The organism is Dactylosporangium aurantiacum (genome assembly GCF_000716715.1).
GTDB lineage: Bacteria > Actinomycetota > Actinomycetes > Mycobacteriales > Micromonosporaceae > Dactylosporangium > Dactylosporangium aurantiacum.
Map to the genome: position 1 here is coordinate 1 of NZ_JNYJ01000046.1, position 57,325 is coordinate 57,325.

A 57,325-nucleotide genomic window follows, 5' to 3' on the forward strand; every position below is an offset into this window, starting at 1 on the left:
CTCCACACCCTCACCACCAGCACCTGAATGAGGGGACGGCGCTTCGCGCCGCCCCCTCATTCAGCAACCCAACCCCACCACCGAAAACGCAACAGGCTCGCAGGGCACCAACGATCCACCGGGTAGTCGGGTTCACCAGTGCCAGCGGGCGGTGTGATGGTGGTGCGCGGTGGACGGCGTGATGTCCACGGTGCCGGTGGCGCGGTGTTCCTGGACGGCGCGGTGGCACTCAGCGCGGACGCGGGCGCGCTGGGGGCGGGTCCAGGTGGTGAGGACGAAGGCGCGGGTCGGGCCGTCGGGGGTCCACCGCGGCCCGCCGTGCGGGCGCCACGTGCAGTGGGTGCGGTGCCCGGTGCGAGGAGCTGCCGCAGGTCCGGGGCGGCGGGCAGGTCGCACTCAGCGCGGCGGGGTGCGAACGCCCGTTGGAGCTGACTGCCGGTGCCGGTGCCGGTGCCGGTGCCGTTGCCGTTGCCGGTGCCGTTGCCGGTGCGGGGAGCGGTGCGGCGGCGGGTGCGGATGAGCCGGGCGTGGCCCGGGTACTCGGTCGAGGAGAGGGCGGCGCAGCGGTGCAGCGGCGTCCACCAGGTGGCGCGGGCCCAGTAGGGGGCGTCGCGGTCGGTGCGTGACATGGTCTGACCCCGATCGGGGCCGCAGGGTGCGGTCCCTACCCGGGGTGGGCCGTGTCGGGCACCAGTTCGGCGCGGGTCAGCACCCGCTCACCATAAGCCGGCCCAGCCGGCCCAGCCAGTGCAGCGGGCGTGGCGTTCGGCGACGTGGCGCGCGGGACGGCACGCGGGGGCTTCGGGTGGTGACCGGCGGTACACTACGGCGAACAGGGGCCAGGAGAGGGTCGGGCATGCAGGACGAGACGGATCCGGGACGCATCGCGTTTCTCGCGCGGCCGCACCGTCCCGCGCTCGTCTCAAGGACGCTGACCGAGCTGCGTGGGCCGGTCCGTGGGGTGGTGGAGCTGCCGCAGCGGCTCATGTGGAATCCCCGGCGCGACTTCGACCTGGACAATCCTGACCTGCTGCTGTGGATGTACGAGAACGTGCTGCGCGAGGCGATCCGCGTCGAGGAGCTGCGCCGGTGGGTCAACGGCCGGCGGTTGGTCAGGGTGTGGCCGGAGCTGAACCTGCCGCGGGGGGTCCGCCTGGCGTGGGAGGCTCGCCACCAGCAGCTGCGCCTCAGGTGAGCGGGAGCGGCGGGACCCCGCCGGGTGCCGGCGCGGACGGCCAGACGGACCGTGAAGGACCGGCCGGCTCGGACGGCCCGACCGGGTCGACCACCGATCCGTTCTACACCGAGGTCGCCAGGATCGCGCTGGCCGTGGGGGAGCGGCACGGGTTCGTGCTCGGCGGCGGGTTCGCGTGGCTCATGAGCGGCCTGGTGTCGCGGCCGACCGAGGACGTCGACCTGTTCACCGACACCGACGGCGGGGCCGGGCGGGCCGCCGACGCCGTGTGCCGGGCGCTGCGGGCGGCCGGGTACACGGTCCAGGAAGAGGAGGCCGACGACCTGCTCGACCTGTTCGCGGGGTTCGACCAGCGTGAGTTCACCGTCGGCGACGGGGACCGGACGGTGCGGTTGACGCTGAGCCGGCTGGACCGGTCGCAGAGCCCGGTGATGATGGACGTCGGGCCGGTCATGCACCGCGACGACCTGATCGCCACGAAGGTCGCGGCGCTGGTCAACCGGCGGGAGGTGCGCGACTACATCGACGTCGCCGCCGCGTTGCAGCACTACACCGTGCAGCAGCTGCTGGACCTGGCCCGGCGGCAGGACCCCGGGCTCGAGGACGACGACGTGCACGCCGCGGGACGGTACCTCGACCGGCTCGACGACGGCCGGTTCGCCTACTACGGGCTGACCCCCGAGCGGGTCAGCGAGCTGCGCCAGCGCCTGCAAGCATGGCCCCGGTAGACAAGAAGCACGGCACCCGGTAGACGAAGCGGCCCCGGTCAACACGAGGCGGCACCGGTGAGCCACGTCACCTGACGGAGGGTGGCGCGGGGGCACCCGCTACCGTGTCCCGGTGCCGAGCCGTTGGAGGGACTGATGACCACCTATCAGCCCTACCGGACCGCCCAGTACACCAGGCCGGCGCCCGAGCCGCCCGCCCGCGACCGGTTCCGGCCGGACATCGAGGGGCTTCGCGCCGTCGCGGTGCTGCTCGTCGTCGCCAACCACGCCGGGCTCGGGCTGGTGCACGGCGGGTACGTGGGCGTCGACGTCTTCTTCGTGATCTCCGGCTTCCTGATCACGCTGCACCTGTTCAAGGAGCTGCAGCGCACCGGCCGGATCGGGTTCGGCGCGTTCTACGGGCGGCGCATCGTGCGGCTGCTGCCGGCCTCGACGGTGGTGCTGGTCACCACGGTCGCGGCGGCCTGGACGTGGATGTCGCCGGTGCAGGCGAAGGCGGTGGTGCTCGACGCGCTGTCGGCGGCCGCGTACGGCATCAACATCCGTCTCGCGGTGCTCGGCACCGACTACCTGTCCGCGGAGCTGGAGCCGTCGCCGCTGCAGCACTTCTGGTCGCTGGCGGTCGAGGAGCAGTTCTACTTCATCTGGCCGCTGCTGCTGGTGGTGGCCGCCACCCGCCGGGCCAGCCGGCGCAGCGCCGCCGTCGCGCTCAGCGTGCTGGGCGTCGTGTCGTTCGCCGTGTGCGTGTGGCAAACCGGGCACTCGCAGCCGTGGGCGTACTTCGGGATCCAGGCCCGCGCGTGGGAGCTGGCCGCCGGGGCGCTGATCGCCCTGGCCGCGGAGCGCCTGCGCCGGCTGCCCGGGGCGGCCGTGGCGACCTGGGCCGGCGTGGTCGCGATCGTCGCGTCGGCCGTGCTGTACGACGAGACCACCCGCTTCCCCGGCACCGCGGCGCTGCTGCCGGTCGCCGGTGCGGCGCTGGTCATCGCCGGCGGCTGCGCGCAACCCCGCTCGGGTGCGGTGCTGCTGCTGGGCCTGCGGCCGATGCAGGCGATCGGCAAGCTGTCCTACAGCTGGTACCTGTGGCACTGGCCGGCGCTCATGCTCGCCCCGCACATCGCCGGCGACGAGCTGGGCACGTGGACGCGGGCCGCGGTCGCCGCCGGCAGCCTGCTGCCGGCGTGGCTGTCGCTGCGGCTGGTGGAGAACCGGGTCCGGTTCAACCCGGTGTTCAAGCGCCGCCCCCGGCGGGGTCTCGGGCTCGGCGTCACGCTCACCGCCCTCGCGTGCGGCGCCTCGGCGATCTTCCTGGGCCTGCCGAACGAGGTGGAGGGCAAGGGCACCGCGCAGGACACCGCGTCGGTGATCTCGGAGTCGCAGCAGCTCGCCGACGCCCGCCGGCAGCTGCTGGACCTGATCGCGACGAGCGCGCCGCTGACCGCGATGCCGCAGAACCTGACGCCGCCGGTGACCGCCGCGACCAACGACCGGCCGCAGGCGTCGAAGGGGTGCCTCGCGTCGCTGGACGAGACGTCGATCAAGCCGGCGCTGGCGCAGGGGTGCGACCGGCACGGCGACCCGCAGGCGACCACCACGCTGGTGCTGTTCGGCGACTCGCACACCGAGCAGTGGTTCGACGCCGTGGACGCGGTCGCGAAGCGCCGGCACTGGCGGCTCGTCGTGCTCACCAAGTCCGGCTGCACGCCCGCCGACGCCTACACCATCAAGATCAACGCGCGGCGGGCGTTCACCGAGTGCGCCACCTGGCGCGAGGAGGCGTTCGCGAAGATCAAGGAGCTCAAGCCGGCGCTGGTACTGCTGTCCACCCGCACCTACGGCGACCCGCCCGTCGACAAGGCCGGCGCGGCCACGGTGCCGAAGGCGGAGGCCGACACCGCCTGGGCGCAGGCGCTGATGCGCTCGGCGAAGCGCGTCGCGGACCTCGGCGCCCGGCCGGTCATCATGCAGGACACCCCGGACCCGCGCGGCACCAGCGTCCCCGACTGCGTCGCCGCGCACCCCGAGGCCGTCCAGCAGTGCGCGCTGAAGGTCGCCACCGCCGTCTACGCCACCCGCAGGACCGCCAACGCGGAGGCGGCGCAGGCGGCCGGGTACACCGTCATCGACCCCACCGACTGGTTCTGCACCGCGACGGTCTGCCCGGTGATCATCGGCAACGCCCTGGTGTACCGCGACGGCAGCCACGTCACGACCAGCTACGTCAAGCTGCTCACCCCGCTGCTGCAGGCGGAGCTGGTCAGCTGAGCGTCTCGCGCTTCCACAGGTCGATGAGGCCGCGGAAGTGCGCGACGAACCGGTCGTGCTCGTGCGGCGGGTACGTGCCGCGCACCGTGTCCACCAGCAGGTCGTCGAATTCCTGCGACGTCACCCACTCGGCGACCAGGGCCGGCACGTGCGGCAGCGCCGTGTCGCAGAACTCGCGGTACTCCTCGACCGCCAGGTAGTCGTCGGCGATGCGCCGGTACGCGGCGAGCCTGCCGCGGTAGTCCAGGCCCGGGTCGTCGGCGACGGCGAAGTAGCGGGCGGTGTCCAGGTCCAGGCTCGGCCGCCGGCCGGTCACCACGCAGAACGCCGACCAGCGCACCAGCGCCGTCATCGCCCACGGGAAGTAGTAGTGCAGGCTGGTCAGGGCGACGTCGGGGCAGGCGTTGGCGTAGTCGATCGGGTGGACCACCCCGTCGCGGACCAGGCACTCGCAGGAGTTGAACTCCCACCGGAAGAACGCGTTGACCAGCCGCGAGATCGTCACCACCTCGTCGCCGACGGTCGCGTCGAGGAAGTCGTGCTCCACCGCGTACCGCTCGTGCATCGGCAGCTCGGGGCGGAACTTCATGACCATCGTCTCGGGGCCGATCGTCAGGGACCGGGTGAACACGTCGTAGCCCTCGATCGCCTGCTGCAGGTGCATGAGCCGCTCGCCGGACTGGTCGTAGGCGGCGTGCAGCGCGGTCGAGTCCGCGATGCGGGACACCCCGACCCAGGCGCCGCCGTCGTAGGGCTTCATGAACAGCGGGTACCCGAGCGCCTCGGCGACCGCGTCGAGGTCGAACGGCCGGTTGTACCGTTCCGCGGTGTACGCCCACTTCGCGTGGTCGACCGGGTTCTTGTACGGCACCAGCACGGTCTCCGGCACGTGCAGGCCGAGGCGCATCATCGCGCAGTACGCGGCGTGCTTCTCCATCGACTGGAACGTGAACGGGCTGTTGAGCAGGTACACGTCGTCCATCAGGGCGATCTTCTTCAGCCACTCGCGCGGGTGGTAGTACCAGTACGCCAGCCGGTCGATCACGAGGTCGTGCCGCGGCTTGTCGCGCAGGTTGAACGGCTCGATGCTCACCCGCGTGGTGTCGAGGCGGTGGGTGACGCCGTCACGCCCCCGGATCGGGCCGATCCGGCCGATCAGGGTCTCGAACGCCCGAGGCCAGTCCTGCTCCGTGCCGAGCAGCAGGCCGATGAGATGGTCCATCCGTGAACTCCCGGAGCAGCGGTGGCAGGTGCGGGCGCAGTGCGTCACGCCAGGTCGACATCGTGTGACCGCCGGGCACCTCGATGAGCGGCGCCCCGAGCCGCCGCGCCATCGCCCGGTTGTTGTGCAGGTTCTCCTCGTCCCGGCCGCACGTCAACACCGTGCGTGCGGCGGTCGGCGCGGCCTGCTCGACGAAGTCGAGGATCCGCCGGTACCGGGGGAAACCCGACTCCTGCGGGTCCAGCTCGGCGGTGAAGAAGCTCCCCGACTGCAGGAACAGCCCGTCGAAGGTGCCCGGCCGGCGGTGCTCGGCGTGCAGCATGGCCAGGGCGCCGAGGCTCGCGCCGAGCCCGACCCGCGGGCCGGCGGGCAGCCGCGGCAGGACCCGGTCGACGAGGGCGTCGGCGTAGGCGGGGTTCGCCGAGTACCACTCGTTGCGGTCGCCGGGGGACAGCAGCGCCACGTGCACGGCGCCGGCGACGCGGCTCAGCGCGGCGCCGTCCTCGTAGGCGGGGCCGTCGTGCGCGACGAGGACCACGTGGGCGCCGCCGGCGGGCGACACCACCCGGACCTCCAGGGTGCCGTCCAGCACCGGCACGCACAACGCGGTCACTCACGCACCATAGGGCAGGTGATCGCCGGACGCAGGGCTCACCGGCTGCACGTCCGGCGGGGTGTCCGGCATGACGACCCACAGGATGGGGTACGCCAGGACGGCGGTCCCGCCGGTGAGCAGCACGGCGAGCAGGAAGGCGGCGCGGGCCATGGTCGGGTCGACGCCGAAGTACTCGGCGAGGCCGCCGATCACACCGGCGACGGTGCGGTCGGCGCGGGAGCGGCGCAGGCGCTTGATCTCGGTCATGCCCCAAGGTTGCCTGCGCACGGCACCTGACGACCTCGGGTGACGCCCTGAACGATCCCTGAGTCCTCACCCTTGCTCCGCCGGGCGGATCCGCGCCGGCGGACCTACGATTCGGCCATGACGACCCCTCCGCAACCCGATCCGAACGTCCCGCCGGTCTCCGACGACCTGGTCGCGCTCGATCGCAGCACGGTCACCGTCGCCCGGTACGCCGACTACGCCTCCGCGCAGCGGGCCGTGGACTATCTGTCGGACAACGGGTTCCCGGTCGAGCGGACCTCGATCATCGGCACCGACCTGCGCCTGGTGGAGAACGTGCTGGGCCGGCTCACCATCGGCCGGGCGGCGATGGCCGGCGCGCTCAGCGGCGTCTGGTTCGGCCTGTTCCTGGGCATCCTGTTCACCCTGTTCAGCACCTCGTCGTGGATCGGCATCATGCTCGTGGCGATCCTCGTCGGCGCGCTGTGGGGTGCGATCTTCGGCGCCCTCGCGCACGCCGCGACCGGCGGCCGGCGCGACTTCACGTCCCGCAGCTCGCTGCAGGCCGGCCAGTACGCGGTGACCGTCGAGGCGGAGGTCGCCGACGAGGCCCGCGTGCTGATCACCCGCGCCACCTGGCGGTCGGCCAACGACTGAGCACCGCCGCGGGGGCAGGCCCCCGCTACGATCACCGTCGTGGACGTCGATGAGCGGGTCAGGCGGGCGTTCGCGGCCGGCGAGCGGCTCAACCTCGGCGGCGCCGACGTGCCCGCGGCCCTGCTCGCCGAGCTGCTGACGGCGGAGCCGCCGACCCGCCGCGCGGCGCTGCGCCTGCACGAGGCCCGGGTCACCGGCCGGCTCGACGCGCCGCCGGAGTCGTTCCGCGACCTCGGCGACGGTGAGACCGCCACCCCCCGGCCCGGCGACGCCCAGGGCGTGGACCTGGACAGCGCCACCGTGCACGGCGGCGTGTTCCTGCGCCGCAGCGACGTGCACGGCGAGATCAGCCTGCGGCACGCCACGATCGGCGGGGTCGCCACGTTCACCGGCGCGACCCTGCGCAACCCCGGCGCCGTCGCGCTGCGGCTGGACCGCGCCGACGTCGGCGGCGGCGTCCACCTGCTCGGCGGCTGCCGGGTGGAGGGCGAGCTGCGGCTCGTCGGCACCCGCGTCGGGCGGATCCTGCGGCTGGCCGGCGCGACCCTGACCAACCCCGGCGGCCACGCCCTGCTCGCGGACAACTGCACCGTCGACGGGCCGCTCGACTGCCGCGACGGTTTCGCCGCCACCGGTGAGGTGTCGCTGCTGGAGGCCCGGGTCACCGGCCCGGTCTTCCTCGAGGGCGCCCGCCTGGACAACCCCGACGGCACCTCGCTGCGCGCCACGGGGATCGTCACCGGCTCGCTCATGCACTGCTGCGACGGGTTCACCGCGACCGGCCGGGTCACGATGCGGTCCGCCCGCATCGGCGGCCGGCTGTGCTTCCACGACGCGCGGCTGCAGGGCGTGTGGTGCACCGGTGCCGAGGCCGTCGAGCTGGACCTGCGCTTCGCCGCCCCGCCGGCCGGGCGGCTCGACCTGCGCTACGTGCGGGTGGCGCTGCTGCGCGACGACCCCGCGACCTGGCCCGCCGACCTGCGGCTGGACGGCCTCACGTACCAGACGCTGAATCCGCTGCTCGGTCCCGCGCAGCGGCTGCGGTGGCTGGCCAGCACCTCCGACGGCCTGCCGCCGCAACCCTACGAGCAGCTCGCCGGCGTCTACCGGGCGCTGGGCCACGACGAGGACGCCCGGACCGTCCTGCTCGCCAAGCAGCGCCGCCGCCGGGCGACCCGCCCGTGGTGGACGTGGCCGTGGAGCTGGCTGCAGGACGTGACCGTCGGCTACGGGTACCGTCCGCAACGCGCCGCCCTGTGGCTGGCCGCGCTGCTCGTCGCCGGCACCGCCGTGTTCACCGTGTGGCGCCCCGCGCCGGTCAATCCCGGTCAGCCGCCCGCGCTCTACCCGGTGGTCTACACCTTGGACCTGCTCCTGCCGATCATCGATTTCGGGCAGGAGCCCGCGTACCGCCCGACCGGGCCCGGCCAGTGGCTGGCGTTCCTGTTCATCGCCGCCAGCTGGACCCTCGCCACGACCGTCGCGGCCGGTTTCACGAGGGTCCTCACCCGCAACTGAACCGACCCGGCCGCCGACCCGGCCGCCGCCTCCGGCGGGCGTGGCCGGGTCTGGCGGGATCAGCGGGCGTTCTGCCGGGGGATGAACACCTCGCGGACGATGAGCTGGATCGCGGCGACCACCGGGATCGCGATCAACGCGCCGACCACGCCGAGCAGCGCCACGCCCAGCAGCACCGACAGGATCGCGGCGAGGTCGCTGACCTTGACCGCGCGGCGCATCACCGTCGGGTAGATGAGGTAGTTCTCGACCTGCTGGTAGATGACGAAGAAGATGACGCAGGCGATGCCCGCCGGGATGCTGGTGGCGAAGCCGACGATGCTCACCACGATCGCGCCGAGGGTGGCGCCGATCTGCGGGATGAGGTCGGTGATCGCGATCAGCACGGCCAGGGCGTAGGAGTACTTGATGTCCAGGACGAACAGGAAGACGAACGACGACAGCCCGGCGATGACCGCGATGGCGAGCGCGCCGCCGAGGTAGGCGCCGACCTTGGTGAGGATCTCGTCGACGAGCAGGGTGACCCGCTCGCGGCGGGAGGCGGGGACGAGCTTGTAGCCGCCCTCCTTCAGCCGGTCGAAGGCGGCCATGAAGTACAGGGTGAGCACGACCACGGTCACGATGTTGAACAGCGCGCTGAACACGACCTGCGCGCCGCCCCAGACACCGCCGAGGGCCTTGGTGACGTTGCCGGCGGTGGCCACGGACTTGAGCTGGTCGAGCAGCTTGTAGTCCTCGTTGAGCTTGTTGAGCTGGTCCTGGTGGCGCAGGTTGTCGATGTACCCGGGCAGGTTCTCGACCAGTGCGCCGGTCTGGGTCACCAGCGGCGGGATCAGCGCGAGCAGGCCGCCGCACAGCAGCAGCATCGCGCCGATGCCGACGGTTGCCACGGCGAGGGCGCGGGGCAGGCCCCAGCGGGTCAGCCGGACCACCGCCGGGTTGAGGCCGATCGCCAGGAACATCGCGATGAAGATCAGCACCAGGATCGAGCGGACCTGGTCGACCGCGAGGTACAGGCTGTACGCCAGCAGCAGCCCGATCCCGCCCAGCAGCCCGATGATCAGCGGCGAGCGCCGCATCGGCGGGCCCGGCGTGCCGAAGCGCGGCGGTGGCACCACGATGATGTCGACGTCATCGTCGTCCTCGTGCTCGTCGTTCTCGACGTCCTGGTCGACCGACACCCGGAGCTCCCACCCGCGAAGAAGAATAATGACCTTGAGGCAGGGTACCGGGCGACCTCCAGCGGAGGTCGGTAGCGTTATGCCATGGCTGATCTCGTGTACCCACCGGTCATCGCGCTCGCGAAGACGATGTTCCGGCTGCTCAACATGCGCATCACTGTCGAGGGTGCCGAGCACGTGCCCACCACGGGTGGGGCGGTCATCGCCTGCAACCACGTGTCGTATCTCGACTTCATCTTCTGCGGCCTCGGCGCCAACCCCTCCAAGCGGCTGGTGCGCTTCATGGCCAAGGAGTCGATCTTCCGGCACCGCGTCGGCGGACCGCTGATGCGCGGCATGCGGCACATCCCCGTCGACCGGGAGGCCGGCATGGCCTCCTACAAGGCGGCGCTGAACAACCTCAAGGACGGTGAGGTCGTCGGGGTGTTCCCCGAGGCGACGATCAGCCAGTCGTTCACCGTCAAGGAGCTCAAGTCCGGCGCGGCCCGGCTCGCCGCGGCCACCGGCACGCCGCTGGTGCCCATGGTGCTGTGGGGCACCCAGCGGTTCTGGACGAAGGGCCACCCGAAGGACCTCACCCAGCGCGGGATCCCGATCACGATCATCGCCGGGGAGCCGCTGCACCCGACCCGCCGGGACAACGCCGACGCCGTCACCGCCGAGCTGCGCACCCGGATGACGGCGATGCTGGACCGCGCCCAGCGCGAGTACCCGGACCGTCCCGAGGGCGTGTTCTGGCAGCCAGCGCACCTCGGCGGCACCGCGCCGACGCCCGAGTCGTTGCTGGCCGCCGACTAGTTGAGCATGTTTCACTCAGTACCGACCGAGCTGCCCCTGCGTTCCCCGGAGGTTCCGTGACGACCGAGCCCACCACCACCCTGGCCCTGCTCAACGAGCTGGAGCCGGTGGTCGAGGCCAACCTGAACCGTCACCTGGCGACGGCCAAGGAATGGTTCCCGCACGAGTACGTGCCGTGGAGCCAGGGCCGCGACTTCGACGGCGTGCTCGGTGGTGAGGCGTGGGAGCCCGGCCAGTCGAAGCTGTCCGAGGTGGCGCGCACCTCGCTCATCGTGAACCTGCTGACCGAGGACAACCTGCCCAGCTACCACCACGAGATCGCCACGATCTTCGGCCGGGACGGTGCCTGGGGCACCTGGGTGCACCGATGGACCGCGGAGGAGGGCCGGCACGGCATCGCCATCCGCGACTACCTGCTCGCCACCCGCGCCGTCGACCCGGTCGCCCTCGAGCGGGCCCGCATGACGCACATGGAGGGCGGCTTCGCCAACGCCTACGAGGGTCTCGTCGAGTCGGTGGCCTACGTGTCGTTCCAGGAGCTCGCGACCCGCGTGTCGCACCGCAACACGGGCGCGGCCAGTGGCGACCCGATCTGCGAGCAGCTGCTGGCCAAGGTCGCCAACGACGAGAACCTGCACATGATCTTCTACCGCAACCTGCTCAACGCCGCCTTCGACGCCGCCCCCAACACCACGATGCGCGCGGTGACGAAGGTGGCGAAGTCGTTCCAGATGCCGGGGCACACCATCGAGAACTTCGGCCGCAAGTCGGTCCAGATCGCCATGGCCGGCATCTACGACCTGCGCCTGCACCACGACGACGTGCTCGCCCCGGTGCTGCGCCAGGTGAAGGCGTTCGACCGGCCGCTGTCCGGCGACGGGGAGGCCGCCCGCGAGGAACTGTCGGCGTTCCTGGCCGACCTGGACACGCAGGCGAATCGGTTCGTCGAGCGGCGGGAGGCCACCAGGGCCCGGCAGAGCGCCCGGGCCGCCGTCTGATCGCGGTTACTCTTCGGGTACGCTCCAACGACCGTTCCGTGCCCGTCACTGCCCGTCTGACCGTTTTTCACGTGGAATTCAGGCTACTGGCGGGTTCGGAAGTAACTCCCCGTATCGGAAGGCAGCATCGCCATGGCCAGACGCGTGATCCATGAGCTGATCGACGACCTCGACGGCGAACTCGCCGACGAGAGTGTCAGCTTCGGCCTTGACGGCGTGCAGTACACGATCGACCTGTCCGCCAAGCACGCCGCTGAGCTGCGCGACGCCCTCGCGCCGTTCGTCGGTGCGGCGACGAAGGTCGGCCGTCTCACCCCGGCACCCACCGCACCGGCTCGTCCGGGTGGTCGGGTCCGGCCGGTCCTGTCCGCCCGCGCGGAGCGGGAGCAGAACCGGGCCATCCGTGAATGGGCCCTGTCGAAGGGCATCGAGGTGTCCGACCGCGGCCGGATCCGCTCGGATCTCGTCGAGCGGTATCACGCCGAGGCAGGACATTGAAGGTTCCGCACCACACTCACTGAGGGCGCCCCGTTACGGGGTGCCCTCAGTGCTTTCCGGGCCCGCCACGGCCGCTGGTGCACCTGGCCCGGCAGCGGACCGGGGTGAGCAGGTCGCGCGGGTGGTGGGTCCGGCCGCGTTGCCAGCCGGCGCCGGGCAGGGCCGCGCCGATCGCTGAGACCGGGCCCGGCGGCGATGCTGCGGCAGCCAGTCGGGAAGGTACGAGCCGTGCCGCAGCTCCGGGATCGCCAGCGCCACGCTGCCGGCACGGGTGTCCCAGTCCCGTTGCCGGTCGCCGTTGCGCTGGTCGACCCGCTCGTCGCTGCGCTCGCCGTGCTCGGCGCCGCAGACAGCGTCGGCCTCGGTCGGGATGAGTGCTTCGGCGAACGTCTGCACCATCGAACGCCGCGCGGCCCTTCGGTGCTCCACGCCGGGTCGCGCCCGTGCCGGCCGAGTAGCCCGACCGTGTCCACCGGGCCGTGTTCACCGCGACCGTCGAGGGTCCTGCACGCGCCCTGACTCCGCCGGCCGCCGCGGTCGCCAAGCCTGGAATTGCGCCACCCCCGGTCCGCGGCGCGCCGGCGACGCGTTCAAGGGGCCGGCCGTCGTCGAAGCCGTAGGGGGACGCGCCGCCGCCCCGTCAGGCCGGCGAGCACGGACCGCCGGTCCCCGCCGCGCTCGCGCGTCCCGGCCCCCGTCACCGACGATCGTACCCGCTGAAATCAGCGGGAACACGTTCCGTGACCTGGTTACCACGCTCCGCGTGTAGTCCGGAAACCCGGCGTCTTGAGGTGCGGCTGCGGACGAGGGCGGACAGCGCCGCGGCGGCCAGGGTGGCGGCGGCGACGCTGCTGGTCAGGCCGATCGCGGGCGCCGCGACCAGGGCCGGCAGCAGCCGCACCGCGACCGCGCCGCCGAGGGCGCGGGTCGAGGCGCTCCAGGCGAGCACCGTGGTCACGGTGCCGGGTGTGGCGTCGCGGGCGATCCGGGCGTCCATGCCGCCCTCGAACGCGGTCATGCTGAGCCCGGACAGGAACTGCGCGGCGAACAGGCCGAGCAGGTGCGCCGGGGCGAGCAGCCAGCCCAGGAGCATCCCGACACCCCACATCGGCCAGGTGACCTGCGGCGGGAGGCGGAGCCGGTCGACGACGGCGACGGCCGAGGACGACAGCAGGCACCCGGCGCTGAACGCGATCGCCGCCCCCGCCACCGCCCGCTGCCCGTGCAGCTCGCTGGCGAGCGCGACCGACAGCAGCGTCGGCCCGGCCGCCAGCAGCGTGACGACGCCGCCGCCGGCCAGGACGGGCCACGGCAGCCGCAGGCGGCCGGACCGGGCCTGCGCGCGCCGGGCGATCCGGGTGACGGGCACCCCGGCGGCGGACACCATCCCGGCGGCGGATGAGGCGTCACGGACCCGGGCCCGGCGCGCGGTGAGGACGGTGGGCAGCAGGCTCAGGCCGTACACCAGGAACACGGCGAGGAACGCGTGGCCATGCAGCGGCAGCAGGGCGGCGACCCCGGCACCGGCGGCCTCGACCGCCGCGATCGACAGCGCATAGCGGGTCATCGCCTGGGGCCGGGCGTCGACGGCGGCGACCTCGGCGCGCATCGCGGCGAACCCGGCGAAGGCGGCGACGTGCATGAGCACGATCCCGGCCGCGACGAGCCGGCCGTCGTAGCCGGCCAGCAGCGCGGCCAGGGTCGCGACCCGCAGCACGCCCTCGGTGCCGCCGGCGAGCACCAGCAGGGTGCGGCCGGGCAGGTGCCGGGCGAGCCGGCCGGTGACCGGCGCGGACAGCACGACGCCGGCGAGCATGGCGGCGTTGAACAGCCCGGCGAGGGCGAGACCGCCGCGCTCGACGGCGACCAGGTTGAAGACCGTCCAGCCGAGCGACAGGCCGAACGAGTCGACGAGCCCCGACACCATCAGCTCGCGCAGCCGGCCGGCGCGCCGCCGGCCGCCGGGGACCACGCCGCGGTGGCGGGCCGGCCGGTGCGTCCGTGGGGGCGCAACGGCCACCGCCATCAGCTGCCGCCGACCCGGGCCGCGGGCAGGTGCGCCGACGGGGCGACCCCGCCGACGAACACCGGCTCAGGCGGCGGGAAGCCGTTGAAGTGCGACGCGTAGCTCAGCGTGTACGCGCCCGCCGAGCCGATGTACAGCCGGTCGCCGACGTCGACGGTGGAGGGCAGGTTCACCCCGTAGAACATGGTGTCGGAGCTGTCGCACGACGGGCCGGTGACGGTGAAGGGCAGGTGCGGCACCAGGGCGTGGTCGGTGCGCGACGTCCACAGCGGGAACCGCCACTGCTGCACGGTCTGCTGGGTCTCCATCATGCCGTGGTAGGCGCCGATGTCGAGGTACAGCCAGTTCTCCCCGGCGCGGACCTCGCGGCCGAGCACGGAGGCGACCATGACGGCGCTCTCCGCGACGAGGTGCCGGCCCGGCTCGGCGGCCAGCAGCCGCGGCCGGTAAGGCAGCAGCTCGTCCAGGGCGGGCACGATCGCGCCGGCGATCTGCTCCAGCGACGGGACGCGCTCGACGTAGCGGGCCGGGAACCCGCCGCCCAGGTCGAGCATCTCCAGGTGGATGCCGTCGGCGGCGAGGGCCGCCATGAGCGCGCCGGCGGCCGCGATCGCCTGCCGCCACGCGCTGGTCGTGCCGCACTGCGAGCCGACGTGGAAGGTGACGCCGTACGGCCGCAGCCCCAGCTGCCGGGCCAGCAGCAGCAGCGCCCGCGCCTCGTGCGCCTCCGCGCCGAACTTCCGCGACAGCGGGAAGCTGCTGGTCGAGTCGTCGACGCGCAGCCGGATGTAGACCGCGGCGCCGGGCGCGAGCTGGGCGAGCTTGTGCAGCTCGCCCTCGGAGTCGAAGCTGAAGCGCCACAGGCCGGCCTTGCGCGCCTCCACGATCGCGGCGGGGGGCTTGATCGGGTTGCTGTACAGCACCTCGGCGGGGTCGACGCCGATCTCCTGCAGCATCCGCAGCTCGCCGATGGAGGCGACCTCGAAGCCGGAGCCGAGCGCGGCGAGGGTGCCCAGGATGTCGGCGCTGGGGTTGCACTTCATCGCGTAGAAGGTGGAGACGCCGGGGATCGCGGCGGCGAAGGCGGTGTACCGGTCCACGACGGTGTCCAGGTCGACGGCCAGGAACGGCGTGGGCAGGTCCAGGCCGGCCAGGGTCTGCGGGCCGAGGGCGGCCGGCCAGTGTCCGGGGAGGTCCAGCCGCGCCTGGTCGGTGATGGCAGCCGTCATGTACCGGTCTCCTTCGTGATGCGGGTGCTCGTACGGGTCGGTCCGCAGATCGGCACGGTGCCCGGCGCAGCTTCGAAGGACTGCGGTTGCGGGTGTGGGGCGGAGCCCGCCGGTCCGCACCGCGGTGGCAACCTCAGGGGTCAGCCGGCCACCGCGCCGGTCCGCACCGCGACGGCGACCTGAAAGGTCAGACGGCCACCGCGGCCGGGTCGCGCAGCAGCGCGCCGGCCTCCCGTGCCGGCAGCGGCCGGGAGAAGTAGTAGCCCTGGCCGACGTCGCAGCCCATCCGGCGCAGGGCGAGGAACTGCGCGTACTGCTCGATGCCCTCCGCGACGGTGGCCATCCCGAGGCTCTGCCCCAGCTGGACGATCGTGCGGGCCAGGGCCGCGTCCGGGGTGGCACCGCCGATGCGTTCCACGAACGACCGGTCGATCTTGAGCGTGTCGACGGGGAAGCGGCGCAGGTACGCCAGCGACGAGTACCCGGTGCCGAAGTCGTCGATCGCCAGCTTGACGCCGATCTGTTTGAGGCTGAGCAGGACCGCGAGGTTCTCCTCGGTGTCGTTCATCAGCACGCTCTCGGTCATCTCCAGGCACAGCCGCTCCGCGGGCAGCCCGGTGTCGGCCAGGACCCCGGCGACGATCGCCGGCAGGTCGGTCTGGTCGAACTGGCGGCCGGATACGTTGACCGCCATCGTCAGCGGCCGGTCCGGTGCGGGCCGGCTCCATTCGACGCACTGCCGGCTGGCCTCGGCGAGGACCCACTGGCCGAGCGGGCGGATCAGGCCGGTGGACTCGGCCAGGGGGATGAAGTCGGCGGGGGAGATCTCCCCGCGGGTCGGGTGCCGCCACCGTACGAGCGCCTCGAAGCCGGTGACGGTGCCGGAGCGCAGCTCGATCGTCGGCTGGTAGTGCAGGACGAGCTCGCCGGTCGTCTCCAGGGCGCGGCGCAGGTCGGCGGCGAGCTGGAGCCGGTCGACGAGGCCGGAGTGCATCGCCGGGTCGTACCGGGCGAAGGTGCCCTCGCCGGCGGCCTTCGCCCGGTACATGGCCAGGTCGGCGTTGCGCAGCAGCTGGTCGGCGTCGGCGGCGTCCGGGCCGGTGACGGCGATGCCGATGGACGCCTGGACGTGGATCTCGGTGTTGTCGATGTCGAACTGGTGGTCCAGCGCGTCGATGATCCGGGTGGCGAGGTCGTCGGCGTCGCCGGCGGCGTCCTGCGCGGTGCCGGTCAGGTCGATGAGGACGGCGAACTCGTCGCCGCCGAAGCGGGCCACGGTGTCGCCGGGGCGCACCGCGGCGGCGAGCCGGTCGGCGACCTGGACGAGCAGCTGGTCGCCGGCGGCGTGCCCGAGGCTGTCGTTGACCTCCTTGAACCCGTCGAGGTCCAGGAACAGCACGGCGACGTCCGCGTCGCCGCGGCGGCGCAGCGCCATCTCGACGCGGTCCTTGAACAGGGCCCGGTTCGCCAGTTTCGTCAGGCCGTCGTGGAACGCCTCGTGGACGAGCTGGTCTTCGAGCTCCTTGCGCTCGGAGATGTCGCGCGAGTTGAGCACCAGGCCCCGCACGTTGCGGTCGCCGAGCAGGTTGGTGACGGTGACCTCGGCGAGGCGGTGATGCCCGTCGGCGTGCCGCATCGGGATCTCCACGACGCGGCTGGCGTACGGGGTGTCGGCGACCGCGCCGAACGCCTCCTCGAGCCGGACGCGGGCGTCGTCGGGCAGGAACTCGGCGAGCCGGCGGCCGGTGGTGTGCTCGCGGTCGTAGCCGAAGACCCGGCTGATCGACTCGGACTGGTAGGTGACGACGCCGTCGAGCGACACGACCGTGACCACGTCGGAACTGTGCTGCACGAGCGCCTGGAACCGCTGCTCGCTGGCCCGCAGGTCGGCGGTGCGGGCCTCGACGCGGTGCTCCAGGTCGCGGGTCAGGTTGCGGTTCTCCAGCAGGGTGAGCAGCTGCCGGCCCACGATGAGCAGGATGATCGCGGAGCGGGTCATGGTCACGACGGGGTCGTGCACGGCGTGCCGGAGCACCTCGAACGTGCTGGTGCCGAGCGCGCCGAGGACGGCGATGTAGGGCAGCATGACGCCCAGCGGCCGCACCAGCGTGTCGGCGTCCTCGGCCTCGGGCGGCCCGTCCGGCTTGCGCGACGCGATCAGGATCAGCGCGAAGCCGACGAACCAGCCCAGGTCGAGCACCGCGCCGGAGCCGTAGTCGTCGACGAGGGTCAGGTACGCGTAGCCGCTGTCGGACACGGTGAACGCGGCGAGCCCACCGCCGACCAGCGGCAGCGACATCGGCCGCTGCCCGCCGCCGCGCAGCCTGGCGAGGATGAACAGCACGACGGTGAGCACGACGACGTCGCCGCCCGGGTACCACAGCGTGATCAGCAGCGCGAGAGAGCTGTCCGCGCCCTGCGCGGCGAGCGGCCCGAGGATCAGGTTCCAGGTCATGAGCAGCAGCGACGCGGCGATCATGAGACCGTCGAGGATGCTGCGGACCTGCTGGGCGACGCTCTGCCGGCGCACCGGCAGCAGGAGCAGCCCGGCGGCGGTCAGCGGCATCATCCAGAAGTAGCCGGCGTCGGCGAGGGACGGGAACGGCACGCCGGTGCCCAGGACCGTCTCGTACCAGATGCAGCACAGCTGCCCGGCGGCCCACGACAGGGAGCCCAGCCCGGTCAGGGCCCACGCCCACCGTACCCGGGCCGCCGCGGGCCGCAGCGCCTTGGCCAGGCAGCCGCAGGCGGCGGCGAGTGCCGCGGCGAACAGCGCGACGTTCGAGGTGTTCTGCGCGGTGACGGGCCCACCGGCGCCGGTGACGAGCGCGGCGAACAGCGCGGCGGTCACGGCGGCGGTCGCGCCGCACAGCACGGCGTACCCGCGGGTGGGCACGGCGGCGCGCAGCAACGTGGCCAGCATTGTCGCCCCCTGTCGCCGTACCGTCCGGTGACCCGCCAGATCGGGCGACGGGCGCGGGAGCTGAGCTGTCGGGTGCCGCGGCAACCACACCGCACCCGGCGGGCGCGGGCACCGCGGCGGTCAGGCGAAGTCGAGCGGGTCGGCGAACAGCGGCTCGAACGCGAGCTCCGCGGCGCCGAGCAGCGCGGCGTCCTCGCCGAGGACGGGGGTGCGCAGGCGGACGTGCTCGCGGCAGGCGGGCAGGGCGTTGCGGTTGAGGCGGCTGCGCACCTGGGCGGCGGATGCCAGGTACACCTCCCGCAGCGTGCCGCCGAAGATGACCATTTCGGGGTTGAAGATGTTGACGAGGTTGGCGACGCCGAAGCCGAGCCAGTCGCCGACCTGCCGGACGGCGGCCTGCGCCGACGCGTCGCCGCGCCCGGCGGCGTCCACGACGGCGAGGATGCCCTCGCGCCCGGTGGACGGGTCACGCCCGGCGGCGGTCAGCAGGGCGTGCTCGCCGATCTCGGTCTCCCAGCAGCCGTGCGAGCCGCAGCTGCACGGCTTGCCGGCGGGGTTGACGACCATGTGGCCGACCTCGCCGCCGTAGCCGCCGTGGCCGGTGACGGGGCGCCCGGCGGCGATGATCCCGCCGCCGACGCCGGCGTCGCCGTAGAGGTACACGACGTTGTCGCAGCCGACGGCGGCGCCGCGGGCGTGCTCGGCGAGCGCGGCGAGGTCGGCGTTGTTGCGCACCTGCACCAGCGGCCGGCCCGGTTCGGTGAGGTCGGGCTCCTCGGCGTCGGGCAGGTCCTCGTCGAGCAGGTCGTCGCTGTCGGTGCCGCCGGTCCGGCGGGCCGCGCCCGGCGGACCCACCCCGGCCTCGACCAGGTCGTCGTCGCGCGCCTGCCGCTGCGCCGGCACGGTGGTGGTCGCCGCGGCGGGGCGCAGGCCGGTGGCGGGGAAGACGTCGACGCCGGTGCTGATGATGACCTCGGCGAGGGCCTCGCCGAGCGGCTGGTCGACCCAGCCGAGTTCGGGGCCGAGCCGGACGAAGCCGTCCTCGCGGCGCACCATGGCGGAGACCGCCGCGGCGCTGCCGACGAGCCGCGCGCCGGGCGGGGCGGCCTTCTGCATCTTGCGCACGAAGTCGGCGATCGGCGCGACGACCTGGGCGGCGGTGCGGTCGCCGCGTTCGCGGACGGCGGCGTGCCGGTCCAGCACGACGCCGCCGAGGCCGACGCGGGCGGCGACGATGCGGTCCACCTCGACGGCGAACGCGAAGACGTACACGTGCTCGGACTCGGGGCGCACGACCAGCGACGGGCGGCCCGCCCGGCCCCGCTGCTCGCGGGGCACGCCCTCGCTCACCAGCCCGGCGGCGACGAGGTCGGCGGTCAGCGCGCCGATCGTGCTGCGGTTGAGCCCGAGGCTGGTGGTGAGGTCGGCGCGGGACATGGCGCCGTGGAGGTGCACGGAACGCAGGAGAGCACCGAGGTTGCTCCTACGGATCTCCTCCTGGCTGGGGCCGACGCGCATGCTCGACTTTCTCGTTGGTGGTGCCTGCCGCTTACCGTACGGCCGTCCTGCCGGCCGGAACAGAGCCGTTCCGGCAACCTGGCTGCCGGCCGGGTGTCCGCCCCGGGGTTGGGCGGGACGGACACCTCGGCAGGACGGTGCGGCTATCTCAGTCCGGCGGACGCGGCCCGGCGCCGTGACAGCGCGTCGATGCCGGCGGCGGCGAGCAGGACGACACCGGTGACGATGAACTTCTGCCCGGCGCTGTACTGCATGAGGCCCATGCCGTTCTCGATGACGGCGACGACCGCGCCGCCGAGGACCGCGTCGAGGACCCGGCCCTTGCCGCCGAAGAGGCTGGTGCCGCCGATGACGGCCGCGCCGACGGCGTAGAGCAGCACGTTGCTGCCACCGGTGTTCGGGTCGACGGACGCCTGCCGCGACGCGGCGATGATGCCGCCGACCGCGGCCATCGCCGAGCAGATGACGAAGACGGAGATGCGGATGCCGTCGACGTTGATGCCGGCCCGGCGGGCGGCCTCCTTGTTGCCGCCGACGGCGTACAGGTGCCGGCCGTAGGCGGTGCGGCCCAGCACGAACGTCCAGATCACCAGCAGCACGCCGATGAGCAGGACGACCATCGGGACGCCCTTCTGCGAGAACAGGATGTTGCGGCCGCGCTCGAGGTTGAGCACGTAGACGCCGACGCCCATGAGCGCGGCGACGCCGCCGACGCGCAGCGCGACGACCGACATCGGCTCGACGGCCAGGCCGCGGCGGGCCCGGCTGGTGCGCTTCCACAGCTGCAGCGCGGCGAGGGCGGCGATGGTGATGCCGTACAGGATCCAGCCCTGCAGCGGGGTGAACCGGCCGTCGAAGTTGATCTTCTTGATGGTCGGGTCGTCGACGGCGATGATCGTGCCGCCCTTGATGAGCAGCAGCACCGCGCCCTGGAAGGCGAGGAAAGCGGCGAGCGTCACCACGAACGACGGGATGCCGATCTTCGCCACGAGCAGGCCGATGACGATACCGATGACGATGCCGGTGGCGACCGCGCCGAGGATCGCCACGTACCAGGGGAAGCCGTGCGTGGTCAGCAGGGTCGCCAGGACCGCGGCGCACACGCCGCTGGCGTAGCCCGCGGACAGGTCGATCTCGCCGAGCAGCAGGACGAACACCAGGCCCATGGCGATGCAGGTGACCGCGGCGCCCTGGGAGAGCAGGTTGGCGAAGTTGGCCGCGCTGAAGAACACCGGCCGTGCGACGGAGAAGATGATCGTCAGCACGATGAGGCCGAGGATCGCGGGCAGCGCGCCCATGTCGCCGCCGCGCACCTTCGCCAGGTACGTGCGGACGTAGAGTCCCAGGGTCGGCGTCTGGCCGCCGGAAACCTTCTCCTCCGGGGGCACCGTGGACACGGTCATGACGTCACCTCCGCTGCGCTCCGGCGCCGCCCTGACCTGACACTGAGCCGATGATGCACGGCTCCTCCGCTCCGCTTCGGACCGTTCATACCGTCGCTCCGTTCTGGCGCAGCCCGAGGTCGCCGCTGCGACCGGCGGTGATGAGTTCCACGACCTGCGAGTGGGTGACGTCGGTGGCACTCACCTGGGCGCACATCTGACCGAGGAACAGCGCGGCGATCCGGTCGGCGACGGCGAACACGTCGTTCATGTTGTGCGAGATGAGCACGACGGCGAGGCCGTTGTCGGCGAGGCGGCGCACCAGCTCGAGGACCTGGGCGGTCTGCGCGACGCCGAGGGCCGCGGTCGGCTCGTCGAGCACGACCAGGCGGTTGTTCCACAGCACGGCCTTGGCGATGGCGACCGTCTGCCGCTGGCCGCCGGACAGGCTCGACACGTGCTGGCGGACCGACTTCACGGTGCGCACCGACAGCCCCGCGAGGGTCTCCGCGGCCTTCTGCTCCATCGTGATGTCGTCCAGGACGATGCCGCTCTTGATCTCACGGCCGAGGAACATGTTCTGGACGATGTCGAGGTTGTCGCAGAGCGCGAGGTCCTGGTAGACGATCTCGACGCCGAGCGCGGCGGCGTCGCGCGGTCCGTGGACGCTGACCGGCTTGCCGTCGAACAGGTACTCGCCGGAGTCGATCGAGTAGATCCCGCCGAGGCACTTGACCAGGGTGGACTTTCCGGCGCCGTTGTCACCGACGAGGGCGGTGACCTGGCCGGCGTACGCGGAGAAGTCCACGTCCCGCAGGACCTGGACGGGTCCGAAGCTCTTGTTGAGCCCACGGACCTCGAGCAGAGGTGTGTCGGTCACGATGCTCCTTCTTGCATGTCCGACGGGGGTGGCCGTTCACAGGCTGCGACCCGGCGCCCGCAGGGGTACTGCGGGCGCCGGGCGCTGCGAACCGGTGGTTACTTGATGCCCGCCGCGGCGCACTTGGCGGCGAAGTCGCCGGTGCACAGTTCGGCGACCGTGACGTAGCCGTCGTCGATGACGTCCTTCACGTTGTCCTTCGTGATCGACTTCGGGGTCAGCAGGACGGCGTCGACCTCACGCTTGCCCTCCGGGTCGGTCACCTTCTGGGAGGTGGCGCCCTTCTCACCCTTGGCCAGGCCGATGGCGAGCTTGGCGGCCGCGTCGGCCTCCTGCTTGACGGCCTTGTAGACGGTCATGCACTGGTCGCCGTTGAGGATGTTCTGCAGGCCCTGCACGGTCGCGTCCTGGCCGGTGACCGGGACCTTGCCGTTGAGCTTCTGCTTCTTGAGGATGTTGATCGCGGCGTTGCCGAGGCCGTCGTTGGCGGCCAGGACGCCCGCGATGTTCGGCGTCGAGGTCAGCATCTGCTCGAACACGGTGCCGGCGGTGGTGTTGTCCCACTCGGCGACCCACTGGTCCGGGCCCTTGACGTACTCACCGCTGTCGTACTTGGCCTTGAGCACGCCGTCGTAGCCCTGCTTGAACAGGGTGGCGTTGTTGTCGGTCTGGGAGCCGTTGAGCTCCGCGATGACCGGCTTGGTCGCCTTCGCGTCGGTGAGGCACTTGACGAGGCCCTCGCCCTGCAGCTTGCCGACCGCGACGTTGTCGAAGCTGACGTAGTACGCCGCGGAGCCGCCCAGCGTGAGCCGGTCGTAGTCGATCGTCGCGACGCCGGCGGCCTTGGCCTTGTCGAGCACGGCCTTGCCGGTGCCGGAGTCCAGGTTGACGATCATGAGGACGTTCACGCCGCCCGTGATCATCTGCTCGGCGATGGTCTGGAACGCGGCCTTGTCGTTCTGCGCGTTCTGGATGTCGTAGTCGACGCCGGCGGTCTTGAACGCCTGCTCGAGGTATTTGCGGTCCGCGGTCTCCCAGCGGGCCGAGGACTTGCTGTCGGGCAGGATGACGCCGATCTTCGCCTTCTTGGCGTTACCGCCGGTGCCGGGGTCGGCTGCCTTGTCGTCGTCGCCACAGGCGGTGAGTCCGCCGGTCGCGAGGACGCCTACCGCCAACAGGGAGAGGATCCCTTTGCGCATATTGCACGGGTCCTTTCGGATATGCGCCTTGACCGGGCGCTGGGGGTGTTCGGGCGGAAGTCCACCGTCGGGGTCGTGCATCGGGACGACGGTGATTGTTGTGCCCGGCAACGTATTCCTCCGTGGCCGGTGGGCACAAGGCCGCCACGATTTCGAAATTGTTGTTGGCGGTAACAATTGCGCAACGCGCCAGCAACGGCCCTCGCCACCAAGATCATCTCAGGGCCCGGTTGCCAACTGGTTGCGCCGAACGAGCAAGCTGCACGATGTTTCCGCTTTGCAACTTTCGCCGTGGCTATCCTCGACCTCATGATCACTCCGCCGCTCGCGCCGGAGATCCTCGCCGAGTACCCGGAGCTCGCCGTCCTCGGCAGGACCGCCACCCGCCTGCACCCGCGACGCGGGAACCCGGGCGTCGGCGACAGCCACGTCGGCGGCCCGCTCGCGTGGCCGGCCGACGAGCCGTGGCCGGTCTGCACCCGCGAGCTGCGCGACGGACACCGCCACGGCCGGCCCAACCCGCTCGTGCCGGTCGCCCAGCTGTGGGCCTCCGACGTGCCCGACCTGCCCCGCACCATTCCTGGCGGCCGCGCCGGCGCCGAGAGCTTCGACCTGCTGCAGGTGCTGTGGTGCCCGGTCGAGCACCTGCGCGAGTCCCGCGGGCCCGCCGTCCAGGTCGTGCGCCGCCGCGCCGCGGACCTGCCGGCGGACCTGCTCACCGACCCGCCCCAGGGCGACGTCGAGCAGGCCGGGTGGATCCCCGTGCCGTGCGTGCTGCACCCGGAGCAGATCACCGACCGGCCCTGCGCCGACGCCCTGCCCGGCCCCCTGCGCGACCGCATGCCGCCCGGCGTGGCGGCCGGGTTCGTCGCCCCCGGCTGGAAGGTCGGCGGCTACCCGCGCCGCCCCGGCCAGACCCCGTGCCCGCACTGCGGCAACCCGACCGACCTGCTGCTGCTCGTCGCCGAGCACGAGTACGACGACGAGACGTACCACTGGATCCCGCTCGAGGAACAGGACCTGGACTGGTCCGCGCCGCACGGCGACAGCCACCGGCGCCCGACCGGCCTGCGCCTCGACGGCGACCTGCACGTCTTCGCCTGCCCCGACTGCGGCACCGTCCACGTCGTGTGACGGCGCCCCGCACCGGCGCCGGCGTCAGTACCGCGACAGCTGCCCGGTCGGCGACAGCACGATGCGCGGGTTCGCCGCCGGGTCCAGCCAGCGCAGCAACGCCACCAGGTCCGACTGCGGCAGGCTCACACACCCGAGCGTCGAGTTGCCGTTGGACTGGTGCAGGAAGATGCCGGACCCGCGCCCCGGCGTCGCCGGCATGTTGTACCGGATGACCGCGAAGTACGTGTACTGCGGGCTGATCTGCCACAGCGGCTCGCTCGGCCCGCCCGGGTTCGCCCCGTGGTGGAACGTGTTGTAGCCGGGCGAGGAGCTGTTCTCGTCCCACCAGTCGTCCTGCACGACCCGGTGGTAGGCGTACCGGACGCCCGGGTTGGCCGCGATGCCGTACATGGTGGCGTCGAAGGCGTACACGCCGGTCGGGGTCGTCTTGTCGCCCTCGTGCTTGTCGCCGCTGAACCCGTTGCCGCCGATGCGGGCCGTCATCGGCGACAGCACCGGCTGCCAGACCCCGCCCGTCTTCGCGTACGCCCGCAGGCTCGCCGTGGTCGCCGACGCGCTCGCCGCCTGCACGATCACCACCTGGGTGGTGCTGCCCGGCAGGGTCCGCAGCCGGGACGCGTCGTTCGCGGCCGCCGTCGTGCCGGCCGCGGCCGCCTTCTTCGACGCCGAGGGCGACGGCGACGCCGACCGGGACGCCGGCACCGAGGCCGACACCGACGGTGACGCCTCGACCGACGGCGGCGCCTCGCTGGACGCCTCGGCGGTGGGGGAGGCGACCGGCTGGGCCGAGACGGCGGGCTTCCCGCCGCAGGCGGTCACCGCCGCCAGCACGGCAACGGTCGCGAGCAGGGCCTTCGGGGCGCGTCGTCCGCGCTGGTCAACCGGCACGACACATAGTATCGACCGCATGCCGATGCGCGTCCCGACCCGCCTGACACCGCTGCTCGCGCTGGTCCCGCTGCTGCTCGGGGGCTGCGGCGGCGGCACCGGCGGCAGCCCGGCGAGCGGCGCGCCACCGTCACCCGCCGTGTCGGTGAGCGCCCCGGCGTCGCAGTCCGCGTCGCCGGCCGGGTCGCCGGCTCAGACCGCGTTCGTCGGCACGGTCGAGGCGCTGCCGCCGGAGGTCCGGCAGCGGATGACCGGTGTGTCGTGGCGGCCGGGCTGCCCCGTCGGCCTCGACGACCTGCGCCTGCTGCGACTGTCCTATGTCGACTTCGCCGGCGCCGCCCAGGTCGGCGAGCTCGTCGTGCACCGGGCGATCGCCGACGCCGTCGTGCGCGTCTTCGCGAAGCTGTACGCGGCCCGCTTCCCGATCCGCGGCATGCGCACCGTCGAGGCGTACGACGGCAGCGACGACGCATCGATGGCCGCCGACAACACATCGGGCTTCAACTGCCGCAACGTGCCGAACACCAAGCACTGGTCGAACCATGCCTACGGCCGGGCGATCGACGTCAACACCGTCGAGAACCCCTACCTGCAAGGTACGCTGATCATGCCGCCGGCCGGCAAGGACTACCTCGACCGGCGCAACGTCAGGACCGGGATGATCGTGGCCGGCGACGCGGTCGTCACCGCGTTCAAGTCCGAGGGTTTCGCGTGGGGCGGCGCATGGCGCACCGGAGTGGACTACCAGCACTTCGAGAAGCCCGGGTGAGACCGGGGACACGGATCCCATAGCGCCGTTCGGGGGAGCCGCTCGATGGCACGGGATCGCGATACTGTCGCCATGTCACGTACGGGGACCTTCCGTCTCATGCTCATCGGCGCCCTGGTGCTCGTCCTGGGCGGCATCGCCACGACCGCCTACGCGTTGCGCGACACCGCGCAGCAGACGCCGGACACGCCCGCCGCCGACGCGCAGGCCGCGTCGACCTCGCCGTCACCGGCGAAACCGGCGTTCACCGGCTGGTCGGACCCGGAGCTGGTCGGCAAGCCGTACGGGACGAAGGTGCCGGGTCTGCTGACCTTCCGCGGCAACCCGACCCGCACCTACTACGGGCAGGGCCCGGTGCCGCGCACGATGCCCGTGCACAAGTGGCAGTTCCCGAAGACCGGCGGCATGTGCCGGATGTCGGAGGACAAGGGCAAGACCACGCAGTGGTGCGGCAACGGCTGGACCGGCCAGCCCGCGGTCTTCGAGAAGGACGGCCGGACCTGGGTCGTGTTCGGCGCGTACGACGGCGCCATCCACTTCCTGGACGCCGCCACCGGCGAACGCATCCTGCCGGACTTCCCGACCGGCGACATCATCAAGGGCACCGTCACCATGGACCCGGACGGCTTCCCGCTGCTGTACTCCGGCTCCCGCGACAACTTCTACCGGGTCATCGCCCTGGACCGCGACAAGCCCACCGAGCTGTGGAAGCTGTCGGCGAACGCGGTGAAGCCGACCATGTGGAACGACGACTGGGACGGCTCCGGCCTGATCATCGACGACTACCTGTTCGAGGGCGGGGAGAACAGCCAGTTCCACATCGTGAAGCTCAACCGCGGCTACGACGCCAACGGCAAGGTCACGGTGAACCCGAAGCTGGTGTTCAACACCCCCGGCTGGGACGCGCAACTGCTCAAGGACTTCGGCGACACCAACGTCTCCATCGAGAACTCGGTGTCCATCTACAAGAACGTGGTGTACTTCGCCAACTCCGGTGGCCTGGTGCAGGGCTGGGACATCAGCGGCCTGAAGGAGGGCAGGACCCCGACCCGCGTGTTCCGCTTCTGGACCGGCGACGACACCGACGCCTCCATCGTCATCGACGAGGCCGGCTTCCTGTACGTCGGCTCCGAGTACGAGAAGGGCAACGCCCGCGCCAAGCAGGTGGGGCAGATGCTGAAGCTCGACCCGTCCAAGCCCGACAACCCGGTCGTCTGGTCCGTCAAGGACCAGGGCAGCAAGCCCGCCGGCATCTGGGGCACCCCGGCGCTGTTCAAGGACATCGCGATCTACGACACCACCGGCGGCGACGTCATGGGCCTGGACCGCCAGACCGGCGCGGTCCGCTGGAAGTTCCACGTCCCGGGCAACGAGACCTGGCAGTCCCCGGTCGTCGTGGACGACACCCTCTTCATCGGCGACTGCTCCGGCGTCATGCACGCCTACGACGTCAAGGACACCAACGCCCAGCCGAAGCTGCTCTGGGAGATGAAGATCGGCGGCTGCATCGAGTCCACCCCGGCCGTCTGGAAGGGCGCGATGTACTTCGGCACCCGCGCCGGCGCGGTGCACTCCCTGTCGGTCTCCTGACCTGTCCGCCTAGTGTCCTAGGAAGCGCTACGCGACGCGCGCCCGGTCACCGGCTCACGGCCGGCCGACCGGGCGCCGCGGCTGACCGTGCCTTGCACCAGGTGGACGACGCCGGGCCCGGCGGGTGGTGCCAACGCTGCGCTCGTGTCGGCTGTTTCGGTTCGGGTCCGCGCGACCGTGCTCGCGGGTGCGGCGTTCGTCGGTGTGCTCGTCCCCGGCGTCGTGTTGTCGCCTCCGGCGGGGCGGGTCGGTCCTGGCTATCAGCCTCTGGGCGGCCGGCCGAAGGTGTGCTGCCTGTCCCTGTGGTTCCCGCGGGTGGACCGGGTGTTCCTGGCGACGGTCATGCGCCACTACGCCGAGCGGCCTGAGCATCGCCGTGACATCGGCACGCCGGCGGAGCGGGACCGGCTCAGCGCCGGATTCGCGGCGTGGCGCACCCAGTCCGGCGTTCCGGTGGACGCCGCAAGCCGCTCCGACCCCATATCCTAGCGTCCTAGGATGCCTTAGACGACGTGGCTACCGCCACGTCAGAACCAAAAGCGGCCGCTACGCGGCAGATTTGCCGTTTTTGCTGGTTCAGGGACCGCTGGGTGCGGTTGCCGGTGGTGAGGACCGCTGCGTGGCGGGTTGCTGGCAGGCGACGACCGCGTCGAGGTGCCAGCCGAGCGGCTCGTATGAGCGGAAGGTCAGCACGGCGACGGTGTGGGCCTTGGCGTCGAAGGCGATGTCGATGCGGTCGGGCTGCTCGTGCACGCGATGCAGGCCGGCGAGCAGGGTGCCGGAGCGGGCCTGGGCCCAGGCGGTCGCGAGCTGCTCCGGGGTGCGGGTCTCGCGGGTCGTGGGTGCGGCGGTGGCGCGGGCGGCGGCGATGTGGCTGTGTTCGTCGCACTGCAGCCGGGTGGACGGGTCGGTGGCGGTCTCGCCGGTGTCGCCGATCGAGTTGATGTACAGGATGACGGCGACCGCGGCGAGAGCCAGCCCGAGGAACCGCAGGATGTTACGGCGCACTCACCCAGCGTAGGCGACCAGGGGGAGCTGCGTCTCGGCGCGCCATTTGGCGATGCCGGAGGCAGGGAGCGTGTCGATGGGGTCGTAGTACGGGTAGGTGCGGTCGAGGTCCATGGACGAGTCCTCGATGGAGGTGCGGTAGTTCTTCGTCCAGTAGGTGATGCCGCGTTCGCGGTCGTACTCGGTGACCATGTGGACCCAGCGTTTGCCGACGAAGGGCACGTCGCAGACGATGCGGGGGGTGGCGTAGCCGGGCAGGTAGCCCATGATGTCGTGCTGGAGCTGCTGGGCCTGCCAGACGGCGACGCGCCAGTGTTCGGCGTTGGGGATCATGTCGCACATGTAGAAGTAGTACGGCAGGATGCCGGCCTCGCCCTGCAACGCGAAGCACAGGTCGAGCAGGTCGGCGGCGGTGGCGTTGACGCCGCGCATGAGGACGCCCTGGTTGCGTACGTCGCGGACGCCGACCTCGAGGGCGGTGTGGGCGGCTTTGGCGACGAGCGGGGTGAGGGACTGGGCGTGGTTGACGTGGGTGTGGATGGCGAGGTTGACGCCGCGGCGGGCGGCGGTGCGGGCGACGCGTTCGAGGCCTTCGACGACGGTGGGTTGCAGCCAGTGCTGGGGGAGGCCGGCGAGGGCCTTGGTGGCGAGGCGGATGTCGCGGATGGTGTCGATGGCGAGCAGTCGCATGAGGAAGGTTTCGAGCTGGGGCCAGGGGACGTTGGCGACGTCGCCGCCGGAGACCACGACGTCGCGGACGCCGGGTTGGCCCTTGAGGTAGTTGATCATTGCGTCGTAGCGGTCGACGGGCTTCAGGGCCAGGCGCAGTTTGGTGACGCTGGGGGTGTTGTTGCCGACGAGGTCCATGCGGGTGCAGTGGCCGCAGTACTGGGGGCAGGTGGACAGCAGTTCGGCGAGGACCTTGGTGGGGTAGCGGTGGGTGAGCCCTTCGGCGACCCACATGTCGTGTTCGTGGAGTGAGTCGCGGCTGGCGTGGGGGTGTGAGGGGAAGTCGGTGAGCCGGTCGGAGGCGACGGGCAGCATGTAGCGGCGGATGGGGTCGGCGCGGAGGGTCTTGTCGGTGATCTCGCCGGTGGGGACCATGGTGTTGATCATTTGGGGTGGGACGAGCATCGACATGGTGGCCTGGTTGGCCTGGTCGAGGGCGAGGTCGTCGTAGAAGTCGGCGGTGATGAGGTCGCCGTAGACGGTGCGGAGCTGGTTGATGTTCTTGACGCAGTGGGCGCGTTGCCATTGGGCGGATTCCCACTCGTCGCGGGTGACGTCGCGCCAGCCGGGGAGGCGTCGCCAGTCGGGTTCGACGAGCTCGTGGCGTTGATACGCGTACGGCTGCACGGCACACCTCCAGAAATCCTGCGCTAGAACCGTCACAGTAGCGAAGATTCTTCGGGCGATCGAGTCGTGGCGGGAGATTCTTCTGTCTGTCATCCGGCTGGCCGGGAAAAACGCCCGTGGACATGACGGTGGGTCACCGTCGGGCGCGCATACGGTGGCGGTCCGCAACCGAACCGCACCCGAGCGATGCCCGAGGTCTCATGAACAACCGTTGGTCGATCCGCGCGAAGATCAATGCGATGCTGGCGATCCCGATCGTCATGCTCGCGGCGATCTGGCTGTTCGCGGTGAGCTTCACCCTTGAGCCGGCCCTGGACCTGCGCAACTCGAAGCTGGTCGGGGACAAGGTGACCGAGCCGGCCGAGGCGATGGTCGAGCAGCTGCAGGTCGAGCGGCAGTTGACGACGGTGTACGTGGCCGGTGGCCGCAAGGACGCCGCGGCGGTGCGGGAGCAGCGCGCGAAGACGGACGCGGCGGTGGCGCAGTTCCGGACGCTGGCCTCGGACGGCGACTTGCAGGACGTGGCGACGCAGGAGGCGAAGCAGGCGATCGCGTCGTCGACGAAGGCGCTGGACGGGTTGGCGCAGCTGCGGCAGCAGGCCGACGGCGGCGGGCAGGCGAGCGTGGTGCGGCAGGCGTACTCGGCGATCATCACCGGCACGTACGGCATCGCGGAGTCGGTGACGAACCATCAGGACTCCGAGGTGACGGAGGAGGCCACGGGCGTGTTCGTGCTGGGCCTGTCGCGGGACCTGTTCTCGCAGGAGGACGCGTTGGTGACCGAGGCGGCGGTGAGCGGGGTGTTCACCGCGGCGGCGCACACGGAGCTGGTGGCGCTGGTCGGGCAGCAGCGGTTGATCCTGCCGTACGGGGTGACGCTGCTGGCGGCGGAGACGCAGGCGCAGTTCGGTGCCCTCGCCGGCGGCGGGCCGATGTCGAAGCTGACGCAGTTGGAGAACCAGCTGCTGGCCACGGCGCCGGGTCCGGCGGAGGCGGCGGGGATCGACCTGCGGGCGTGGCGGGCGGCGTTCGACCCGGTGAACGTGGAGCTGAGGAACTTCCGGACGCTGGTGCAGCGGCACAACGTCCAGGCGGCGCAGGACGCGTCGGACGCGATCTTCCTGCGGCTGGGTGTGGCGGGTGCGCTGGGTCTGCTGGCGGTGGTGCTGTCGCTGGTGCTGTCGGTGCGGATCGGTCGGTCCCTCGCCCGGCGGTTGGACGGGCTGCGGGTGGCGGCGCTGGAGCTGGCCGACGAGCGGCTGCCGTCGGTGGTGTCGCGGTTGCGCCGGGGCGTGCAGGTGGATGTGGCGGCGGAGGCGCCGCCGTTGCGGCTCGGCACGGACGAGATCGGTCAGGTGGGTGAGGCGTTCAACTCGGTGCAGCGCACGGCGGTCGCGTCGGCGGTGGAGGAGTCGTCGGTACGGCAGGGCATGAACGAGGTGTTCCTGAACATCGCGCGCAGGTCGCAGACGTTGCTGCACCGGCAGTTGTCGCTGCTGGACGGGATGGAGCGGCGGACGTCGGAGCCGGATGACCTGGCGGACCTGTTCCGGGTCGATCATCTGGCGACGCGGATGCGGCGGCACGCGGAGGACCTGGTGATCCTGGCGGGTGCGGCGCCGGGGCGTGGGTGGCGCAACCCGGTGTCGGTGATCGACGTGGTGCGTGGCGCGGTGTCGGAGGTCGAGGACTACGCGCGGGTGCAGGTGCAGCAGGTGGGTGAGGGTGCGGTGGTCGGGCGGGCCGTCGGCGACATCATCCATCTGCTGGCGGAGCTGATCGAGAACGCGACGGCGTTCTCGCCGCCGCACACGCGGGTGAACGTGACGGGGCAGCTGGTCCCGAACGGTTTCGTGATCGAGATCGAGGACCGTGGGCTGGGGATGTCGGTGGAGGCGATCGCGGAGGCGAACCGGCGGCTCGTCGAGCCGCCGGAGTTCGACCCGGCGAACAGTGCCCGGTTGGGGCTGTTCGTGGTGGCGCAGCTGGCGGCGCGGCACGGGGTGCGGGTGGTGCTGCGGTCCTCGCCGTTCGGTGGGGTGACAGCGGTGGCGTTGCTGCCGACGGACCTCGTGGTGGCGCAGCCGGCGGTGGCGCCGTTGCCGGCTGGGGTGCCGGCGGACCTGTCGAACACGCGTGAGCTGCAGGTGGTGGCGCGGGAGCCGTTCTCGTGGCTGCCGGTGGACGGTGCCGGTGAGGTCGGTGAGCACACGCAGGTGTTGCCGGCGTCGTCGATCGGTCGGCGGCCGGCGCTGTCGGTGGTGCAGGAGCCGCCGGCGGGTGACGGGCGCCGTCCGGGGCCGGGTCCGTTGCCGCGGCAGCGGCCGGTCGGTCGTTCGGACGTGTCCCCCGGGTCGCCTGCCGGGTCGCCTGCCGGGCGGGCCGACGCGGACGATGGGCCCCCGGCCCGCCCGGCGGTGGTCGGTGCCGGTGGCGGGGTGTCGTCGGCGGGTCCGCGGGGGCTGCCGAAGCGGGTGCGGCAGCAGAGTCTGGCGCCGCAGTTGCAGCAGGACGCGGTGGCCGGGGACGCGCAGGAGGCGGAAGTGCCGCAGCCGGGGCGTTCCCCGGAGCAGCTGCGGCGGATGATGTCGTCGTTCCAGGCGGGCACGGCGCGGGGCCGGCACGCGAGCGCCGGTGACAGTGACAGTGACAGCACGGGCAGTACGGGCGGTACGGACAGCACGGGTCGTGACGGGGTGGCGGGATGACGGCGGCGCAGGGCAGCAACATCGGGTTGAACTGGCTGCTGGATGACCTGGTGGACCGGGTGCCGTCGGTGCAGCGGTCGGTGGTGCTGTCGGTGGACGGGCTGATGATGGGCGCGTCGAAGGGTCTGTCGCAGGAGGATGCGGAGCATCTGTCGGCGGTGGCGGCGGGGTTCCAGAGTCTGGCGCGGGGTGCGGGGCGGCACTTCGGTGGTGGCCCGGTGCGGCAGACGATCATCGAGATGGAGTCGGCGTTTCTGTTCGTGACGGCGGCGGGGCGTGGTGCGTGCCTGGCGGTGCTGGCGGAGGCGGACGCTGACATCGGGTTGATCGCGTACGAGATGGCGATGCTGGTGCAGCGGGTCGGGCAGAACCTGTCGACGTCGGCGCGTCCGGCGGCGGGCGGATGACGACGCCGCCGGGCCGGCACGCCGCCGGCCATCCGGACCGCGTGCCGGGTGGGCACGCCCAGCAGCCCGGGCAGCAGTACGGGCCGGCCGAGCAGTGGGTCGAGCGGCAGTGGGCGGAGCAGCAGCGTCGTGCCGGTGGGGCGTGGCCGGATGAGCCGCGGGGTGATCTGGCGGCGGAGCCGTGGACGGATCACACATGGGTGGATCAGGACGCGGGTCCGGTGGTGCGGCCGTACGCGATGACGGGTGGCCGGGTGCATCCGGCGTCGGGGTCGTTCGACGTGGTGGCGATGGTGGTGGCGAACCGGGCGGCGGTGGCGGGGCACGGGTACGGGCTGCAGCCGGAGCACCGGGCGATCCTGGCGTACGCGCGGGAGCCCTTGGCGGTGGCGGAGCTGGCGTCGCACCTGGACCTGGCGTTGGGTGTGGTGCGGGTGCTGCTGGGTGACCTGCTGGGTCAGGGGCTGATCGAGATGTACCACCCTGCGGTGGCGGGCGAGCTGCCGAGCGAGAGCATCCTGAAGGCGGTGATCAATGGACTCCGGGCGCTCTAGGCCGGTCCCGACGGCGATCAAGATTCTGGTCGCGGGTGGGTTCGGTGCGGGGAAGACGACGCTGGTCGGTGCGGTGAGTGAGATCCGGCCGTTGCAGACGGAGGAGTCGCTGACGGCGGCGGGGATCGGCACGGATGATCTGACCGGGGTGGAGCGCAAGTCGACCACGACGGTGGCGATGGACTTCGGGCGGATCACGATCGGTCAGGACGTGGTGCTGTATCTGTTCGGTACGCCGGGGCAGGATCGGTTCTGGTTCCTGTGGGACGAGCTGGCGCTGGGTGCGCTGGGGGCGGTGGTGCTGGCGGACACGCGCCGGTTGGCGGACTGTTTCCCGTCGATCGACTACTTCGAGCGGCGCGGCACGCCGTTCGTGGTGGCGGTGAACTGTTTCGATGACGCGTCGTCGTACACGGAGGCGGAGGTGCGGGAGGCGCTGGACCTGGACGCGCATGTGCCGTTGTTGTTGTGTGACGCGCGGGACCGGGAGTCGAGCAAGGCGGTGCTGATCGGGCTGGTGGAGCATGTGTTGGCGCTGTCGACGTCCCGGGTGCGGTAGTTCTTCCCGCTTGAGCGCTGGTGTGCCGGAAAATCTTCGGCTAACTTGTGGCAGTGCGGGAAATGACTTCGCCGATCGGGTTGCATCGGGTGGTGGCGCCGGCCGGGGTGCTGCCCCAGGCCGCGGACCGGCTGGACCCTGACCCGGTCATCGGCGCCGACGAGGTCCGTATCCGGGTGCGGCGGCTCAACCTGGACGCGGCGTCGTTCCATCAGCTGCGCACCGAGCACGGCGGCGACGGCGGCAAGGTCCGGGCCGCGGTGCTGGACATCGTCGGCAGCCGCGGCAAGATGCACAACCCGGTCACCGGGTCCGGCGGGATGCTCATCGGCACCGTCGAGGCCGTCGGCCCGGGCTCGCCGCTCGGGCTGCGGGTCGGTGACCAGGTGGCGACGCTGGTGTCGCTGACGTTGACGCCGCTGCACATCGCCGACGGGCTGCGCGACTGGGACGGGCTGTCGGAGCAGGTGCCGTGCGACGGGCACGCGATCCTGTTCGCCCGGTCGATCGCCGCGGTGCTGCCCGCCGACCTGGACCCGCAGCTGGCCCTCGCCGTGCTCGACGTGTGCGGGGCGCCGGCGCTGGTCGCCCGGGTCGTGCGCCAGTCCCTGCGGGCCCGCACCCGGACCGGCACCGACCCGGCGGCGGAGCCGGGGCGGCCGTTGCGGGTCGCGGTGCTCGGCGCGGCCGGCAAGAGCGGCTCCCTGGCTCTGGCCGCCGCCCGTGACGCCGCCCGTGACGCCGATCGCGACACGGCCGGTGGCCACCTGGCGGTGCGCACCGTCGGCGTGGTCCGCGACGAGACCGAACGGGCCCGGCTCACCGCGGCCGGTCTCGCCGACACCGTGATCATCGCCGACGCCCGCGACGCCGTCGGGCTCGCCGCCGCCCTCGACCACGCCGCAGGGGACGGCCCGGCGGGCGGCGGGGCCGCGGACGTCACCGTCGTCTGCGTCGACGTCCCCGGCTGCGAACACGCCGCCGTCCTGGCCACCGCCGCCGGCGGCACGGTGATCTTCTTCTCGATGGCCACGTCGTTCCCCGCCGCGGCGCTCGGCGCCGAAGGGCTCGCCGCCGACGTCACCATGCTCATCGGCAACGGCTACGTGCCGGGACACGCCGACTACGCGCTGCGGCTGCTGCGCGGCGACCGCGGCGTCCAGGACCTGTTTCAGGCGCGGCTCGCAACCGTCGCACCGCCCGGGTTGGCAGACTGAGCCGCATGCGAACCCTCTTCCGTGACGGCCGTGTCCACACCCCCGCCGACCCGTCCGCGACCGCGATGCTCGTCGACGGTGACACGATCGCCTGGCTCGGCCCGACCGCCGACGCGCCCACCGTCACCGGCGGCCGCGTCGACCGGGTCGTCGACCTCGACGGTGCGCTGGTCACCCCGGCGTTCGTCGACGCGCACGTGCACACCACGGCGACCGGGTTCACGCTGCGCGGGCTGAACCTCGCCGGCACCACGTCCCGCACGGCGGTCCTGGACGCGGTCGCCGCGCACGCCGCGACCCTGCCCGCGGACGCGATCGTCATCGGGCACGGCTGGGACGAGTCCGGGTGGATCGACCAGCGGACCCCGACCGCGGCCGAGCTCGACCGGGCCGGCGGCGGCCGCGGCGTGTACCTGTCCCGTGCGTGCGTGCACGCGGCGCTGGTGTCCAGCGGCCTGCTGACGGCGCCGGTGCGGGCGGCGGCCGGGTACGACGCGTCGGGGTGGCTGCGCCGCGACGCGCACCACCTGGTGCGGGAGGTCGCGTTCGGGTCGGTGACGCACGCGCAGATCCTCGACGCGCAACGCGCCGCGCTGACCCACGCGGCGTCGCTGGGGATCGCGTCGGTGCACGAGTGCGGCGGGCCCGGCACGTCGGGTGAGGCGGACTTCGTCGCGGCGTTGTCGCACGGCGACGGGTACCCGCAGGTGTTCGGGCTGTGGGGTGAGCCGAACGCGGCCGCGAAGGCCAAGGAGCTCGGGGCGGTCGGCGCGGCCGGGGACCTGTACGCCGACGGGGCGCTGGGCGCGCGGACCGCGCACCTGCGCAGCGCGTACCTCGACGGCGGCGACGGTGAGCACGGGCACGGGTACCTGAGCGTGCAGCAGGTGACGGCGCACCTGGTCGACTGCGCCGTGCACGGGGTGCAGGGCGGGTTCCACGCGATCGGTGACCAGGCGATCGCGACGGTCCTGGACGGGTTCGCGGGGGCGGCGAAACAGGTCGGGCTGGAGCGGATCCGGGCCGGTCGGCACCGCATCGAGCACGTGGAGCTGCTGGACAAGGCGTTGATCGCGGGGCTGGTCGACTACGGGATCGTGGCGAGCGTGCAGCCGGCGTTCGACCGGCTGTGGGGCGGTGAGCACGGCATGTACGCGCAGCGGCTCGGCCGGGCCCGGTCGTTGGCGTCGAACCCGATCGGTGCCCTGGCGGGGGTGGGGGTGTTGCTGGCGTTCGGGTCGGACTCGCCGGTGACGGACCTGGACCCGTGGGGGACGTGCCGGGCGGCGATGCGGCACCACAACCCGGTGCAGCGTATCGGGGCGAAGGCGGCGTTCGCGGCGCACACCCGCGGCGGGTGGCGGGCCGTCGGCGTCGACGACGAGGGGGTGCTGAACCCGGGCTGGTCGGCGACGTTCACGGTGTGGGACACGACGGAGGACATCAGTGAGGTGCTGCACACCGAGGACAACCCGCGGGCGCGGGTGACGGTGCTGCGGGGCCGGCCGATCCATGTCGGGCAGGGCGACGGCAGGCGGGAGCCGCGGTGAGCAAGCTGAAACTCGACCGGCGTACGGTGGCGACCGCGCGGCGGCTGGCGGCGGCCGCGGGGCGGCCGGTGGTCGAACTGGCGCGTTCGCACACGACGGTGTCGGTGGAGCGGGCAACGCTGCGGCTGGCCGGGATCACCGGCGCGGACCCGGACGGGATCCCGTGGGTGAACCGGCTCGTGGACACGATCGTGGAGCAGGTCGGGCTCGAGCACGGGGTGACCGGGCCGGTGTTCGAGGCGCTGCTGCGCGACGGGCACCAGGACCTGACGTTGCTGGCGCAGAAGGCGGCGGCGGGCAGCGTCACGTTCCGGGCGGGTGCGGTGCCGGCGGCGGCGCGGCGGGCCGGGACCCGGGCGGTGAAGGCCGGGCTGGCGCGCATCGACCGGCGCCGCGCGGAGCGGGAGCGGCTGATCCGGCGGCACGGCGACCCGCGGCAGCGGCCGTGGATCTACCTGATCGTCGCGACCGGCGACATCTACGAGGACATCCCGCAGGCGCAGGCGGCGGCGCGGGCCGGCGCGGACGTGATCGCGGTGATCCGGTCGACCGGGCAGTCGCTGCTGGACTACGTGCCGGAGGGCGCGACCCGGGAAGGGTTCGCCGGGACGTACGCGACGCAGGAGAACTTCCGGCTGATGCGGGCCGCGCTGGACGACACGTCGAAGGAGGTCGGCCGGTACGTCCGGCTGACGAACTACGCCTCAGGGCTGTGCATGCCGGAGATCGCGGCCCTCGCCGGGCTGGAACGGCTCGACATGATGCTCAACGACTCGATGTACGGGATCCTGTTCCGCGACATCAACCCGATCCGCACGTTCGTCGACCAGCGGTTCTCCCGGCAGATCCACGCCCGCGCCGGGATCATCATCAACACCGGTGAGGACAACTACCTCACGACCGCGGACGCGGTCGAGGCGGCGCACACGGTGACGGTGTCGCAGCTGCTCAACGAGTACTTCGCGCACGAGGCCGGACTGCGGGACTGGCAGCTGGGCCTCGGGCACGCGTTCGAGATCAACCCGGAGCTGCCGGAGTCGTTCCGGCTGGAGCTGGCGCACGCGCTGCTGGCGCGGGAGCTGTTCCCGGACGCGCCGCTGAAGTGGATGCCGCCGACGAAACACATGACCGGTGACGTGTTCCGCGGCAACCTGCTGGACGGGTTCTTCAACCTCGCCGGGGCGCTGACCGGGCAGGGGATCCTGCTGGTGGGGATGATGACGGAGGCGGTGGTGACGCCGTGGCTGTCGGACCGGGACATCGCGCTGCAGAACGTGCACTACGTGCTCGGCGCCGCCGGGAACCTGCACGAGGACTTCACGCCGGGGCCGTTCATCCGGCAGCGGGCGCACACGGTGCTGGACGAGGCGGTGACGTTGCTGCGGCAGATCGGCCGGCAGGGGCTGCTGACCGCGATCGGTGAAGGCACGTTCGGGATCATGCGGCGCCCCGCCGACCGGGGCAAAGGCCTCGACGGGGTCGCCGCCCGCGGCCCCGGGTACTGGAACCCGGCGATCGAGCTGCTCGATGCGCACGTCGAGGCGGACGTCGACGGGCAAGGGGGTGCGTCGTGAGTGCGGTGGTGCGGCCGTACGGGGACACGACCGGCGACGGCATGGTCCAGGTGAGTTTCACGCTGCCCCTGGCGGCCGACAAACGCGGGGAGGGCGCGGCGTTGCAGCTGGCCGGGAAGATGGGCATCGACCCGGCGATGGTGGTGCACACCCGGGCGATCGGCGAGCGGCACACGTTCTTCGTCGTGTACGGCCGGGTCAACCATCTCGTGGAGCCCGGGAAGGTCGTCGTCGCCGAGCGGGACTATCCGCTGCTGTCGGCGAAAGAGGTGAACGCGGCGATCCGGGCGAAGCTGCGGCGCAAGCTCGTCGTCGTCGGGGCGTGCATCGGCACCGACGCGCACACCGTCGGTATCGACGCCATCCTCAACGTGAAAGGGATCGCCGGTGAGAAGGGTCTGGAGTACTACCGGGAGTGCCGGGTGGTGAACCTCGGGGCGCAGGTCGCGGTCGCCGCGCTGGTGGAGCACGCCCGGGTGGAGAAGGCCGACGCGGTCCTGGTCAGTCAGGTCGTCACGCAACGCGACGCGCACCTGCACAACACGCGGGAGATGTCGGCGGCGTTCCGGGAGGCGTTCCCGGCGGCGCGCCGGCCGCTGCTCGTCGTCGGTGGGCCACGCTTCGACGAGCTGCAGACCGAGGAGCTCGGCGTCGACCGGATCTTCGGCCGGGGCACCACCCCGCGGGAGGTCGCGTCGTACCTGGTGCACGCGGTCGGTGCCCGGTGAGCGGGGCGGCGGTCGGGGTGCGGGTGACGCACCGGCGGTACGTGCCGTACTCGCACGCGCACTACGCCGGGAACCTCGTCGACGGCGCGTACAGCCTCGCGCTGTTCGGTGACGTCGCCACCGAGCTGTGCATCCGTACCGACGGTGACGAAGGGCTGTTCGCCGGGTACTCGACGGTGGCGTTCCACGCGCCGGTCCACGCCGGTGACGTGCTGGAGGTGACCGCGACGATCACCCGGGTCGGCACCCGGTCCAGGACGGTGGACTTCGCGTGTCACGTCGTGTGCCGGGGCACGCCGCAGGTGCGGGCGTCGGCGGCGCAGGTGCTGGACCCGCCGCTGCTGGCGGTGTCGGCGACCGGCACCGTCGTCGTGCCGTAGGGGTAGGCGACCGTGCTGGTGGCGTGTGTGGACGTCGGGTCGACGGACACGAAGCTCGCGGTCGTCGACGTCAGCGACGGCACGCTCGTGCGGACCGGCACCCACCCGACGACCGGCGGTGACGTCCTGCACGGCGTCGACGCGCTCCTCACCGACGCCGGCCCGGTCGGCGACGTGTACTGCTGCTCGTCGGCCGGGGGTGGGCTGCGGCTGGCGGTGATCGGCTACGAGGCGCTCGTGTCCGCCGACGCCGCGCACCGGGTCGCGTTGTCGGCCGGGGCGCGGGTCGTGCACGTCGCCGCCGGCCCGCAGGACCCGGCCGGGATCCGGGGGGTGCGGGCCGCCCGCCCGGACGTGGTGCTGCTCGTCGGTGGCACCGACGGCGGTGACGGTGACGTGCTGCTGCACAACGCGCGGCGGGTCGCCGCGGCCCGGTGGCGGGTCCCGGTCGTCGTGGCCGGCAACAGCGACGTGCGTGACGCCGCCGTGGACACGTTGACCGGGCGGGGTGTCCCGGCGGTCGGCGCCGGGAACGTCCTGCCCCGCATCGGGGTGCTCGAGCCGGCGTCGGCGCGCGCCGCGATCCGTGAGATGTTCCTGCGGCACGTCATCGGCGGCAAACACCTGTCGCGGGGGACCCGGTTCCCGCGGCTGGTGCGGATGGCGACCCCGGACGCGGTCCTGACCGGGGTGTCGCTGCTCGCCGACACCGCCGCCGCCGACGGTGACCTCCTCGTCGTGGACGTCGGTGGCGCGACGACCGACGTGTACAGCTGCCTCGTGCCCGACGGTGGTGGTGGGGTGGCGGGGACGTTGTGGCGGGCCCGGACCGTCGAGGGGGACCTCGGGGTGCGGTGGAACGTCGACGGTGTGCACGCCGCCGCGGCGCGGGAACACGTCACCGTCGCCGGTGGTGACCTCGGCGTCGCCGCCGCGGCGGCCGTCATCGGGGTGCGCCGGCACGCGCGCAGCGGCCGGGACCTGCGCAACGTCGGGGTCGTCGTCGCGTCCGGTGGCGTGTTCCGGCACGCCGCCCCGGCCGCGGCCCGCGCCGCCGTCGCGCCGGTCCTGCACGACCACGCCGGTGGGTGGGCGTTGCCGCGGGCGCCGCGGGTCACCGTCGACGACCGGTACGTCCTGGCGCCCGCCGGGCTCCTCGCCGCGGAGCACCCGGCCGCCGCGGCGGCGCTGCTGCGCGGGTACCTGCACAGCGGGTGACGGGCGGGGCAGCCGTACACGGCGGGCCGCGGGTCATCCACGGCGGGTGAACGACGCCCGACACACCGCGGCGCGCGCACCCGACACGCCGATCGGGGTGAATTACATCGTGTGCGACGGTTGACAGGGCCCCCCGCTGAGCGCGTAACGTCTTTGCGTCCTACTTCGGCGCGGGTGACCACGGTTCGCTACTCCCCAACGCCCACTGATCGGACGTCGCCGTCAACCGACGGGACGCCACCGGATCCAGCGGGCGGGGGTCGGCGGGGGCCGCGGGCCGGGCATCCACCGGTGTCAGGGCAGGGGGGTCACGCGACCAGTAGACAACGGCACGACCCGGGCAGCCAGCCCGCGCCGCGCCGGAACGAAGGCCGCGCCTGCACATCCCTGCCGCACCGGCCGGACAAGGGCCTGGGAGCGCGGGGCGCGACCTCGGTCGCGCCCCGATTTCAGCCCCGAAGCGCACCCCGCCCCTGCGGGCGGTCACCGGCAACGGTCGCGAGGGTGTGGTGACGGCCGGCCGGCCCCGTGCGACGACCGTGACAGGGCGAGTGGCACGCCAGGGGCCAGGGGACGGTCCAGCCACATCCCAGCACATTCACAGCGGCGGGCACCACCGCCGATTCCCTGTCCGACGTACCGTGGCCGCATAATTGGCGCCGCGGGCCGCACCGGCGCGCAGGCCCGACCCCACCCCAGCGGCGGGGACCGCGGGCCGTTCGACACGGCAGGGGATGGCGCAGGTGACCTTGGTCGACACCGGCAGCGCGGCGGACAGCCCAGGCGGCCCAGACCACCCGGACGGCCCAGACCACCCGGACGGCAGGGACGGCACGGACCACCTGGACGGCGCCGGCCGGGCGGTCGTGGACCGGCCCGAGGTGCCCGCCGGCGGGCCGGTGACGGCGCGGCGGTGGATGCCGCTGCCGCTGTGGGCCGCGACCCTCCTCGCCGCCGTCGCCGGGCCCGTCATGCTCGTCGCGTTCCCCCCGTACGGGTGGTGGTGGGCCGCACCGGTCGCGGTCGCCGCCGCCGCCGTCGCCGTGCACGGGCGGCGGCTGCGGGCAGGGTTCGGGCTCGGGCTGCTCACCGGCGCCGGGTTCTTCGCGCCGCTGCTGGAGTGGACGAACCTGCACACCGGCATGGTCCCGTGGCTGCTGCTGTCGACGCTGCAGGCGCTGTTCATCGGGCTGCTCGGCGCCGCCACCGCCTGGATCAGCCCGCTGCGCGCCCGGGCGTGGCTGTGGGCACCGGCGGTCGCCGCGCTGTGGACCGCGCAGGAGGCGTTGCGGGACCGGGCGCCGTTCGGCGGGTTCCCGTGGGGGCGGCTCGCGTTCAGCCAGGACACGTCGCCGCTGCTGCGGCTCGCCGCGGCCGGTGGGGCACCGCTCGTCACGTTCGCCGTCGCGCTCACCGGTGCCCTCCTCGCCGTGCCGTTGCTGCGTACCAGCACACCCCACGACCCGGCGCGGGCACGTGTCACCCCCGGGTGGAGTCGCAGGGTGAACCTGCTCGCCGGGCCCGCCGCCGCGGTGCTCGTGGTCGGCGCGGCGCTGCTCGCGCCGGTGCACCGGCCGACCGGCCCGGCCGTGTACGTGGCGGTCGTGCAGGGCAACGTGCCGCGGCTCGGCCTCGACTTCAACGAGCAGCGCCGCGCCGTGCTCGACAACCACGTGCGGGCCACCGTCGAGCTCGGGCGGGCCGTCACCCAGGACGGTGCCCGCCGCCCCGACCTCGTCGTGTGGCCGGAGAACTCCTCCGACATCGACCCGCTGCGCAACGCCGACGCCGCCGCCGCGATCAGCGCCGCCGCCCGTGCCGTCGGCGTGCCGATCCTCGTCGGGGCCGTCCTCACCGACCCCGACGTCGGCGTCGAGAACGCCGGCCTGGTCTGGGAGCCCGACGTCGACGCGGCCGGCAACCCGCGGCAGGGCGGCGTGTCCAGCCGGTACACCAAACGGCACCCGGTGCCGTTCGCCGAGACGATGCCGTTGCGGGACATCGCCCGCATCGTCAGCAAGGAGGTCGACCGGGTCTCCGACATGACCCCCGGGCACACCCCGGGGGTGCTGCGGGTCGGGCCCGCGACCGTCGGTGACGTCATCTGCTTCGAGGTCGCCTACGACGGGCTGGTCCGCGACACCGTCACCGGCGGCGCGCAGCTGCTGGCCGTGCAGACGAACAACGCCACGTTCGACGAGGCCGAGGCCCGCCAGCAGCTGGCGATGGTGCGGCTGCGGGCCGTCGAACACGGCCGGGACGCGCTCATGGCGTCCACCGTCGGGATCAGCGCGTTCGCCGACGCCGCCGGCGGCACCGACCAGGAGACCCGGTTCAACGAAGCGGCCGTCATCGCCGGTGAGCTGCACCTCGGGTCCGCGCGGACGCTCGCCACGGCCCTCGGCGCCGGCCCCGAATATGTGATCGTGGTGCTGGGTATTGCCGCTCTGGCGGCCGCGGCCGCCGTCCGCCGGCGCCACCGGACCCGACCGACCGAGGAGGACGTGTGAGCGCAACCGACCGAGGTGTGGACCAGTACCCCGGGGTCGGCAGGGTCCTCGTCATCATCCCCACGTACAACGAGGCCGACAACCTGCGGCTCATCGTCGGGCGGGTCCGGGCCGCCACGCCCGCCGTCGACGTCCTCATCGCCGACGACAACAGCCCCGACGGCACCGGCCGCATCGCCGATGAGCTCGCCGCCGGCGACCCGGCCGTGCACGTGCTGCACCGGCCCGGCAAGCAGGGGCTCGGCGCGGCGTACCTGGCGGGGTTCGCGTGGGGTGGTGAGCAGGGCTACGACGCGGTCGTGGAGATGGACGCCGACGGCTCGCACGCGCCGGAGGAGCTGCCGCGGCTGCTGGACGCGCTCGGCGACGCCGACGTCGTGCTCGGCTCCCGGTACGTCAAGGGCGGCAAGACCGTCGGATGGCCGTGGCACCGGCACCTGATCTCCCGCAGCGGCAACCTGTACGTGCGGGTCGCGCTCGGCATGGCGTTGCGGGACGCGACCGGCGGGTACCGCGCCTACCGCACCCCCGTCCTGGACAAGATCGACCTCGGGTCGATCGCGTCGCAGGGGTACTGTTTCCAGGTCGACCTCGCGTGGCGGGCGCACCGCAACGGGTTCCGCGTGCAGGAGGTCCCGATCACGTTCACCGAACGGCAACGCGGACACTCGAAGATGAGCTCGTCGATCGTGCAGGAAGCGTTGTGGCGGGTCACCGTGTGGGGTGCGGCGGCCCGCTGGGAGGCGCTGCGCCGCTCGGCCGCCGGCGGCGGTCCGCGTGACGCGCGCGCCGAGGCGCGGCAACGAACCCACCAGAGCAGTTGAGGTGTGACGATGCGGACGTTCGGATTCGCCGCCGCCGGGGCGCTGCTGCTGGTCATCGCCGAGATCGTCGTGTTCGTGCTGGTCGCGCACGCGATCGGCTGGTGGTGGGCGATCCTCGCCGGGATCGTCACCACCGTCGTCGGGGCGGTGCTGCTCAAACGGGAAGGGGTGCGGGCGTGGCAGCGGCTGCGGTCGGCGGTCAGCGAAGGACGCCCACCCGGCGGTGACGCCGGCACCGGCGTCGCCGGGCTCGCCGGGGCGCTGCTGCTGCTCGCCCCCGGGTTCATCACCGACACCGTGGGGCTGCTGCTGCTGATCCCGCCGGTGCGGGCGTTCGCCGGGCGGCAGATCCGGCAGGCGACCGAGGCGCGGATCTCCGCCGCCGCGGCCGGGGACCTGTTCGGGCCGCGGGTCGTCAAGGCGACCCGCGCCGACCCCGGCCCGGTGCCGACCCAGCCGGGCGCCGGTGAGATCCTGCAGGGTGAGGTCCTCGAAGGTGACGTGATCGACCCGCAGCACCGCCACCACAGCGCGTGAAGGCCCGACCCGTCACCGTCGGCGGGCTCGCCGCCGACCTCGCCGCCCGGGTGGCGAAGGCGCACGCGACCCGGGTCGCCGTGGACGGGGCACCGACCGCCGGTGGTGACGTCCTCGCCGACCGGATCGTCGCGCAACTGCAGGCCGACGGTGGGCACGCCGTGCACATCCCCGCCGGCGGGTTCCTGCGGCAGGCGTCGCTGCGGCTCGAACGCGGCAAGACGAACCCCGACGCGTACTACGAGGACTGGCTGGACCTGCGGGCGATCACCCGGGAGGTCCTCACCCCCGCCGGGCCCGGCGGCAGCGGACGGGTCCTGCCGTCGCTGTGGGACCCGGTCACCGACCGGGCGACCCGCGCCGCGTACCTGGAGCTGCCCGCCGGGACGGTCGTGGTCATGTCCGGCACCATGCTGCTCGGCGCCGGACTCGACTTCGACGTCACCGTGCACCTCACGCAGACGGCGGCGGCGATCGCGCGGCGCACGCAGCCGGAAATGCAGTGGACGTTGCCGGCGTTCCAGCGGTACGACGAGGAGGTGATGCCGCAGGCCCTCGCCGACGTCGTCGTGCGCGCCGACGACCCCCGCCACCCGGCGCTCGTGCTGTGACCGGCACCTTCCTGCCGGGGGTGCGGTTGTGCGGGGTGTTCTACCGCGACGCGGTCCGGCCGCTGCTGCAGGCACACCACCCTGGGCTGGCGCACGCCGCGGCCCGCATCGGCCCCGGCAGCGACGTCCTCGGCTACGACACGGCCCGCTCCACCGACCACGACTGGGGTCCGCGGCTCACCCTGTTCCTCGACCCCGCCGACCACGCCCGGCACGCCGCCGGCATCGACGCGATGCTGCGGCAGCGGCTGCCGAAGCAGGTACTCGGGTGGCCGACGCATTTCACACCACCGGACGCGCGGGTGCGGGTGATGACCACGACCGACGGGCCCGTCGCGCACCGCGTCGACATCACCACCGTCGAGGAGTGGACGAGGGCACAGTTCGGGGCGGCGTTCACCGGGACGCTGCTGGACTGGCTCGGCACGCCGGCGCAGGTGTTCGCCGAAACCGTCGGCGGTGCCGTCTACCACGACGACCACGGCACCCTCACCGCGCTGCGCAAGACGGTCGCCTGGTACCCGACCGACGTGTGGCGGTACGTGCTGGCCGCGCAGTGGACGCAGCTCGCGCAGGAGGAGGCGTTCCCCGGCCGGGCCGTCGAGGCCGGTGACGTGCTCGGCGCGCGGGTCGTCGCCGCGCGGCTCGCCCGGCAGGTGATGCGGCTGCGGCTGCTGCAGGCGCAGCGGTGGCCGCCGTACAGCAAATGGCTCGGCACCGCCCACGCGGCGCTGCCCGGACCCGGCATCGACCTCGACGGCCCGGTCGAGACGCTCGTCGGGGCGGTGGTGGGGGCTCTGGAGGACACCGCACGGCGGCAGAACGACCTCGGGCTGTGCGCGCCGGTCGACGCGACCCGCCGCCCGTACTTCGACCGGCCGTACGAGGTGATCGACGCCGGCCGGTACGCGGCCGCGCTGACCGCCGCGATCAGCGACCCGGTCATCGCCGCGCTGCCACCCGTCGGCGCCGTCGACCAGTACACCGACAGCAGCGACCTGCTGTGCGACGCAACGCTGCGGCGGGCGGTCGCCGCCGCCGTTCTGGACACCGCGGCGGCGGCGGTCCCGGGCACGGGGTGACCGTCGACGGGCTACCGTCGCAAGGTGTGAAGACGTTCTGGGTGGACCGTGACCGGGACCGGTACCTCACCGCGGTCCGGGACCGGGCCGGCGACTTCGCCGGGACGATCGGTGACATCGCACCCGTGGCGTTCGCGTGCGTCGCCTGGAGCGTCGCCGTCCCGCCCGCCCTCGACCCCGGGTACGTGCGGTGGCACCGGCGGGTCCTGACCGCGCAGTGCCGGCGCAACCCGTTCGACGGTGGCCTCACCGCCCGCGTCGAGCTCGTGTCGCCGCTGCCGGCGCCGCTGACCGCGTCGCGGACCTGGTGGCGGGACCGTGGGTGGCGCGGCTGGCCGGAGCTGTTCGGGCAGTTCGTGCAGCCGTCCGCGCAGGACCTCGCCCGGCACCCGCACCTGCGGGGGACGCTGCTGCTGGAGACGCCGCTGCCGCTGGACGGGCTGCCGACCCCGACCGAGGACCGGCACGTCGACGCCGCCGCCGAACGGGCCGTCGCGGTCCTCGTGCGGCACCTCGACGACGTCGTGCGGCCCGTCGTGGAGCAGCTGGACGCCGACCACGCGGCCCGGTGACCGCGGTACCGTCGCCGGGCAACTGGCAGACCCGGGCGTTGACCGGCGACGAGTGGCAGGTGAAACGGCGGCTGCGGCTCGCCGCGCTGCTGGACAGCCCGGCGGCGTTCGCCAGCAGCCACGCCCGTGAAGCGGGCCGCAGCGAGACGCAGTGGCGGGACTGGCCGCCGCACGGCAGCGCGTTCGCCGTGTTCGCCGGTGCCGAACCGGTCGGGATCGCGTGCGCGTGGACGACCCCGGCGCAGCCGGGCGTCACGCACCTGATCAGCATGTGGGTGTACCCGGCCGCGCGCGGGCAGCGGGTCGCGGGGCGGCTCGTCGACGCCGTCGCTGGGTGGGCGCGGCAGCGCGGGTCGTGCCGGGTCGAGCTGGAGGTCGCCGCCGGCAACGACGCGGCGATGCGCACGTATGCGCGGGCCGGGTTCACCGCGACCGGGCGGGAGCCGTTCACCGCCGGCGGGACCGTGCTGGAGCTGCGCCTCACGTGACGCGCCACCGTCGGGGTGGCGGTGGCCGTGTGCAACGAGTCGGTCCGTGAGGCGTCACCGGCTGCCCTAATGTCCTTCAGGCTCTGGCTGAAAGGATGACACGTTTTCCGACAAATCCGGCTTTCCGCTACATAGTGTGATCGCGTCATCACGACATGAGGGGGAGTCAGAGATGCACAGCACCACACAGCGGTTCCTGGCCATGGCGAGCATGACGCTCGCCGCAGGCGCCATCATCGGCCTCGGCGGCACCGCCGCCTCGGCCGCACCCGCCGGCGACAGCTCGACCACCGCCGTCCAGCCCCGCCCGGGCAACCCCGGCGACAACACCAACGGAGGCAACACCAACGGCAACACCAACGGGGGGAACACCAACGGCCGCTGGCCGGGCGGCATGGGCAACGGCGGCGGCGGCCGCTGGCACGGCACGTTCGACGGGCACCGCCGCAACAACGACTGGGTCCAGTCGTGGGCCGTGGACACCTTCCGCAACAAGAAGGCCTGCAACTTCGTCGGCTGGCTCGGCGAGCAGCGCCACCTGTGGGACGACTCCGACTGCTACCGCATCGGCCGCAACCGGTACGTCCTGATCGCCCACCAGTACGGCGGCCGGCACCACCACCACCGCTGAACCATCGCACCACCCGCCGCGGGCGGCACTCCGATCCAGGGGTGCCGCCCGCCGGCGTTCACCGGCCGGTGCGCAGCAGCACCGCGCCCACCACCGCGGCCAGCAGGTGGCTGGCGGCCAGGACCCCGGCGAGGACCGCCGGCGGCGCCCCCGCCACCAGCGTGAACGTGCCCGCACCCACCGCCGCCGCGGTCAGCTTGAACCCCGCGCCGAGCGTGAACACCTGCGTCCGGGTCCCCGGCGGCGCCTGCTGCGAGCGGACCTGTAGCTGCGAGGACAGCAACGGCCCCTCCAGGACCCCGGCGACCGCGTACACCACCATCAGCACCGGCCACGGCACCCCACCGGCGACCGCACCTGCCAGCGCCGCGAACACCGCGCCCATCCCCAGCAGGCAACCGACCACGACCAGGTGCGGCGCCGGACGCACCGGGAACCGCGCCACCAGCAGCGACCCGCACAACGCACCCACCCCGAGCGCCGTCACCAGCAGGCCACCACCGGCCGGGTGACCCGCCGCCACACCGAGCACCACCGCCACCGGGGTGATCATCCCGGTGCCGTACGCGGCGACCGCGGTCGCGGCCGTCACCGCCAGCAGCGGGCGGCTGCGCACGATCGCGGCCAGGCCGGCACCCACCCCGACCCGCGGGGCCACCGGGGCCACCGGGGGCATCGCCGGTCGGGGCGCCGCCGCTGTCGCCAGCGGTGCCGCCGCTGCGACATCCCGCCCCCGTGACGGGCCGGCCTGGGCAGATCCGGGCGCCTGCCCGGACGTCTGCTCGGCTGCCTGCCGCGGCGGCCGGCCGGGGACCTGGGTCGGGCCGGTGACGGTGAGCAGGATCGCCGCCGCGAGCAGGCACGCGCCGCACAGGACCAGCGCCGCCACGGGCACCCCCAACGCCGCGACCAGCAGCGCCCCCGCGGCCGGGCCGGCGATCTCGGCCACGTTGTACGTCGCCGCGTCCAGCCCCCGCGCGTGCGGGCGGCGCGGTGGCGGTACCACATCATCGAGACGGCTCGACAGTCCACCGAAGATCATCGGCCCGCACGCGCCGGCGACGAGCGCCAACGCGACCACCAGCGGCGCCGGCGCCACCCCGGTCAACAGCAGCACCCCGCCGAGCGCCGCACCGAACAGCGCCGAGAACCCCGCGTGCACCAGCCGCGGCCGGCGGGCACGGTCGGTGACGAGACCGACGAACGGGCCGGCGAGCACGTGCGGCACCAGCAACGCCGCCAGGACCGTCGCACCCAGCGCCGGACCGCCGGTGTGCCGCACCGACGCCAGCAGCAGCACGACCGCGGCCCCGGCGTCGGCGGTCCTGGCCAGGGTCGCGGCCGCGAGCAGACGGGCGAGCACCGCAGCAACGTACCCGCTGTCCTGCGAGCGGGACCGAACCGGTGCAGGATCGAGTGATGGACGTAGCAGTGACGGACCGTGCGGACGGTGTGGTGCTCATGGCGGTGCGCGGCGCGTTAGACATCGACACCGCACCCCGGTTACGCGAGGCGATGCACGGCGCGCTGGACCGCGGACGCTGCCGGATCGTGGTGGACCTCGGCGACGTCGAGTTCTGCGACTCGGTCGGGCTCGGCACGTTCGCGTACAGCCACAACCGGTGCGTCGCCGACGGAGGCTACCTGCGGCTCGCCGCGCCCTCACCGTTCCTGGCCGGGCTGCTGGAGACGGTCGGGCTGACCGGCCGCATCCCGGTGCACGCCACCGTCAGCGACGCCCTGGCCAGTGCGCCGGGCGGCTGAACGACCGCGGCAGCCGGGTCGTGCCGTCGCCGCGGGCCGCGTCCAGCTGCGACTGGACCAGGAACAGGGTGCCGCGCAGGTCCGCACCCCGCAGGTCGGCGCCGCGCAGGTCCGCGCCGGTCACGTCGGCGCCGGTGAGATCCGCGCCGCGCAGGTCCGCGCCGACCGCTGACGCGCCGCGCAGGTCCGCACCCCGCAGGTCGGTGCGCCGCAGGTCCTTGCCGACCAGGTGTCTGCCCTGGTACGGGGGGCGCTTGCGGCCCACGCGCAGGGCGGCCCTGGCCAGCTCGCTCGCCTCCCGCAGCAGCGGCACGACCTCGGCGCGGTGCGCGTCGGCGTCGACGGCGGCGAGGTCCGCGGCGGGCAGGCCGGTGAGGCGGCGGGTCACGGCGACCGCGTCGTCGAGGCGGGCGTGCAGCGGGGCGGCGGCCGGCAGGTCACGGGCCTGCGTCAGATACCACAGCAGCTCGTGCAGGTGCCGCATCACCGGGAACACGGCGAACATCAACGGCGCCGACGCCGGGTCCTGCCGCCAGTCCCGGCCCTGGAACGTCACCTGCGCGACCTGCTGACCGGCGCCGAAACAGTCGTAGACGGTGCAGCCGGCGAACCCGCGCCGCCGCAGGTCACCGTGGATGCCGCAGCCGAACCCCTCGGTGCGCAGGTTCGGGCAGGCGTGCCCGGCGGGCTTGTCGATCGCGAAGTCCGCGGACCGGGCGAACGCCGGCGCGACACAGCACAGGCCGAAGCAGCTGCCGCAATCGGCACGCAGAGCGCCCCGACGGTCATCGACCGCCGGGGCGTCCACGTTGTCGTGCGTGCTTATGCGATGTTCCCTAGCCGTGTTGTGTCCGGGTCGCGCTTACGCGGAGCGACCGCGGCGGTGGCGGACCTCTTCGAGGCGCTCGTTGAGGATGTCCTCGAGCTCCGCGATCGAACGCCGCTCCAGCAGCATGTCCCAGTGGGTGCGCGGCGGCTTCGCCTTCTTCGCCTCCGGCTCGTTGCCGTCCACCAGCCGGGCGACACTACCGTCGAACTTGCACTCCCAGGTCATCGGGACCTCGGCGTCGACAGCGAACGGCACCTCGAACTGGTGCCCCTTGGCGCACAGGTATTCTCGGGTCTGACGCGGAGCCAGCTCGGTGTTGCGGTCGGACTCGTAGCTGACGGCTCCGAGACGGCTGCCGCGCAGCATGCGCTCGCCCATGGTCGGTCTTCCCCTTCGAATCGTGTTGCGCTTCGTTGTAACCAACGACACCACGTGGTCTGACGATTCCCACTGCGGGCGGGCAGATTACACGACCTTGCCGGTCCTGCGGTAGTCCAGTCGCCGGGTCGGTACGGTTATTTTACGTTGGGTTTCATCCATCGACCAGTTGAGCCACGCCGTGGCGCGCCTCACCCGTCCGTAGTTTCGGCAGGTGACACCGCCGGTTGACGGGAACCCGCCAGTTGCGCCAGCGCCCCCGTCAGCGTCGCGAGCTGCTGTTGTACCTGCGTCTGCGCCGTCAGCTCGCGCTGCACCGCCCGCGCCAGCTGGGCCCGCAGATCTTCCGCCCGGTCTTTCACCCGCGCCAATTCACCTTCCAGCCGGCGGTTGTCACCCTCGAACCGGTCCGCGGCCGCCTGCACCGTCTCCAGCCGCCGCCGCAGCCGGTTCACCTCGTCGTCGCGGTTGGCCAGGGTCCGCTCCAGAGTGTCCCGGTCGCGGGTCGCGGCGTCGGCGACGGCCCGGGCGGTGTCACGTTCCCGGTACGCCTCGGCCCGCAACGCCGCCTCCGTCGCCGCTTCCCGCCGGGCCGCGTCGCGTTCCACGGTGGCGACGGCCGCGGCCGCGTCGGCGTCCCTCGCCGCCGCCTGCGCCGCGGCGACCTGGTGTTCGGCGGCTGCTTTCGCCGCGGCGACGGCCTGCTCCGCGGCGTCGCGGGCGGCGGCGGCCTGCTGTTCGGCGGCGTGGTGGGCCTCGGCGACGAGGACGGCGGCCTCGGCCCGCGCCCGCTCGATCTCCTGCCGGGCCCGCTCGGTGGCCTGCTCGACGGCCTGACGCGCGGCGTGCTCGGCGGCCACCTCGGCCTGCTCGGCCGCGTGGCGGGCCGCTTCGGCGGCGGTGACCGCGTTCCGGGCGGTGTCGGCCTCTTCCCGGGCGGCCTCGGCGTCGGCCCGGGCCGCACGGGCCGCGGCCTCGGCGGCGTTCACCGCGGCCCGGGCCTGCTGCACGGCCGCGCGGGCGTCGTCGCGTTCGGTGTGCGCGGCAAGGACACTCGCGGCGGCCTCGGCCCGGGCGTGCGCGATCTGCCGCTCCACCCCGGCCGGGGACAGCTCGCCGTGCAGCGCCTCCACGAGCGTCTCCACGACCTGGTCGAGCCGCTCCGCCACCTCGAACGCCCTGGCGACCTGACCACTCAGCCCGGGGGAGGAGCGGTGCCGCAACCTGGCGTTGCGAGCGGCCCGCTGGCACTCGCCGTCGTTGTCGCGGCAGTACCGGAACGGCCGCCCGGCGGCGTTGCGCTGCGGCACGGGTCGCCCGCAGTGCGCGCAGGGCCGCTCGTCACCGTCGGCGTCGTGCTCGCCCGGTGCCTGCCACGGTCCGACCGGCGGTTCGGTGGGCTCAGTGGTCTGCCGGGTTCTCCGCCCGCCGCGCCGGCCTTCCCGCGCCGTGGGTGGCGAGTCGCTTCCCTCGCCTCCGTCGCCTCCAGCGCGGCGGTCCGGACCGTTGCCCGGACCGTCGTCCCGGGCCTTGTCCGGAACCCTCGCATGGACGATCGCCGCGCCGCGTTCCCTGGCTTCCCTCACGGCGATGAGCGTAGATCTTCCCGCGGCAACTCCAGCATCCGACACGCCGCATTACCATATTGCGATTACCGATAATCCGATAAACCCCCCATCGAGGCGTACACCATAATCACTGTTATGCGCGGATCGGCGCGGCGCGGACATCCGTTGGAGCGGACATCCGTTGACGAGACCTCTCGGCTGGTGGTCAGCGAAGACTGATGTCGGCAGCCGGCCAGCCTGGTTGCGGCAACCCATTGCGTATGCCCCCGTCGGGGTGCCGACGAGGTCGGGGAAGACCAGAGCGTTGGCGGCTTTCCGGGCCGCCCGCCGACTTCGCCCGCGTCGATGAGGTCTGCAACTACGGGTTACCGGCCGTCTGCCGGTGGGCGTCTCAGCACCCCGAGCGGCCGAGGGAAAAGGTCGTCACCGGCGTGGCGTCGGTGTTCCCGCCGTTCCTGTCGCCGGGCAAGGGCCGAAACCTCGCCGCCACCGCGTGACGCAGGCCGGGCGGGTGCTGTCGGGTGTCAGCCGGCGATGGTGTCGCTCGGCGAGTTCGACGCGGTTGCCGGTGAGGTCCGTTGCGGGCCGCGGGCGAGGACGTAGAGGAAGAGGATCGTCATGACGGCGACTCCTGCCCACATGGCCTGTTGCCAGCCGTCGACGAACGATTCCTGGGCGGCGTGGACCAGTGCGGGTGCCTGGGTGCCGGCGGTGTCGGCGATGGCGATGGCGTTGGCGATGCCTTCGCGGGCGGTGTCGGCGGTGTCGGCGGGGATGGTGTCGAGGCGGGCGCTGATGGCGTTGCGGTAGCCGGCGGTCAGGACCGCGCCGAGGAGCGCGACGCCGAGGGCGGTGCCGAACTCTCTGGTGACGTCGTTGAGGGCGGACGCGACGCCTTGACGCTCGCGGGGCAGGGCGGAGGTGATGGCTTCGGTGGAGGGGGTCTGGGTCAGGCCCATGCCGAGTCCCATGGCGAGCATGCCGGGCAGGATCGCCGGGTAGCCGCCGTGGACGGAGACGAGGGTGGCCATGAGGGCCAGGCCTGCGCCGCCGAGCAGGATCCCGAATGCCATCGTCACGCGGGCCCCGGCTTGTGCGGCTGCTCGGGGGGCGAGGCCGGCGGCCAGCATCATCATGGCTGCCATGGGCATCAGCGCGAGGGTGGCGCGCAGTCCGGACCAGCCGAGGACGGCCTGGAAGTAGGGGAACAGGACGACGAAGATTCCCGCCTGCACGCCGAAGAGTGCCAGCAGTGCCAGGGAGCCGCTGGCGAGGCGCCGGTCGCGGAAGAGGCGGACGTCGAGCAGGGGTGCCGGCCGGCGCAGCTCCCAGGCCACGAATCCGATGGCCGCGACGACGCCGACGAGCAGACTCGCCAGGGTCACGGGTGCGGTCCAGCCGTTGACCGGGCCCTCGTGCAGGACGAAGATGAGCGCGACCACGGCGATCACGGACGCGAGCGACCCGATGACGTCGAAGCCGTGCTGCGATTGCTCGCGGGAGTTCGGCACGGCTCGCAGGGCCATGACGGTGGCCGCGGCGACGAGCACGACCGGCAGTAGGAACAGCCACCGCCAGTTCGCCCAGTCAACGAGCACCGCGGACAGGTACATGCCGAGGATGCCGCCGCCGCCGGCGACGCCGGTCCAGACGCCGATGGCCTTGGAGCGTTCCTCGTCCGGAAACGTCGAGGTGATGACGGCCAGGGTGACCGGCATGATCATCGCGGCGCCGACGCCGGCGAGTAGCCGGGCGGCAATCATGATCTCGGATGAGGTGGCAAGGCCTGCTGCCGCACTTGCGATGCCGAACAGGGCCAGGCCGGCGAGCAGGATCGGTTTGCGGCCCCACCGGTCGCCGACGGCGCCGAGCGGGAGCAGCAGCGCGGCCAGGCTGAGGGTGTAGGTGTTGATCATCCACAGGACGGTCCTCTGCGACGCGTCGAAGGCGACCGCGATCTGCTGCTGGGCGACGTTGAGCCCGGAGACCGAGGCGATCACTGCCATCAGGGCGATACACACCGCGATCAGGATCGCGCGGCGCTGGCGTGGATCGCGGATGGTCGCGTCGGTGCCGCTCACGCTGGGAGCGTTGACGGGGCAGGACATGCGCGGATTCCTTTCCAAGGGCGCAGTGGGCTACGGCGCCGGGCGTGGATCTCAGTCCCGGCGTCGCGGAAGGGTTGGGTTCAGCGGCGGCGGGTGGCGCGCACGACGACGTCGTGCAGCGTGACCGTCTGCCCGGCGGGGCCGGGGACCGGGCGCTGATGCTCCTCGGCGGTGACGATCTCCCACTCGGCCGGGCCGAGGCCGCCGGTGATGTCGGCGAGGGTGACCGTGGCCTCGGCGGGATGGTGGTGCCCGTGTCCGTGGCCGGTGGATCCCGGGGTGTGCAGGTGGCCGACGATGAGCAGGGTGCCGCGCGGCGCCACCCACGTGGACACGCGCTGATAGAAGGCGAGTTGCGGCATCGCGGGGTGCGCGTAGTGGGTGGTGACCAGGTCGAAACGCAGGCCCGGCTCCCAGACGGTCAGGTCCGCCTCGACCCACCGCACCGGCTGTGACAGCCGGCTGGCTGCCGCGCGGTCGGCGGCGCGGGCCAGGGCATCGGCCGAGATGTCGGCGGCGGTGACCTGCCAGCCGTGGGAGGCGAGCCAGAGGGCCTCGGCGCCGGCGCCGCACCCGGCGTCCAGCGCCGTGCCCGGTGCCAGGGCACCGATCTCGCGGGCGAGATACGGGTGCGGTGGGTTGCCTGCCATGGAGCCGGGCCGGCCGCCGTGCGCCTGGTGCCAGCGCTGTTGCCAGTAGGCCTTGTCGAAGCTGTGCGTCATCGGTTGACCTGCCCTTTCGCCGTCTTCGCCGGTCACGACCGATCCTGGGGCACCCCGGAGAGAATGCGCAAAGGTTCTTGCCGAATGGCAAAATGAGGGTGTGGACGAGAACCTGAACCGCACCCTCGACGCGGTCGGGCCGAGGCTGAAGCAGCTACGGCTACGCCGCAACCTCACCCTCACCGACCTGGCCGAGGAAACCGGCATCTCCGTCAGCACGCTGTCCCGGCTCGAAGCCGGCCTGCGACGCCCCACGCTCGAGCAACTGCTCCCGCTCGCCCGCGCCCACAACGTCACCATCGACGAACTCGTCGACGCGCCCCTGACCGGCGATCCCCGCATCAACCTGCGTCCCATCGCCGCGGGCGACGGATCAACCATCCTGCCGCTGACCCGCAGACCCGGAGGCATCCAGGCCTACAAGTTCGTTCTCCCAGCCGGCGATGACAACCGCGTACCAGACCTGCGCACCCACGAAGGCTACGACTGGGTCTACGTCCTCAACGGCACCCTGCGCCTGGTCCTCGGCGACGAAGACCTCACCCTCCAGCCCGGCGAAGCCGCCGAGTTCGACACCCGCACCCCCCACTGGTTCGGAGCCACCAACTCCGGCCCCGTCGAGTTCCTCAGCCTCGTCGGCAGACAGGGCGAACGCGCACACGTGCGCGCCACACCCAGACCAGGGACCTCCTAGGAAAACCCGAACGTGCGCCTGCGCGCCGAAGCCGACGGTCTCCGATCCCGACTTCCTCCTTGCACTCCGAGATTGAAGGTTTCAGGGCAGCACACAGGGACTTGGCGCGCAAAGTCTCAACCGAGCATTCAACGATACGGTTGATGGGATGCAGATCAATGACATGGCCCGGCCGCTGGACGGCGCGGGCGTCTCGGCGTTCCTCGACTCGCTGCCCGCCCGGCCCCTGCTGCTCGGTCTGGGTGAGGCCAGGCACTTCGTGGAGGAACTCGGCGAGGTCCGTAACGAGATCCTCCGGCACCTGGTGGAGCACGAGGGCTACCGGTCGTTCGCCATCGAAAGCGACTGCCTCAAGGGCCTCCTCGTCGACGAGTACCTCACCACCGGTGCGGGCAGCATCGACGACGTCATGGCATGCGGGTTCAGCCACGACTTCGGCACCTCACCGGCCAACCGGGAGCTGGTGCGCTGGATGCGGGCGTACAACGAGCAGCACGACGAGCGGCTGCGGTGGTTCGGGTTCGACGGGCCGGTCGAGTACTGGGCGGAAAGCCCGCGCGAGGCGATCACCGGCCTGTACGACCTGCTCGACGGGCCGCTGCCGGGGACCGTCGTCACCCGGGAGACCCTCGCCGCGCTGCTCGGCCCCGACGAGCGGTGGTCGGACCAGGCGACGGCCATGGACCCTACCCGGTCGATCGGCCAGTCCGCCGACGCCCGGCGGCTCCGGCTGATCACCGACGACCTGGTGGCGCTGCTCGACACGCAGGCGCCGCGGCTGGGCCCGGACGAGCTTGACCGCGCGGCGCTGTACGCGCGCACCGCGGTCGGTCTGCTGCGCTACCACTACTGGCTCGCCGACGCGTCCCCGGCGCGGTGGACCCGGCTGTCCGCGCTGCGTGACGCGATGATGGCGGCCAACCTGCGCGCCGTCGCCGACCGTGGCCCGGCCCTGGTCTGCGCGTCGAACCTGCACCTGCAACGCGGGCAGAGCGTCATGGCGTTCGGCGACCAGCAGCTGCGGTGGTGGAGCGCCGGGGCGATCACCGCGCGGCACCTCGGCGACCGGTACGCGTTCCTGGCCACGGCGCTCGGCACGGTCGGCGACGACACGCCCGCCCCGGACACCGTGGAGGGGGTCCTGTCGGGGTTGCCGTGGGAGCACGCGCTCGTGGACGCCCGCCGGTTGGCCGGGGCGGTCACCGGGCTCGCCCCGCGCAACTCCGGCGACTTCGCGTACTTCCCGCTGGACCCGGCCCAGCTGGACACCGTCGACGGCGTCGTCTTCCTCAGCCGGGCGGTCAAG

54 protein-coding genes and 1 pseudogene (1 of these 55 cut by a window edge) are annotated in these 57,325 nt (G+C 72.8%); 34 read left to right on the plus strand and 21 right to left on the minus strand.

Translation table 11 applies throughout. From position 1 onward, the window contains the following. Window positions 1-438: 438 nt before the first annotated feature. From OP18_RS56005 to OP18_RS39375, 4 genes are all read left to right on the plus strand, one after another. On the plus strand, window positions 439-603 hold the full coding sequence (locus OP18_RS56005) for a hypothetical protein (RefSeq protein WP_156090110.1): 165 nt from the start codon (window positions 439-441) through the stop codon (window positions 601-603). Between the two features lie 253 nt (window positions 604-856). Beyond that, window positions 857-1,195 (plus strand): hypothetical protein, encoded by a 339-nt coding sequence (locus OP18_RS39365; protein ID WP_033364294.1) that lies wholly within the window; start codon window positions 857-859, stop codon window positions 1,193-1,195. A 122-nt stretch (window positions 1,196-1,317) separates the two neighbouring features. Then, on the plus strand, window positions 1,318-1,923 hold the full coding sequence (locus tag OP18_RS39370) for a nucleotidyl transferase AbiEii/AbiGii toxin family protein (protein WP_033364340.1): 606 nt from the start codon (window positions 1,318-1,320) through the stop codon (window positions 1,921-1,923). Window positions 1,924-2,058: 135 nt separating this feature from the next. Beyond that, window positions 2,059-4,188: an acyltransferase family protein gene (locus OP18_RS39375; protein WP_033364295.1), complete on the plus strand. Its 2,130-nt coding sequence runs from the start codon at window positions 2,059-2,061 to the stop codon at window positions 4,186-4,188. Here the strand turns inward: OP18_RS39375 and OP18_RS39380 are convergent. The 3 genes from OP18_RS39380 to OP18_RS39390 are packed head-to-tail and all read right to left on the minus strand — an operon-like array spanning window position 4,181 to window position 6,272. Next, a complete protein-coding gene (locus OP18_RS39380) occupies window positions 4,181-5,410 on the minus strand; it encodes an ATP-grasp domain-containing protein (protein WP_033364296.1) in 1,230 nt (409 codons plus the stop codon). The genes OP18_RS39375 and OP18_RS39380 overlap by 8 nt on opposite strands. Further along, window positions 5,313-6,023, minus strand: a complete 711-nt coding sequence (locus OP18_RS39385) for an alpha/beta hydrolase (protein ID WP_063745714.1) — start codon at window positions 6,021-6,023, stop codon at window positions 5,313-5,315. The genes OP18_RS39380 and OP18_RS39385 overlap by 98 nt, the downstream gene beginning before the upstream one ends. Continuing rightward, window positions 6,024-6,272, minus strand: a complete 249-nt coding sequence (locus tag OP18_RS39390) for a PspC domain-containing protein (RefSeq protein WP_052387999.1) — start codon at window positions 6,270-6,272, stop codon at window positions 6,024-6,026. A 117-nt stretch (window positions 6,273-6,389) separates the two neighbouring features. Here OP18_RS39390 and OP18_RS39395 point away from each other — a divergent pair, with 117 nt between their 5' ends. Both OP18_RS39395 and OP18_RS39400 read left to right on the plus strand, forming a co-directional pair. Next, the gene (locus OP18_RS39395) at window positions 6,390-6,908 is read left to right on the plus strand and encodes a general stress protein (protein ID WP_033364297.1); all 519 of its coding nucleotides are present in this window, start codon (window positions 6,390-6,392) and stop codon (window positions 6,906-6,908) included. A gap of 39 nt (window positions 6,909-6,947) precedes the next feature. After that, window positions 6,948-8,426, plus strand: coding sequence for a hypothetical protein (locus OP18_RS39400; RefSeq protein WP_033364298.1), 1,479 nt, complete (start codon window positions 6,948-6,950; stop codon window positions 8,424-8,426). A 59-nt stretch (window positions 8,427-8,485) separates the two neighbouring features. Here OP18_RS39400 and OP18_RS39405 read toward each other — a convergent pair whose 3' ends face one another. Continuing rightward, on the minus strand, window positions 8,486-9,550 hold the full coding sequence (locus OP18_RS39405; protein WP_033364343.1) for an AI-2E family transporter: 1,065 nt from the start codon (window positions 9,548-9,550) through the stop codon (window positions 8,486-8,488). A gap of 141 nt (window positions 9,551-9,691) precedes the next feature. On the opposite strand from OP18_RS39405, the gene OP18_RS39410 reads away from it, so the two are divergent. The 3 genes from OP18_RS39410 to OP18_RS39420 all read left to right on the plus strand — a co-directional run bounded on the left by OP18_RS39410 (window position 9,692) and on the right by OP18_RS39420 (window position 11,901). Further along, complete coding sequence (locus tag OP18_RS39410; RefSeq protein WP_033364299.1) at window positions 9,692-10,405, plus strand: lysophospholipid acyltransferase family protein; 714 nt, start codon at window positions 9,692-9,694, stop codon at window positions 10,403-10,405. Between the two features lie 56 nt (window positions 10,406-10,461). Beyond that, entirely contained in the window at window positions 10,462-11,403 is a 942-nt protein-coding gene (locus tag OP18_RS39415) for an acyl-ACP desaturase (RefSeq protein ID WP_033364300.1), read from the plus strand. A gap of 132 nt (window positions 11,404-11,535) precedes the next feature. Beyond that, complete coding sequence (locus OP18_RS39420) at window positions 11,536-11,901, plus strand: histone-like nucleoid-structuring protein Lsr2 (protein ID WP_033364301.1); 366 nt, start codon at window positions 11,536-11,538, stop codon at window positions 11,899-11,901. Between the two features lie 183 nt (window positions 11,902-12,084). On the opposite strand, the pseudogene OP18_RS61235 reads toward OP18_RS39420, so the two are convergent. From OP18_RS61235 to OP18_RS39460, 8 genes and pseudogenes are all read right to left on the minus strand, one after another. Then, window positions 12,085-12,306, minus strand: a pseudogene (locus OP18_RS61235) (transposase); the annotation flags it as partial. 292 nt (window positions 12,307-12,598) lie between these two features. After that, entirely contained in the window at window positions 12,599-13,921 is a 1,323-nt protein-coding gene (locus OP18_RS39430; protein ID WP_156090112.1) for a hypothetical protein, read from the minus strand. A 5-nt stretch (window positions 13,922-13,926) separates the two neighbouring features. Beyond that, window positions 13,927-15,156 (minus strand): type III PLP-dependent enzyme, encoded by a 1,230-nt coding sequence (locus OP18_RS39435; RefSeq protein WP_052388001.1) that lies wholly within the window; start codon window positions 15,154-15,156, stop codon window positions 13,927-13,929. Between the two features lie 187 nt (window positions 15,157-15,343). After that, complete coding sequence (locus tag OP18_RS39440; RefSeq protein WP_052388002.1) at window positions 15,344-18,079, minus strand: putative bifunctional diguanylate cyclase/phosphodiesterase; 2,736 nt, start codon at window positions 18,077-18,079, stop codon at window positions 15,344-15,346. 120 nt (window positions 18,080-18,199) lie between these two features. Then, on the minus strand, window positions 18,200-19,597 hold the full coding sequence (locus tag OP18_RS61240) for an ROK family protein (RefSeq protein WP_033364302.1): 1,398 nt from the start codon (window positions 19,595-19,597) through the stop codon (window positions 18,200-18,202). A 143-nt stretch (window positions 19,598-19,740) separates the two neighbouring features. Beyond that, window positions 19,741-21,000, minus strand: coding sequence for a sugar ABC transporter permease (locus tag OP18_RS39450; RefSeq protein WP_033364303.1), 1,260 nt, complete (start codon window positions 20,998-21,000; stop codon window positions 19,741-19,743). An 85-nt stretch (window positions 21,001-21,085) separates the two neighbouring features. Then, complete coding sequence (locus tag OP18_RS39455) at window positions 21,086-21,859, minus strand: ATP-binding cassette domain-containing protein (RefSeq protein WP_033364304.1); 774 nt, start codon at window positions 21,857-21,859, stop codon at window positions 21,086-21,088. 98 nt (window positions 21,860-21,957) lie between these two features. Next, window positions 21,958-23,058, minus strand: coding sequence for a sugar ABC transporter substrate-binding protein (locus OP18_RS39460; RefSeq protein WP_033364305.1), 1,101 nt, complete (start codon window positions 23,056-23,058; stop codon window positions 21,958-21,960). Window positions 23,059-23,367: 309 nt separating this feature from the next. Here OP18_RS39460 and OP18_RS39465 point away from each other — a divergent pair, with 309 nt between their 5' ends. Continuing rightward, a complete protein-coding gene (locus OP18_RS39465; RefSeq protein WP_081971504.1) occupies window positions 23,368-24,192 on the plus strand; it encodes a hypothetical protein in 825 nt (274 codons plus the stop codon). 24 nt (window positions 24,193-24,216) lie between these two features. Here OP18_RS39465 and OP18_RS58870 read toward each other — a convergent pair whose 3' ends face one another. After that, window positions 24,217-24,678, minus strand: a complete 462-nt coding sequence (locus OP18_RS58870) for a L,D-transpeptidase family protein (RefSeq protein WP_052388004.1) — start codon at window positions 24,676-24,678, stop codon at window positions 24,217-24,219. On the opposite strand from OP18_RS58870, the gene OP18_RS39475 reads away from it, so the two are divergent. The 3 genes from OP18_RS39475 to OP18_RS39485 all read left to right on the plus strand — a co-directional run bounded on the left by OP18_RS39475 (window position 24,665) and on the right by OP18_RS39485 (window position 27,931). Continuing rightward, complete coding sequence (locus OP18_RS39475; RefSeq protein WP_245635683.1) at window positions 24,665-25,852, plus strand: M15 family metallopeptidase; 1,188 nt, start codon at window positions 24,665-24,667, stop codon at window positions 25,850-25,852. The two genes, OP18_RS58870 and OP18_RS39475, sit on opposite strands and share 14 nt — an antisense overlap. Window positions 25,853-25,924: 72 nt before the next feature. After that, a complete protein-coding gene (locus OP18_RS39480; protein ID WP_162189886.1) occupies window positions 25,925-27,442 on the plus strand; it encodes an outer membrane protein assembly factor BamB family protein in 1,518 nt (505 codons plus the stop codon). Window positions 27,443-27,586: 144 nt separating this feature from the next. Further along, the gene (locus OP18_RS39485; RefSeq protein ID WP_033364307.1) at window positions 27,587-27,931 is read left to right on the plus strand and encodes a hypothetical protein; all 345 of its coding nucleotides are present in this window, start codon (window positions 27,587-27,589) and stop codon (window positions 27,929-27,931) included. An 87-nt stretch (window positions 27,932-28,018) separates the two neighbouring features. On the opposite strand, the gene OP18_RS58040 is transcribed toward OP18_RS39485, so the two are convergent. Beyond that, window positions 28,019-28,450 carry a hypothetical protein gene (locus tag OP18_RS58040; protein ID WP_033364308.1) on the minus strand — a complete coding sequence of 144 codons (432 nt, stop codon included), beginning with the start codon at window positions 28,448-28,450 and terminating at the stop codon, window positions 28,019-28,021. Continuing rightward, on the minus strand, window positions 28,451-29,854 hold the full coding sequence (locus OP18_RS39495; protein WP_052388012.1) for a KamA family radical SAM protein: 1,404 nt from the start codon (window positions 29,852-29,854) through the stop codon (window positions 28,451-28,453). It lies immediately after the preceding gene. A gap of 152 nt (window positions 29,855-30,006) precedes the next feature. On the opposite strand from OP18_RS39495, the gene OP18_RS62105 reads away from it, so the two are divergent. The 18 genes from OP18_RS62105 (at window position 30,007) to OP18_RS39585 (ending at window position 47,956) form a co-directional block, all read left to right on the plus strand. Further along, a complete protein-coding gene (locus OP18_RS62105) occupies window positions 30,007-32,514 on the plus strand; it encodes a sensor histidine kinase (protein WP_033364310.1) in 2,508 nt (835 codons plus the stop codon). Next, on the plus strand, window positions 32,511-32,921 hold the full coding sequence (locus OP18_RS39505; protein WP_033364311.1) for a roadblock/LC7 domain-containing protein: 411 nt from the start codon (window positions 32,511-32,513) through the stop codon (window positions 32,919-32,921). The genes OP18_RS62105 and OP18_RS39505 overlap by 4 nt, the downstream gene beginning before the upstream one ends. 167 nt (window positions 32,922-33,088) lie before the next feature. After that, a complete protein-coding gene (locus OP18_RS61255; protein ID WP_033364351.1) occupies window positions 33,089-33,475 on the plus strand; it encodes a DUF742 domain-containing protein in 387 nt (128 codons plus the stop codon). Beyond that, window positions 33,456-34,034 carry a GTP-binding protein gene (locus OP18_RS39515; protein WP_033364312.1) on the plus strand — a complete coding sequence of 193 codons (579 nt, stop codon included), beginning with the start codon at window positions 33,456-33,458 and terminating at the stop codon, window positions 34,032-34,034. Before OP18_RS61255 ends, OP18_RS39515 begins: the two co-directional genes overlap by 20 nt. A gap of 62 nt (window positions 34,035-34,096) precedes the next feature. After that, a complete protein-coding gene (gene kdd, locus OP18_RS39520) occupies window positions 34,097-35,251 on the plus strand; it encodes an L-erythro-3,5-diaminohexanoate dehydrogenase (RefSeq protein ID WP_033364313.1) in 1,155 nt (384 codons plus the stop codon). Further along, window positions 35,248-36,801, plus strand: a complete 1,554-nt coding sequence (locus OP18_RS39525) for an amidohydrolase (protein WP_081971495.1) — start codon at window positions 35,248-35,250, stop codon at window positions 36,799-36,801. The genes kdd and OP18_RS39525 overlap by 4 nt, the downstream gene beginning before the upstream one ends. Next, window positions 36,798-38,375: a lysine 5,6-aminomutase subunit alpha gene (kamD, locus tag OP18_RS39530; RefSeq protein WP_052388006.1), complete on the plus strand. Its 1,578-nt coding sequence runs from the start codon at window positions 36,798-36,800 to the stop codon at window positions 38,373-38,375. Before OP18_RS39525 ends, kamD begins: the two co-directional genes overlap by 4 nt. Next, a complete protein-coding gene (gene kamE / locus OP18_RS39535; protein ID WP_033364314.1) occupies window positions 38,372-39,103 on the plus strand; it encodes a lysine 5,6-aminomutase subunit beta in 732 nt (243 codons plus the stop codon). The genes kamD and kamE overlap by 4 nt, the downstream gene beginning before the upstream one ends. After that, window positions 39,100-39,483 carry a 3-aminobutyryl-CoA ammonia lyase gene (kal, locus tag OP18_RS39540; protein ID WP_033364315.1) on the plus strand — a complete coding sequence of 128 codons (384 nt, stop codon included), beginning with the start codon at window positions 39,100-39,102 and terminating at the stop codon, window positions 39,481-39,483. The genes kamE and kal overlap by 4 nt, the downstream gene beginning before the upstream one ends. A 27-nt stretch (window positions 39,484-39,510) precedes the next feature. Continuing rightward, window positions 39,511-40,701: a glutamate mutase L gene (locus tag OP18_RS39545; protein WP_425388692.1), complete on the plus strand. Its 1,191-nt coding sequence runs from the start codon at window positions 39,511-39,513 to the stop codon at window positions 40,699-40,701. A 917-nt stretch (window positions 40,702-41,618) separates the two neighbouring features. Then, window positions 41,619-43,211, plus strand: coding sequence for an apolipoprotein N-acyltransferase (gene lnt / locus OP18_RS39550; protein WP_156090115.1), 1,593 nt, complete (start codon window positions 41,619-41,621; stop codon window positions 43,209-43,211). Further along, window positions 43,208-44,035 (plus strand): polyprenol monophosphomannose synthase, encoded by an 828-nt coding sequence (locus tag OP18_RS39555; protein WP_052388007.1) that lies wholly within the window; start codon window positions 43,208-43,210, stop codon window positions 44,033-44,035. Before lnt ends, OP18_RS39555 begins: the two co-directional genes overlap by 4 nt. Before the next feature lie 9 nt (window positions 44,036-44,044). After that, window positions 44,045-44,572: an FxsA family protein gene (locus tag OP18_RS39560; RefSeq protein ID WP_033364356.1), complete on the plus strand. Its 528-nt coding sequence runs from the start codon at window positions 44,045-44,047 to the stop codon at window positions 44,570-44,572. Next, window positions 44,569-45,183 carry a nucleoside/nucleotide kinase family protein gene (locus tag OP18_RS39565; protein ID WP_033364317.1) on the plus strand — a complete coding sequence of 205 codons (615 nt, stop codon included), beginning with the start codon at window positions 44,569-44,571 and terminating at the stop codon, window positions 45,181-45,183. The genes OP18_RS39560 and OP18_RS39565 overlap by 4 nt, the downstream gene beginning before the upstream one ends. Continuing rightward, on the plus strand, window positions 45,180-46,265 hold the full coding sequence (locus tag OP18_RS39570; protein ID WP_033364318.1) for a DUF4037 domain-containing protein: 1,086 nt from the start codon (window positions 45,180-45,182) through the stop codon (window positions 46,263-46,265). Before OP18_RS39565 ends, OP18_RS39570 begins: the two co-directional genes overlap by 4 nt. 26 nt (window positions 46,266-46,291) lie before the next feature. Beyond that, the gene (locus tag OP18_RS39575; protein ID WP_033364319.1) at window positions 46,292-46,837 is read left to right on the plus strand and encodes a hypothetical protein; all 546 of its coding nucleotides are present in this window, start codon (window positions 46,292-46,294) and stop codon (window positions 46,835-46,837) included. Next, window positions 46,834-47,325 (plus strand): GNAT family N-acetyltransferase, encoded by a 492-nt coding sequence (locus OP18_RS39580; protein WP_052388008.1) that lies wholly within the window; start codon window positions 46,834-46,836, stop codon window positions 47,323-47,325. The genes OP18_RS39575 and OP18_RS39580 overlap by 4 nt, the downstream gene beginning before the upstream one ends. A 172-nt stretch (window positions 47,326-47,497) precedes the next feature. Beyond that, on the plus strand, window positions 47,498-47,956 hold the full coding sequence (locus tag OP18_RS39585; RefSeq protein ID WP_033364320.1) for a hypothetical protein: 459 nt from the start codon (window positions 47,498-47,500) through the stop codon (window positions 47,954-47,956). A 58-nt stretch (window positions 47,957-48,014) separates the two neighbouring features. On the opposite strand, the gene OP18_RS39590 is transcribed toward OP18_RS39585, so the two are convergent. Then, complete coding sequence (locus OP18_RS39590) at window positions 48,015-49,319, minus strand: MFS transporter (RefSeq protein ID WP_033364321.1); 1,305 nt, start codon at window positions 49,317-49,319, stop codon at window positions 48,015-48,017. A 56-nt stretch (window positions 49,320-49,375) separates the two neighbouring features. On the opposite strand from OP18_RS39590, the gene OP18_RS39595 reads away from it, so the two are divergent. After that, window positions 49,376-49,720 carry an STAS domain-containing protein gene (locus OP18_RS39595; RefSeq protein ID WP_033364322.1) on the plus strand — a complete coding sequence of 115 codons (345 nt, stop codon included), beginning with the start codon at window positions 49,376-49,378 and terminating at the stop codon, window positions 49,718-49,720. Here OP18_RS39595 and OP18_RS62110 read toward each other — a convergent pair. The 5 genes from OP18_RS62110 to OP18_RS39620 all read right to left on the minus strand — a co-directional run bounded on the left by OP18_RS62110 (window position 49,686) and on the right by OP18_RS39620 (window position 55,325). After that, a complete protein-coding gene (locus OP18_RS62110) occupies window positions 49,686-50,528 on the minus strand; it encodes a pentapeptide repeat-containing protein (RefSeq protein WP_169788987.1) in 843 nt (280 codons plus the stop codon). The two genes, OP18_RS39595 and OP18_RS62110, sit on opposite strands and share 35 nt — an antisense overlap. Window positions 50,529-50,582: 54 nt before the next feature. Next, on the minus strand, window positions 50,583-50,927 hold the full coding sequence (locus OP18_RS39605) for an RNA polymerase-binding protein RbpA (RefSeq protein WP_033364323.1): 345 nt from the start codon (window positions 50,925-50,927) through the stop codon (window positions 50,583-50,585). 191 nt (window positions 50,928-51,118) lie between these two features. After that, window positions 51,119-52,237 (minus strand): hypothetical protein, encoded by a 1,119-nt coding sequence (locus tag OP18_RS39610; protein ID WP_052388009.1) that lies wholly within the window; start codon window positions 52,235-52,237, stop codon window positions 51,119-51,121. 782 nt (window positions 52,238-53,019) lie between these two features. Next, window positions 53,020-54,576 carry an MFS transporter gene (locus tag OP18_RS39615; protein WP_245635684.1) on the minus strand — a complete coding sequence of 519 codons (1,557 nt, stop codon included), beginning with the start codon at window positions 54,574-54,576 and terminating at the stop codon, window positions 53,020-53,022. A gap of 107 nt (window positions 54,577-54,683) precedes the next feature. Next, a complete protein-coding gene (locus OP18_RS39620; protein ID WP_033364325.1) occupies window positions 54,684-55,325 on the minus strand; it encodes a class I SAM-dependent methyltransferase in 642 nt (213 codons plus the stop codon). A 100-nt stretch (window positions 55,326-55,425) separates the two neighbouring features. On the opposite strand from OP18_RS39620, the gene OP18_RS39625 reads away from it, so the two are divergent. Then, window positions 55,426-56,019, plus strand: a complete 594-nt coding sequence (locus OP18_RS39625) for a helix-turn-helix domain-containing protein (protein WP_033364326.1) — start codon at window positions 55,426-55,428, stop codon at window positions 56,017-56,019. Between the two features lie 148 nt (window positions 56,020-56,167). Continuing rightward, window positions 56,168-57,325 carry the 5' portion of an erythromycin esterase family protein gene (locus OP18_RS39630; protein ID WP_033364327.1) on the plus strand. It continues 18 nt past the right edge of the window, so the window shows 1,158 of its 1,176 coding nt (coding positions 1-1,158); the start codon lies at window positions 56,168-56,170; its stop codon lies off the right edge, out of view.

What these genes read in the sequence shown, in the direction of transcription:
- OP18_RS39585 (WP_033364320.1), top strand. Translation starts at nt 47,498, where the DNA reads ATGCACAGCACCACACAGCGGTTCCTGGCCATGGCGAGCATGACGCTC.
- OP18_RS62105 (WP_033364310.1), top strand. Translation starts at nt 30,007, where the DNA reads ATGAACAACCGTTGGTCGATCCGCGCGAAGATCAATGCGATGCTGGCG.
- OP18_RS39515 (WP_033364312.1), top strand. Translation starts at nt 33,456, where the DNA reads ATGGACTCCGGGCGCTCTAGGCCGGTCCCGACGGCGATCAAGATTCTG.
- OP18_RS39465 (WP_081971504.1), top strand. Translation starts at nt 23,368, where the DNA reads ATGATCACTCCGCCGCTCGCGCCGGAGATCCTCGCCGAGTACCCGGAG.
- OP18_RS61240 (WP_033364302.1), bottom strand. Translation starts at nt 19,597, where the DNA reads ATGCGCGTCGGCCCCAGCCAGGAGGAGATCCGTAGGAGCAACCTCGGT.
- OP18_RS39460 (WP_033364305.1), bottom strand. Translation starts at nt 23,058, where the DNA reads ATGCGCAAAGGGATCCTCTCCCTGTTGGCGGTAGGCGTCCTCGCGACC.
- lnt (WP_156090115.1), top strand. Translation starts at nt 41,619, where the DNA reads ATGCCGCTGCCGCTGTGGGCCGCGACCCTCCTCGCCGCCGTCGCCGGG.
- kdd (WP_033364313.1), top strand. Translation starts at nt 34,097, where the DNA reads ATGACTTCGCCGATCGGGTTGCATCGGGTGGTGGCGCCGGCCGGGGTG.
- OP18_RS39375 (WP_033364295.1), top strand. Translation starts at nt 2,059, where the DNA reads ATGACCACCTATCAGCCCTACCGGACCGCCCAGTACACCAGGCCGGCG.
- OP18_RS39380 (WP_033364296.1), bottom strand. Translation starts at nt 5,410, where the DNA reads ATGGACCATCTCATCGGCCTGCTGCTCGGCACGGAGCAGGACTGGCCT.
- OP18_RS39410 (WP_033364299.1), top strand. Translation starts at nt 9,692, where the DNA reads ATGGCTGATCTCGTGTACCCACCGGTCATCGCGCTCGCGAAGACGATG.
- OP18_RS39480 (WP_162189886.1), top strand. Translation starts at nt 25,925, where the DNA reads ATGTCACGTACGGGGACCTTCCGTCTCATGCTCATCGGCGCCCTGGTG.
- OP18_RS39435 (WP_052388001.1), bottom strand. Translation starts at nt 15,156, where the DNA reads ATGACGGCTGCCATCACCGACCAGGCGCGGCTGGACCTCCCCGGACAC.
- OP18_RS39440 (WP_052388002.1), bottom strand. Translation starts at nt 18,079, where the DNA reads ATGCTGGCCACGTTGCTGCGCGCCGCCGTGCCCACCCGCGGGTACGCC.
- OP18_RS39475 (WP_245635683.1), top strand. Translation starts at nt 24,665, where the DNA reads ATGCGGGCCGTCATCGGCGACAGCACCGGCTGCCAGACCCCGCCCGTC.
- OP18_RS39605 (WP_033364323.1), bottom strand. Translation starts at nt 50,927, where the DNA reads ATGGGCGAGCGCATGCTGCGCGGCAGCCGTCTCGGAGCCGTCAGCTAC.
- OP18_RS39390 (WP_052387999.1), bottom strand. Translation starts at nt 6,272, where the DNA reads ATGACCGAGATCAAGCGCCTGCGCCGCTCCCGCGCCGACCGCACCGTC.
- OP18_RS39505 (WP_033364311.1), top strand. Translation starts at nt 32,511, where the DNA reads ATGACGGCGGCGCAGGGCAGCAACATCGGGTTGAACTGGCTGCTGGAT.
- OP18_RS39595 (WP_033364322.1), top strand. Translation starts at nt 49,376, where the DNA reads ATGGACGTAGCAGTGACGGACCGTGCGGACGGTGTGGTGCTCATGGCG.
- OP18_RS39450 (WP_033364303.1), bottom strand. Translation starts at nt 21,000, where the DNA reads ATGACCGTGTCCACGGTGCCCCCGGAGGAGAAGGTTTCCGGCGGCCAG.
- OP18_RS39420 (WP_033364301.1), top strand. Translation starts at nt 11,536, where the DNA reads ATGGCCAGACGCGTGATCCATGAGCTGATCGACGACCTCGACGGCGAA.
- OP18_RS39620 (WP_033364325.1), bottom strand. Translation starts at nt 55,325, where the DNA reads ATGACGCACAGCTTCGACAAGGCCTACTGGCAACAGCGCTGGCACCAG.
- OP18_RS39395 (WP_033364297.1), top strand. Translation starts at nt 6,390, where the DNA reads ATGACGACCCCTCCGCAACCCGATCCGAACGTCCCGCCGGTCTCCGAC.
- OP18_RS39365 (WP_033364294.1), top strand. Translation starts at nt 857, where the DNA reads ATGCAGGACGAGACGGATCCGGGACGCATCGCGTTTCTCGCGCGGCCG.
- OP18_RS58870 (WP_052388004.1), bottom strand. Translation starts at nt 24,678, where the DNA reads ATGACGGCCCGCATCGGCGGCAACGGGTTCAGCGGCGACAAGCACGAG.
- OP18_RS39560 (WP_033364356.1), top strand. Translation starts at nt 44,045, where the DNA reads ATGCGGACGTTCGGATTCGCCGCCGCCGGGGCGCTGCTGCTGGTCATC.